We start from the raw sequence: 57,219 nt of genomic DNA, 5'->3' as shown, positions 1-57,219 counted from the left end.
ATTCTGGTTCAGAGGCTGTTGATACGGCATTGAAAGTAGCCTTAGGGTTTCATCGTATTAAAGGTGAAGGCAACCGCTTTCGTATGATAGGGCGTGAGCGTGGGTATCATGGTGTTGGGTTTGGTGGGATGTCCGTTGGAGGCATTGTATCCAACCGCAAAATGTTTGCGCCATGCATGATGCCAGGGGTGGATCATCTCCGGCATCCGTACGAACCAGAATATGCTGCTTTTTCACATGGTCAGCCAACATGGGGGGCGGAACGTGCAGAAGATTTACTGCGATTAGTTGCATTGCATGATGCTTCTACAATTGCTGCTGTTATTGTAGAGCCAGTGCAAGGATCAACGGGGGTATTGGTTCCTCCCGTAGGATATTTGGAGCGTTTGCGCGAAATTTGCACACAAAACGGTATTCTTCTTATCTTTGATGAAGTTATTACCGGGTTTGGGCGTATGGGGGCTCCGTTTGCTGCTCAGAGATTTGGTGTAAAGCCAGATATCATTACTTTTGCCAAGGCTGTTACAAATGGCGTGGTGCCTATGGGAGGTGTGATTGTTACGGATGAAATTTACAACACATTTATGACAGGTCCTGAAAGTGCCATAGAATTTTGTCATGGATATACATATTCTGGGCATCCTTTAGCAGCGGCTGTCGGGCATGTTGTGCTTGATATTATGGAAAGTGAAGATATTTTTGCCCGTGTACGTGCTCTGGAGCCTATTCTGGAAGAAGAAGTACACAGTCTAAAAGATCTTTCCTGCGTCTCTGATATTCGTAACATTGGTTTGACTGCTGCCGTAGATATGAAGCCAATAGAGGGCAAAACGGGTGCACGATGGTCCGCTGTGTTTGAAGAAGGCCTGCGCCAAGGGCTTTTACTCCGTTGTACAGGGGATACAGTTTCTTTTGGTCCTCCTTTCGTTGTGTCAGAGCAGGAATTGCGAGGTATGATTGCCTCTTTCCGTAAAGTGCTTGAAACTGTTGGTGAATAAATATTTTTTGTTCAATTAGTTTTATAAGGAAATTGTTATGCCTCTCCTTCACTTCCATCTTGTTAAAGGCCGCAATCCAGAAGAAATTCGCACACTATTAGATGCTGCGCATGGGGCCATGCTGGCAGCGTTTAAGGTGCCAGAGCGTGATCGGTATCAGATTGTTTCTGAACATGATTCTAACCATATGGTTATTGAGGATACCGGGCTGGGTATTCCGCGCACAAATAAGTTTGTGTTGCTTCAGGTTACGTCTCGGCCACGTTCTAAAGAGCAGTTTGCAGAGTTTTACCGCCTGTTGGCAGAAGCATTGCAGCAAAAATGCGGTATAGAGTCGTCAGATTTAATGGTTTCTGTTGTGGAAAATTCTGCTGAACATTGGAGCTTTGGATATGGGCGCGCGCAATTCTTAACGGGCGAACTCTAAGGTTATTATTTGTATTATACAACTCATCTGCCTATTCCTATGCGCTGCCAGACAGTGCTGCAGGGAAATAAGAATTTACTGAAAGGCGCTGAAGAAAAACCCCCACTCATGAGTGGGGGTTTTTGTAGGAAAATCATGAATAAGGGAAATGACCTGAGTTCTGTAGTGCCAGTTAGTATAATGCATTAAAGGCAAATTGTGGTGATACAACGCGGGATGTGTTATGCCCCGCATAATACACGGAAACACCAGCAATAACGCCATAATTAGGTGTCCAGTTGTATTCTAGCGCTGGGGCAACCTGCCAATCTCCCGAACCGGAACTCAGTTCATCTACTTTCAAACCAGAAGTATAATGGCCTTTTAAGCGGGTGCCATTAGCCCAATCTCGTGCCACGTCAATTGCAAAAACCCATCTCTGTGTAATGCCATATTCCAAGGAAAACCCTGCTTCACCATACATGCCGGGCTGTCCATGACCGCGAAAACCGCGTGTGGTGCCATAACTGGTAACATCTCTTAGATGAGCAGAATTAAGAGCGCGCCGGAAGGTTGCCCATAACCGTAACCGCAGCTCATGGTTATTGGGCATGGTGTATGTGGATTGTTCAGTTAATGTTGCGCGATATGTGTAAACGCCGCTGCCAACGCCATCCTGTGAGCGTCCTAGGTGAGAGTAATCACCCGTAGGAAAAGAAACGCCGGTAATAAGGTTGAGTGTGGGAATAAACCGTTTGGGGTCTGCCGTAAGATAGCGCCACATGAGATCAACTGGCACATCTCCAATTTTCAGGCCGCTACTGGTTGTATCTCCATGCTTCCACCGGTAGCTGATGGCTGGCGTGGTCTGAATGCTCAGGTAATCCGTTAAGGCGTATCGGTAAATGGTAAAGCTGGTAACCGATTGCTGACGCGGGGAGGACATGGGCACATTGTTATTGTGCGGACCGATCATACCTGAAGGCACAGAGTAGTACATATAAGGTTCTAAAAGAAACATGCCCTGTTTAGAGAGGGGGCCTGAAGGAGAAACTAGAGACCCAGTGTACCATTGATCGGCCGCGCATGCGCTGTGAGAATATGTGCTTACAGTGATGGCAGATAGGGCAAGGGGCAGAAGAAAACGCAGAGATTTATCAGAAAGATACCTGAAAATAGTGCTCATCAAATGTGCTCCTTGGAAACTTGATTGTTTTCCGCACATGGAAAGCCTGCATCATCAGTAAGTTCCACTGAGGAGAGCGTTTGTGGAACAATATTCTGTGGTTTCTGGTTGGAGGTCTTCCATCCAATAATCAGCACAAGAGCCAATAATGGAATGGCAGCGATAGACATGGTGCCGGTTGGGTAATCCAGTGCCATCAGCAGTAAAATGCAAAGGAAAAACACAATACTTAACCAAGATGTAAAAGGGGCACCGGGCATTGCAAAACCCGTAGGGGCAATACGACCTGCCTTAATGGCCTGACGTAATTTGATCTGGCATAAGAGAATAAAACACCATGTGCTGATAATCCCCAGAGATGCCATGTTGAGTACGATTTCGAAAATTTGTGATGGCAAGAGGTAATTTAATCCAACACCAACCAGATAAATGGCAACAGTTGTGAGAATGGCTGCTGCTGGAACAGATTGTTTGTTCATATATGATAGGTAACGTGGCGCAGAACCGTTGAGTGCCAGAGCTCGAAGCACTCTACCTGTGGAATAGAGGCCTGAGTTCAGGCTGGAGAGTGCTGCGGTTAGCACCACAATGTTCATAAGGGAATCCACCCCCGGAATACCGAGTTTGGAAAAAAATGTTACAAATGGGCTAATACCTGCCTGATAAGAGGACCATGGCAGAAGCAGCACAAGAAGAGTAACGGTGCCAACGTAAAAAATAATGATCCGCCAAATAACATTGTTAATGGCAGATGGCAGGATTTCGCGCACATTCTGGCATTCACCAGCGGCAGTGCCAATCATCTCAATGCCGAAATAGGCGAATACAACGCCTTGCATCAGGGCAAGTGCAGGAAGGGCTCCATGAGGGAACAGGCCTCCATGCTCAGTAATCAACTGTAGGCCGGTCGTATGCCCATCAATCGGAACGCGCAGGCCTAAAATAGCACTTCCAACAACAAGAAAAATTAAAAGCGCTGCAACTTTAATAAGCGAGAACCAGAATTCCATCTCGCCAAACCATTTTACACCAATCAGATTCATTGATGTAATAACCATAAGGGCCATAAACGCCATAACCCATTGCGGAACAGCAGCAAATACACCCCAGAAATGCATGTAAAGGGCTATGGCGGTAATATCGACAATGCCCGTCATGGCCCAACTGAAGAATGAAAGCGCACCTGCTACATAAGAAGCACGAGGCCCTAGAAATTCCAGCGCATAGGAAACAAAACTACCGCTGGTAGGCCGGTACATAACCAATTCCCCCAGTGCTCTGAGCATAAGAAAGGAAAAAATACCGCAAACTAGGTAAACTATTGCGAGAGAAGGCCCTACAGCTTGAAGCCTGCTTCCCGCACCAAGAAAAAGACCAGTTCCAATAGCGCCTCCGATAGAGATCATTTGGATCTGACGTTTGCCTAAAGCTTGTTTGTATCCTTCTGAAGTCTGTTGAAGGGGGTGGGATGAAGAAGTTTTTGTGTCCAAAATTTCTATCTCCATGACAACAGACAGTGCGAAATCTGCAATATATTTTATGGAACGCACCTTGTTTCGATAATGCAATAACAGTAATCGCAAGATCTGGGAAGTCATTACAGAATCGAAATGCCACAGAGTTGATGTATAAATTGTTTTACAAAAATAAACTCAATATGTATTATTTAAATATATATGGGTTTCGTAAGTGAGTATTATCGCATTTACTTAAATTAAAATGTAGAACGCAAAGTAAAAATTTTTTTATATATTATATATCGAAGTTGAAAATATATTATAATATCTAAATCAAGATTTGTTTTTGCTAAATACGAATAAATAGTTAATTTATAAAATATGATAAATGCTGATATTTATTGGGTGTTTAAGTGAAGTGTCGTTACCATTCTATTGTAAATGGCACGACACCTCCTCAAAAAGTTACTCGATGCAGACAGTTGCTTCGCTTGTCAGCACACGGAACGTAAAGCTTTCCTGAAGATACAGTTCAACGGTTTCTGCCGTATGGCTTAGATAGCCGATGGAAAAGTCCTGCCCGATATCAAGCTGCAAATCCCCACCACGTTTGGAGATAACAAAAGCACCTTCAATAGCCGGAGCCCAGATGGGTTCACCTTCAATCAGGCTCTCAATATGCTTGAGAACAGGGTAGCCAACATCATCACCACCGCTTACAGCCTGATAGGCTTTGGTGCCGAGAACAAGAGAATAGGGGCCATTTACGCCAGCAAGACGCAAGGTATCCAATGCAGTAGTAATGGCATGCGGATAATCTTTTGCAGAAGCGGGCAGTTTTGTATGTGGGTTAGATGATCCCTGCCGAATACCTGTAATCCCGGCAGCGGCATAGCCATCAAAAATGGCACGATCCTCTGCAAAAGCAATTTTCTGGGCAGCATCCTTAACGGGCTGCCAATCAGAATCCAGAGAGCCACGCTCTACAGCATCAATTTCTTCGCGGGATAAGGTAAAGGGGACCCGCAGTTCCACAAGGGGAAGCACTTCGCGCTGTACGGCCTGTATGCCATCGCTCAGGGAGCTGATTTGTTTGTTGCGGCCAGTGCCAACGCTGGAAAATGCTGTGCCTTTTGGTTCTGGTGTATCAACCACGCGCCGTCCGGCCAGATTGCGGCAGATTGTGCGAGAAGCTTCCTGTTCAATTTCGGCCCAGGCAGCATGGGAAATGGGTGCAAGATGTTTATGCAGATTGTTCATTTCAGGCGTCCTTATTGTTTAATGATCCAATTCCAAGGGAACCGTGAAGAGGTTTTGTGTTTTGAGGAGCAGATGCTGGTTCTGGAGATGCCTGCGTATTTTCTGTGCTCATGTTGGGAGCATCGTCAAGGAATTCACTTGTGGGAATGAAGAAAAGTGACCCGGTTACCGCTGTGCTTACATCCAGAATTCTATCGTAATTGCCAAGAGGCTTGCCGATAAACATATTTTGTAACATCTGCTCTGTGCGTGCAGGAGAACGCGCATAGCCAATAAAGTATGTGCCAAACTCTCCTTTACCCACTTCTCCAAAAGGCATGTTGTCACGTACAATCTGAAGTTGCTGTCCGTTTTCTTCAATGTTTGTAAGAACATTGTGCGCGTAGCTGGGCTTGGCTGCTTCGGGCAACTCTATGTCGGATACTTTTTTGCGGCCAATGATGTGTTCCTGAACTTCAGTTGGGATGGCATTCCATTTTTTCAGGTCATGCAGATATTTCTGCACAATAACGTAACTTCCACCCGTAAAGGATGGATCTTCATCTCCAATAACTGTTGCCGCAAACGCAGCCTGTCCTGTTGGATTTTCGGTGCCATCAACAAAACCAAGCAGATCTCGTGCATCAAAATATTTAAAACCATGCACTTCATCTACAACTGTTGCAGCGCCTTCCAAGCGGGAAGTCAGGGCTGTTGCCATCTCAAAGCATAAATCCATACGCGTGGCACGGATATGGAACAGAAGATCTCCCGGTGTGGAGGGGGCATGGTGCACACCGTTAATTTCCTGAAAAGGATGGAGTTCCTTTGGGCGAGGAGCCCCAAAAAGCAGATCCCATGCGTTTGATCCAATACCGGTAATGCAACTTAATTTGCCATCTGGAATACGAAACCCAACACCTCGCACAAGTGAAGAAATATCGCCAAGGAGATCTAAAACCTGAGTGCGAACTGTAGGGGCATCATTCAGGGTCATCACAAGAAAAAGGGCTGATTGTGTTAATTTCGTATCAACTGGCTGCGGTGTAACCACTGTGAGGGAACTCCTGAATGCATCACGCGTTATATAATCACGACTGATGCCTAGCATAGGCAGATGAATATTTGAGGCAAGATGGAAGGTGGTATCAAATAAACACATCCATCGGATAATAAATTTTCATGATAAGTATCTTTTATCATAAGATAAACAAAAGGTCTTGGACGAACACTTTCTGTTGATTTAGTTTAAATGCCAAATCATGGAGGTGTTATTTCCGGTGTATAATGCGTGATTATAGCATTTATGACGTATAGATAGAATTTTTGTTGGTATCCAACGTCAAATTTCGGTCAAAATACCACTAATTATAAGTTTGGAAAGAACCTATGCAACCTGCGCATGATATTGCGCTTCTTTTGGCGCGCTTCCAGTTTGCCTTTACTGTAGGTGTTCATATCATCTTTCCGGCCTTTTCAATCGGGCTGGCAGCTTACTTGGCTGTATTGGAAGGATGCTGGCTGAAAACCGGACGTTCTGTTTTTCTTGATCTGTATCGATACTGGGTCAAGGTATTTTCGATCGTTTTTGGTATGGGTGTCGTGTCCGGTCTGGTGATGTCGTATGAATTCGGCACGAACTGGTCGGTTTTTTCTCAAAAGGCAGGCCCCATTACCGGGGTTCTTTTGTCTTATGAAGTTATGACAGCATTTTTTCTTGAAGCTGGATTTCTAGGCATCATGCTGTTCGGCATGAACAAGGTGGGGCGTAAACTGCACTTTGCCGCCACATGCTGCGTATCGGTAGGCACTTTAATTTCTATGACGTGGATTCTTTCTTCCAACTCATGGATGCAAACGCCGCGTGGCTATATGATAGACCCCGCAACTGGGCGTTTTCTGCCAGCAGATTGGCTGGCTATTATCTTTAATCCGTCCTTCCCTTTCCGGCTGGTGCATATGGGGTTGGCAGCCTTTTTGTCTGTTGCCTTTATTGTTGGCGCAACAGGTGCGTGGCACATGCTTAAGGCGCGGCGTGAAGGAAAAACGGCTACGGCTCCAGTGCGCACCATGTTTTCCATGGCCATGTGGATGGCAGCTATTGTGGCCCCGCTACAGATTATGGCGGGTGATGCGCATGGCCTGAATACCCTGAAATATCAGCCAGCAAAAATTGCAGCTATGGAAGGGGATTGGGATTCTACGGCCCGCGCGCCAGAGCTTTTGTTTGGCATCCCCAACATGAAAACCGAGCACACGGATTATGCAGTAAAAGTTCCGCTGCTGGGTTCTCTGATTTTAACACATAGTCTGGAAGGTAAAGTACCGGGGCTGAAAGACTTCCCGCGCGATCAACGTCCGCCTTCACAGGTTATTTTCTTTTCCTTTCGTATCATGGTTGCGCTTGGTGTGCTCATGATGCTGGTTGGCTTCTGGTCTCTGTGGCTGCGGCGCACACGCACCTTGTTTACAAATGCTGTGTTTCATCGTGTTGCGGTGTGTATGGCTCCGGCTGGTTTTCTGGCCCTGCTCTGCGGTTGGGTCACTACGGAAGTGGGGCGGCAGCCTTGGACTGTTTATGGTCTTCTAAGAACATCACAGAGCGTTTCACCAATTATGCTGCCAAGCATGGCTGTAACAATGACAGCTTTTGTTGTGGTGTATGTCATTGTGTTTGGGTCTGGCATTGGCATTTTGGTGCGCCAATTAGGGCATGAGCCGCAAGAGGGAGAGCCAGAAGCAAGTTCCGCAAATGCATCCGATATTTTGGCAGAACGCATGCATCCGGAAGTTATTGAATCTTCTTCTGGCAAAGGAGCTTGAGTATAATGGATCTTACATATTGGCTCCCGGTTATATGGGCCGTTATCTTGGTGGCGGCTATTTCGATCTACGTCATTCTGGATGGTTTTGATCTTGGTATCGGTATGCTGTTTGCATTGGAGCGGGACCCAGGCCGCCGGAATGTAATGGTCAGCACCATTGCGCCGGTATGGGATGGCAATGAAACATGGATGGTACTTGGTGGGGCTGTGCTTTACGGCGTATTCCCCGGGGCGTATGGCACGCTTCTGCCGGCGTTTTACCTCCCGATCATTCTTATGTTGTTGGCGCTGATTTTTCGTGGTGTGGCATTTGAATTCCGGGTCATGACGCATGGCACAGGCCGTGAGACATTGTGGAATGTTGGTTTCATGCTCGGGTCTGGTATTGCGGCGTTCTGTCAGGGTGCCATTCTTGGAGGTGTTGTTCAGGGCGTAAAAGTTGTTGATGGAGCTTTTGCCGGAAGCGCGTTTGATTGGCTGACACCGTTTAGTATTCTATGCGGTATAGCCGTGATGTGTGGTTACGCCTTGTTGGGGGCAACCTGGCTGATCTGGCGCACTACCGGAGTGCTGGAAGCTTCTTGCCGCCGCTGGGCCAGTAAATTGGCCATAGGGCTGTTTCTAGGGATTATTGCAGTAAGCCTTTGGACGCCACTTTTGCATGCACCTTATTTGCGCCGTTGGACAGATTGGCCAAATGTCGTTTTTGTTCTTCCTGTGCCAGTTCTTGTAGCTGTGTTGGGTGTGCTGTTTGTGCGTGGTTTGCGGCATGAGCATTCCAAGGGCCCGTTTTTATGTGCTCTGGGCTGGTTCTTTTTATGCCTTTCCGGTTTGGGGATTACGGTTTGGCCTTATATTGTTCCGCCAGGTCTGACACTTTGGGATGTTTCTGCTCCTCCAAGTAGCCAATTGTTCCAGCTTGTTGGCACAGTTATTCTGCTGCCGATTATCCTAACCTACACAATTTATTCCTATCGTGTGTTTCGCGGAAAGGTAACGGAAACAGATGGCTATCACTAAAATTGTTCAGGGAAATGGAGATGGTGCCCCAAAAAATATTGGGGCACGGATTGGATGGTTTGTGGCGATCTGGACATTGAGCACCATAGTATTTGTTGCTGGGGCTTCTTTGTTACACCTGATGATCCCGAAATAAATTGGGCTTTAATTCCCCCTATTTTAAATTATAAATAGGGGGATAGCTTAACGATTGTATTTTATTTTGAGATAGCAGTATTTTCTCTTTGTTGTTTTACAGGATTATTTTTGTCTGTTTTGGAAAAATCTTCAGCATTTTCTAATTGATTGCGTGGTGTGCTTTTAAAGGGCGGGATTTTTTGCCCAGGAAAGTAGTAAGGCCCCCGGTAATTTTGATTGAGCTGAGCGTTATTAAGCTTATCGACCATATTATTACCCGTTCCATCAGAATAAATGGAAGATTGCGGCATGGGGGTAGGCTTCTGCTGTTTAGGAGCGCTGTGCGCCAAAGCTGGCAGTATCAGGCATCCCAAAGCCATTCCAGTATATATGATTTGGTTTATGCGTGACATGAGGGCTTTCTCTTTGCTGAGTATAGGCAGGTGAGAGAGGATGGGCCTATCAAAACAGAAGCCTTCTTATAACCGCTCATGACTATGAGACGTTCCTCTGGGAGCGCAAAAATTTTTCATTCAAAAAATGCAACCTTCGTATTGGTATTTCGTCTCTGATCTATCGGTTTGTTTTATACACTCTGGGTTTATTTACGTAATTTAAAGTATTGATTTTAAATATATAAATGAATATATCGCATGAAATCTCATAAAATAGTATAACTTAGAAAAATATTGAATAAATTTCTACATAATGATAATATTTTAGATGCACATTACGTATGAAATAAGAGGTGAGGGAATATTTTATGAAGGATTCTGGAACGGCGCACGCGCATTTTGGTTGGTTTAAGCGCCGTAAACAGATGAAGCCGCAGGACATTACTGTTGTTGATGCCCAGATGTTAAACAAGGCAGTAGGCGCAGCTGCTTTGGGTAATGCCATGGAGTGGTTCGACTTTGGTGTCTATGGGTATATTGCTGTCACGCTGGGGCAGGTCTTTTTTCCATCGGATGATGCTGCCACCCGTCTGATTGCAACTTTTGCTACGTTTACCGTAGCATTTTTGGTGCGGCCTCTTGGCGGTATGGTTTTTGGACCGCTGGGAGATAAGTACGGCCGCCAGAAAGTGTTGGCTTTTACAATGATTGCAATGGCAATCGGCACTTTCTCCATTGGCCTTATTCCGTCTTATGCTCAAATTGGTTTATGGGCGCCTTTGCTATTGCTGCTGGCCCGTTTGGTGCAGGGGTTCTCAACCGGCGGTGAGTATGCCGGGGCAGCCACCTTTATTGCGGAATATTCTACCGATAAAAATCGGGGGCTTATGGGCAGTTGGCTGGAGTTTGGCACTCTGGCTGGTTATGTGGCAGGCGCTGGTATTGTAACAGCCTTGCAAATTGGCCTTAGCCATACGGCCATGCTGCAATGGGGATGGCGTATTCCCTTTTTAATTGCAGGCCCTCTAGGGCTTTTGGGTGTGTATATGCGCTCCCGGCTAGAAGAAACGCCAGCTTTTCAGGCATATGCCGAACAGGCCGCGCAGCGAGATGATGAAAAGCCGGGCTGGGGTGAACTGCTGCGTGTGCATTGGCGGCAGTTGCTAAAGTGTATGGGCCTTGTTCTGGTATTTAACGTAACCGATTACATGTTGCTGACATACATTCCCAGCTATTTAACGGTTGCTTTGGGATACGCCGAAAGCAAAGGTCTTTTGCTGATTATCATCGTCATGCTGATGATGATGCCACTGAATGTTATGGGTGGGTATTTAAGCGATAAACTGGGCCGCCGACCAATGATTATTGGGGCCTGTGTTGCCCTTTTGGTTCTATCTATTCCTTCTGTTCTGCTTTTGCAGAGCGGGAATGATTGGTTGATCTTTTTGGGCTTGATGCTGCTTGGCCTGGCACTTGTTTGTTTTACCAGCAGCATGCCTTCTACTCTGCCAGCACTTTTTTATACCCCTATCAGATATACGGCGCTTTCCATGGCGTTTAACGTATCTGTTTCAATGTTTGGCGGCACAACACCGCTGGTAACAGCATGGCTGGTTGGGCATACGGGTAATTTGCTGATGCCTGCATATTATCTCATGTTTGCAGGGGTTATTGGTATTGTGACAATGCTGACAGTAAAGGAAACCGCCTGTATGCCTTTGCGTGGATCACCACCCGCAGTGGGGAGCGAGGCTGAAGTTAAAAAGATCCTTCAGGGGGATCACCCTATCACAGTGGATTCTACGTTACCGTCTATTCCTCAGGAATAAGGTAAAGCAGGCACACTCCGTATAATGCAGGCCCAGCATGAAACTCTCATGCTGGGCCTGTTTTGCATTTAAGTCAGATGGTCTTTTAGCCAGTTTTCAACAGTCTCAAGTAATGCGCGGCCACTGGCTTCATCTCTGGTAGGAGCGGGAAAGCACGGGCCAGTTTGTATCTGGTAACGCATGGGCAGGGGCGGCTGTTTTAGAAAAGACCAACCCTGCGAAAGATAGGGTGAATCTGTTTTGATCAAAATGGTCTGCACTGGCAGGCGTGTGCGCTGGGCAATAGCAGCAAAGCCTGGCTGCATGGGGCTGGGTTCTGTTCCTGCGCGGGAGCGCGTGCCCTCGGGAAACAATAGTAACTGATTGCCTTCTTGCAGACGTTCAGAGGCAGGGCCAATAAGCCGCAAAAGGCTATCATGCCGGATATAGCCCGCAGTGCGTAACGTGCTGCCCAAGGTTGGGCGCTCCCAAATGGAGGCTTTGGTCACGCAAACCAGATGCGGCAAGGCAGAGGCCAGAATAAGGCTATCCAACCGTGAAGGGTGGTTGGCAACCAGTATAATGTTGGGAACGTTTTTAAGTGTATTGAGCTCTGTTAGGTCACATTCCAAAATATTGGTAGCTTCAAGATAACGCACGGCAAGCCGCGCCATGAAGCATAGCCATGCTTGGCCTATTTTGCGGCGTTTTGGCCCTTCTGGCAAAGCGTGCCGAAGAAGGAAAGATCCTGCATCCAGCGCCAGAAAAATAATACCAATAACGGCAAGTGATGCATAAAACCGTAAGCTGGTACCAAGTTTTGAGAACAATGACATGAGAATACAGTACAGCTCTGGCAAGAAGAAAAGACATGCAGAACACATACATGACGCCACGGTGTATAGGGCATGGCGTCATGCATATTTAGAGCAGATTATTCACCGTTCTGAGATTGCATAATACGGCGTAGGTCCGCTGCCATATGGGCGCTATCTGCACGGGCATCAACCATTCCCTTGTAACGCACTTCCGGCCCCATCACCACAAACTGTGGAGACATCCGCATGGTATATGTCCATTCAGGATCTGGCACCTTTTCAATAGGGGCATGATATTCCTTTGCCAGATCAGCCAAAGCAAAGGGTGCTGCTGTGCCGCTTACAATACGCGGGCCAATACTTTCACCATACTGGCGTAGGCGTTCTGCATCATCTCTGTCTGGGTCAAGGCTTACAAAAATGATAACAGCGTTGTGCCTGCCACCTTCTACCTGATCCAATGCGGCAGACATATTGCGCAGGGCAGGGGCGCAGGCGTCTTCTGCGCAGTGTGTGGCGCCAAACAGAACAAGCATCCAACGGTTACGGAAGGTCTGATCCGTCATGGTGCCAGTTGTGGAATCCATCAGGCGGAAGGAGCCTCCCACCTCGTTACCATAAGTGTTCAGTTGCACGCCGTGTTTTAAGGCCAGATGAGTGGCCGTGTAGCCTCCGGCGGCTGCCAGAGCCAGCACGCCAAAGGTCATGAGGGCTATACGTTTTCCAGCCGGTGTCATGGTCTTAATGTGCCTCCGCCCAATTTTGGCCTATTCCGGTTTCTACAACCAGCGGAACAGCAAGATCTGCTGCTGCTTCCATAACGTTTTTAATAATTTCCGCCACAGCTTTAGCGTCTGATTCATCTGTTTCAAATAACAGTTCATCATGCACCTGCAGGAGCATGCGTGTTGCGCCAAAGCCTGCTTTTTGCAGAGCCAGCGGCAAATGCACCATGGCGCGTTTTATAATGTCTGCCGCACCCCCTTGTAAGGGAGCATTGATAGCTTGCCGCTCGGCATATTGGCGTCTGGCAGCACTTTTTTCATGAATGCCCGGCACATAGCAGCGGCGGCCAAAAGGCGTGAGAACATAGCCATGGGTACGTGCTTCTCCCCGCATGCGTTCCATGTAATCACGAATGCCGGGGTAACGGGCAAAATAGGCATCTATATAAGTGCGTGCTTCACCTGCAGGAATGCCAAGCTGTTTGCCTAGCCCAAAGGCTGAAATGCCGTAAATAATACCAAAATTAATGGCTTTTGCGCGCCGCCGCGTAAGGGCATCCATACCCTCGAGCGGGATATTGAACACTTCCGATGCCGTGCGGGCGTGAATATCCTGCCCGAGCTGAAAAGCTTCACGCAATGCTGGAATATTGGCAACATCGGCCAGTAGCCGCAGTTCGATTTGCGAATAGTCAGCAGAAATCAGCTTCTTGCCGGGGGGCGCGATAAAGGCCTGCCGGATGCGTGTGCCTTCTTCCGTTCGCACTGGAATATTTTGCAAGTTGGGGTCAGTCGAAGATAAGCGCCCGGTGGAGGTGATAGCCATTTGGAAAGATGTATGTACGCGGTCATCCCGCCCGGCTTGGCGCAAGAGCGCATCTGTATAAGTGGATTTCAGCTTGGCAAGTTGTCTCCAGGCTAAAATACGCGCAGGCAGATCATGCCCTTGGTCGGCCAGATCCTGCAATACAGAGGAATCTGTGCTCCACGCTCCGGCCTTGCCGCGTTTGCCACCTTTCAGGCCCATTTCGTCAAACAGGATTTCCCCCAATTGTTTGGGGGAGCCGATATTGAACTGGCGCCCGGCGGCTTCGTAAATATCGTTTTCCATGCCCTGCATACGGGCTTCAAAATCTTTGGAAAGCCGATCAAGCTCTGCACGATCTACAGCAATGCCAGCTTTTTCCATATCGGCCAGGATGACTGAAAGCGGGCGTTCAATCTGCTCATAAAGCGCCAGCGCCTTGTTGGTGCGTAGCGTGGGGTGCAGCACATACCAGAGGCGCAAGGTCACATCGGCATCTTCAGCCGCATATTTGGTCGCTGTTTCAACAGGAACTTGCGCAAAAGGCACGCGGTTACGGCCTGTGCCGGTCACACTGTCATACGTAATGGGCGTATGGCTTAAATGCAGGTTAGAAAGCTCATCCATACCTTGCCCATGCAACCCAGCAGACTGGCTGTAAGAGATCAGCATAGTGTCATCAACTGCGGTGATGCTGGAAAGTGGAATGCCCGCATGATCCAGAATGAGCAGATCAAACTTGGCGTTATGGAAGATCTTTAAAACGGCATCATCCTGCAAAAGCGGCGCCAGAAGTTTAAGGGCCGCATCAACAGCAAGTTGTTCACCCGTGGGAGCTTCCAGAGTGCCTTCATGTTTTAATGGCACATAGCAGGCTTTGCCCGGAGCCGTTGCAATGGAAAACCCAACAATATTAGCCGCCAGCGGGTCCAACCCATCTGTTTCTGTATCAACGGCACAGATACCGGCTTCCTGCGCTGTGCTGATCCATTTTTGCAAAGTTTCTGCTGTGCGTACGGTTTCATAGTCATGATATGGCGCAGAAAGCACAGAAGCATCGGCGGTTGGCGCGGCATCAGCAGGCGTGGTGGCTCCGGCAACAGATGCTGCAGCCACCTTTTTTGCTGCACGATGTGCGTGGGCGCCAGAGGGGTGCCCAAGCCCCATACGGCTGAGGATGGAGCGAAAGCCCATGCGGTCCAGCCAGTCTGCCAGCACCAGCATGTCTGGCTCACGCGTGTTGAGCTCATCTACCGGCACGGGGAGGGGGACATCTGTAGCAAGTGTTACCAATTGCAGAGAAACGCGAGCGGCTTCGGCGTGTTCAATCAGCATATCACGCCGCTTGGATTTTTTCATTTCCGGCGCGGCATTCAAAACAGCTTCCAGTGTGCCATATTCCTGCACAAGGGCTGCTGCTGTTTTGGGGCCAATACCGGGCACACCGGGAACGTTATCTGTGGGGTCTCCCATCAGGGCCTGTACATCTACTACTTTTGTAGGGGGCACCCCAAATTTGGTTTCCACTTCTGCAGGACCAACAGGTGTTTGCTTGATTGGGTCCAGCATGCAAACGCCATCCCCCACCAATTGCATTAGATCTTTGTCTGAAGAAACAATGGTGCAGGTACCGCCCTGTGCCCGAATGGCTGTTGCGTAGGATGCAATAAGATCATCTGCTTCCCATCCGGGCAGTTCGATGCCCGGCACATTGAAGGCCTGCGTGGCCTCCCTGATCAGGCAGAACTGGGGGCGCAGGTCTTCAGGCGGTTCGGGCCGGTGTGCTTTATACTGTGGATAAATTTCTGAACGGAATGTCTGGCGGCTGGCATCAAACAACACAGCCAGATGGGTGCCTACATGATCTTTAAGCAAACGGGCCAGCATGGTGGTAAAGCCGTAAACGGCATTTACGGGCACACCTTCTGGGCTGGTCATGGGCGGGAGGGCATGAAAGGCGCGGAAAATAAAACCGCTGCCATCTACCAGAACCAGATGGGGTGTTTCTGTCATACTGATGCAAACCGTGTAAGCGGAAGGGAAGGCAGAAAGAAAGCCATAGGGTTTGGATATGCCCCTTGGGTTTTGATGTCCAGCACTGGGCACCAGGCTTTCTGGAGGGTGTTAAGGCCCGTAACAGACAAATACCCCGGCGAAGGCCGGGGTATAGGGGATATGTTTACAGGAAAGACACCTGCAAATTAGCCAATTTTTTTAACCCAGCCATGCGGGTCTGCTGCGCGGCCAAACTGGATATCGCACAAAGCTTTACGTAGGCTGCTGGTGACTTCACCTGTCTGGCCGTTACCAATGGTGCAGCCGCCTTCTGTGCTTTTGAAGGTGCCAATGGGTGTCACAACAGCGGCTGTGCCACAGGCAAACACTTCTTTCAGCTTGCCGGAATCGGCATCACCATAAAGCTGATCAATAGCATAGCGTTCTTCTTTTACCTTAAGGCCACGATCACGCGCCAAGGTGAGAAGGGAATCGCGCGTAATGCCGTGCAGAATGGTGCCGCTATCCAGCGGAGGTGTTTGCAGGGTGCCATCTTCAAACACCATCATCACGTTCATGCCGCCCATTTCTTCCAGCCAGCGGCGTTCCTGCGCATCAAGGAACAGAACCTGATGGCAGCCATGTTCCTTGCCTTCCATCTGGGCCGTTAGGCTGGCGGCATAGTTGCCACCACACTTGGCCGTACCCGTTCCCCCGCGGGAGGCACGAACAGTGCGTTCTTCCACCCATACGGAAACCGGACCGGCGTCCTTGGAGAAATATTCGCCCGCGGCACAGGCAATCACAATAAACTTGAATTCAGATGCCGGCTTCACGCCCAAGGCGGCTTCCGTGGCAATCATGAAGGGGCGGATATACAGCGTGCCGACTTCTGGCTTGGGCACCCAGTCCTTATCCAGTTTTACAAGCTGGGTGACGGCTTCCAGAAAAAGTTCTTCAGGCACCTGCGCCATAGCCATACGTTCGGCAGAATGGCGGAAGCGGCGGGCATTTGCATCTGGGCGGAAAAGCTGCACGCTGCCATCTGGAGTGCGATAGGCCTTCATGCCTTCAAAAATTTCCTGCGCGTAGTGCAATACGGATGCCGCAGGGTCCAGCATCAACGGCTGGCGGGGCAGGATTTCAGCAGAATGCCAACCCTTACCTTCCGTATAGGTGACAACAGCCATGTGGTCGGTAAAAACGCGGCCAAAACCCGGATTGGCCAGCATGGCTTCCCGCTCTGCTGCGGGGGTAATGTCTGTTTTGCGGGTAATCTTGAAGGCGGTGTCAGATTCGGTGGTCATGGGTTCTGCTGTCTCCACGGCGCTGGGGTCTGAACCAGATAGTCTGGCGGCTCCGTTGCCTCGGTTCTTTTTTTGCTTTCAGACGTTCTTATATCTAGGTCTGAGTTGGCAGGCTTGATGGGGCTTTTCCTATCATGTTCATGCTTTATGTGCCAGAGAGCCAGACAGGCATGCCCCGTGGGGCGGTTTTGCATCTGGCGGAATGGGTGGCTGTTTTCGGCAAGGTAGGCTGTTATCGGGCCACGGGGGCACTTCCGTCTTTTTCCGGAGAAATGCGTTATGGCACCAGTTCCTTTCCAACAAAGCTATGCGGCATTGCCAGAGCGGTTTTATGCCAGCGCGCCTCTTTCTCCTGCGCCAGATCCCAAGCTGATCCGGTTGAATTACGCCTTGGCAGAACAACTTGGGCTGGATGCACAATGGCTGGCCAGCCCACAGGGCGTGGCTATGTTATCTGGCAGTGCAATGCCAGAAGGTGTGGATCCACTTTCCACGGCGTATGCGGGGCATCAGTTTGGCAGCTTTAATCCGCATTTGGGGGATGGGCGCGCCCTGTTGTTGGGGGATGTGCAGGACGCTCAGGGCCATGTGTGGGAAGTGCAGCTTAAAGGTTCTGGCCCTACACCGTTTTCACGCAGGGGGGATGGCCGCGCTGTGCTGGGGCCTGTGTTGCGTGAATATGTGGTCAGTGAGGCCATGCACGCCTTGGGTATTCCCACAACCCGTGCACTGGCTGCCGTAAAAACAGGTATGGCTGTTTTACGTGAAACCATGTTGCCTGGGGCTGTTCTGGCACGTGTGGCTTCCAGCCATATCCGGGTTGGCACGTTTCAGTATTTTGCATCGCGGCAGGATCTGGCAGGGCTGCGGATTTTGGCGGACTTTGCCATTGCCCGGCATTACCCGCAGGTAGCACAAGGCCCAGCGCCGTATCTGGAGTTTCTTCAGCAGGTTATTGCGGCCCAAGCCAAGCTTATCGCGCAGTGGATGCTGGTTGGGTTTATTCATGGTGTAATGAATACGGACAATATGGCCGTATCAGGGGAAACCATAGATTATGGTCCCTGCGCTTTTATGGATCAGTATGACCCCAATACCGTGTTCAGTTTTATTGATGAGCGCGGGCGTTACGCCTTTACCAATCAGCCAACAATCGCCTTGTGGAATCTTACGCGCTTGGCGGAAGCCTTGTTGCCACTTCTTTCTGAGGATGAAGATGAAGGTGTTGCCTTGGCTGGGCAGGCGCTTGAGCAATTTGGTGGACTGTTTCATGGCGCATATTTTGCGGGATTGCGTGCAAAACTTGGTTTAAAAACGCAGCAAGCCGAGGATGAAACATTCTTCCATGCTTTGTTTGCTCAGATGCAGGAGCATCAGGCTGATTTCACCAATACCTTCCGCAGTTTGAGTGATGAGCGTGTGATAGCGGGTGAGTACGTGCCCGATACGTTGGAAGGTATGCAGCCTTGGCTACACCAATGGCGGCAGCGCTTAACGCAGGAAGTGGAAGAGGCGCCAGCTATACGGGCGGAAAATATGCGCCGCGTAAACCCGTGTTATATCCCGCGCAACCATCTGATAGAGTCCATGATCAGCGCCGCTGTGAACAATGATGATGACACGCTGTTTGAGGAAATGCTGCGCCTTACCGCATCACCTTATACAGAGCAGGCAGATATGGCGCGGTATGCGCAACCGCCCCAGCCTGAAGAGCGCGTAAGATACACATTCTGTGGCACGTAATCGCCGCTTATACGCAACCGGTAATCACGATAAAGCGGTGATTATCGGCTGTGGTTTCAATGCGTGCTTCTACGCGGTACACAGTGCGCAACAGTGCCGGAGTTAAAACCTCCGCCGGAGGGCCAGAGGCAATAATACGGCCTTCGTGCAGCACACAAACCAGATCGCACAAGTTTAACGCGATATTCAGATCATGTAGCACCATCACTGTAACAAGGTTGTTTGCACGCGTGATCTGCGTGAGTAGTTTTGTAACAGCATACTGATAATGCAGATCCAGCGCGCTAAGTGGTTCATCCAGCAACAAGGCCTGCGGTTGGCGACCAAGAGCCTGAGCCAGACCAATGAGCTGACGTTGACCGCCGGAAAGCTCATTCAATTTTCGCAATGCCAGATGGGCAATACTAAATTGCTCCAGAAGGCTTAGGGAGACCTTAATATCTTCCTCATTCGGGGCATCAGCAAAACGTTGCGCTTGCTTGTTGGGCATAACACGTTTTGCCGCCAGCATAGCTTCTAGCGCAGTGATATTAACAGGTGCGGGCAGGGCTTGCGGAAGATACAGGCAGTGTTGGGAACGCTCAGGCAAACGCATGCAGGTAAGCTGAAGACCATCCAGCGTAATAGTGCCTTGAGCAGGTAATAGGCCACTCATGGCCCGTAACAAGGTGGATTTGCCGCTGCCATTTGGCCCCAGCAGGGCACAGATACGCCCATGTGGAAAACTGGGCGTTGTCAGATCATCCAGCACCGTATTGCGTCCATAATGGACGGTGAGATTTTGTGCTATCAGGCCAGAGGAATATTTGCCTGCTGTCATACCATTGGCCGCTGTTTAAGGATAATGGCCAGAAAAAATGGAATGCCCACCAGTGAGGTAATAATACCAAGAGGCACCACAATGCCTGGCACCAAAATACGCGCAACCAAAGAAGAAACAGACAAAATAAGCGCGCCAGTGAGTAAGCTGCCGGGTAGGCTGAAATGATGATCTTCTTCCACCAGTCTGCGTGCAATATGTGGGGCAACTAATCCCACAAATCCGATAACGCCCACAAAAGCAACGGAAAGAGCGCATAAAAGACTGATACGTAAAAGGGTTGCTCGGCGCAGTCTTGGAACATCCACCCCAAGACTGGCGGCGCGATCTTCTCCCATTCTTAAAAGAGTCAGCCCTCCAGCAGAGCGCAAAGAGAGTGGGAAAATAAGAACCAGACTGCCAGCCAATAAAGCCAAAGAGCCCCATGTAGCGCGGCTGAGGCTGCCGAGTGTCCAGAAAACCAGATCTTGCAACGTATCTTCACTGGCAACAAATTGCATAAGAGCAACAAGCGCCTGAAACGAAAAAACAAGCGCAACCCCACAAAGAATAACCGTGCTGGTATCGGCTTGTCGGAAGCGTGTTAGCATATCCAATGCAAAAACGGAGAAAACCGAGAACACAAAGGCACACCCTGCTACCAGCCAGTTATCGGGCACGCCTGTAATGTGCCATTGTAAAACAATAGCTAAAGAAGCTCCAAACGCTCCGGCAGCGGAAACGCCTAATGTAAATGGGCTGGCTAATGGATTGGCTAGAACTGTCTGCATTTCTGCACCTGCCAGGCCCAGAGCGCCACCTATGCAGGCGGCCATGAGGGCATAAGGCATACGAATTTGCCATACAATAATGGCAGTTTGCTGCGGTACAGACGCTGAATTGAACAGTGTATGCAAAAAGAGGGTTGGAGAGAGATGAGCAGGCCCAACCAGAAAATTGGCACCAAGTGAAAGTACAACCCCCACAGCCAGACAACCAAGGATAAACAGCCGTTTATAGATGCTGGTACGATATGTAACCTGCACAGCAGTAAGGTCTGGCAGCGTGCTCTTGAGGCCCGGCATAGTATCCTGTGCTTGACGGTGTGCAGTGGAAAAGGCTTTGTGCGTTTTCATCTTTTCCTTCTGCATGAAACTCGAAAAACGGATAGGTGTTGGCACAGATGGTTATAATGCAAAATGGTTATGATCCATCTTTGCCCGTAAAGGAAACATCCTTCTCCTTTACAGTAACGCCAGAGCAGGCAGGAGAACGGATTGACCGTTTTCTGGCAGCTATAATGGAAACGCTTTCACGCTCACGCATTAAAAGCCTGATTGAAGAAGGGCACCTTAAGTGTGATGGCGTGTGTGTAAGAGAACCGGCAGCCATAGCTCGTGCTGGCATGAAAGTGGAATTGACCATTCCGCCTGCAGCCCCCGCAGTGCCGCAAGGAGAGGATATTTCTTTTACCGTTTTGTATGAAGATGATGATCTGATTGTGCTGGATAAGCCCGCCGGCCTTGTGGTGCATCCTGCGCCGGGGAATGAGACAGGCACGCTGGTTAATGGCCTGATTGCCCATTGTGGTGAAAGCCTGAAAGGTATTGGGGGAGAACGCCGCCCGGGTATTGTGCATCGGCTGGATAAAGATACCTCTGGCGTTATGGTGGCAGCTAAAACAGAGATGGCACATCAAGCCTTGTCAGAAGATTTTGCCGCTCGTCGGATAGACCGTGCCTACTTGGCTTTTTGCTGGGGGCTGCCCAATCCGGCGGAGGGAGATTTTGAAGGGGCAATCGGGCGCGATAAGCGAGACCGCAAGCGCATGGCGCTTACCCCCAAAGGCGGAAAATGGGCGCTCACACATTACCGCACGTTGCAGGCTTTTGGCACGGGGACTGCCCTTGTGGCCTGCAAGTTGGCAACAGGGCGCACGCACCAGATCCGTGTGCATTTTTCTGCGAACGGACACCCTTTGATAGGCGACCCGCTGTATCTGCGTCGGATTCCCGCAGCTTCGCGTGTGCTGCCTTCTGCGGCCCGTGCTGCTGCTCTGGACTTCCCGCGCCAAGCCCTTCATGCCGCGCGGTTGGGGTTTATACACCCCAGAACGGGTGAAAAATTGCTGTTTGAAACCCCTATGCCGGAAGATATGCAGGCACTGGAACGCAGCTTGAAGGCTGATCAGGAATAGGTTTTTCGATTCGGAAACGGGAAACAGGACCGCACAGGTCCAGAAATATGGCTGTCTTCTGCCATGCATCTTAGAATTCTTGACACATGTGCTTTTTCCAGCGCACCCTGTTGCACCCACTAGGCATTGGAAACCGTAGCCGAACTGGTGGGAGAGCCTCTTTTCAGTTTGCCGCTCATACGGAGGGCAGAGGAATTGAGGGTTAAGACATCTGTCCATCGCATGACTGGATCTTGCCTCTTTTTATGAATGCATTGCGGGCGTTACGGGAACCCAAAGCATTCAAGGGAGTTTCCAGTTCAGGGGAGTAGTCAGCACATGGTATCTTCCGTTATCAATGTTGGGCCTGAAAACAATCTTTCAAGGTACCTTCAGGAAATCCGCAAATATCCTCTCCTCACACCAGAAGAGGAACTCAGCCTTTCACGTCTGTGGCGCGATAAAGGAGACGTTAAAGCCGCGCATCAGCTTGTAACATCTCATCTGCGTTTGGTTGCAAAAATTGCCATGGGTTACCGTGGTTATGGCCTGCCGATCAATGAACTGATTAGCGAAGGCAATATCGGCATGATGCAGGCCGTAAAGCGGTTTGATCCAGAAAAAGGGTTCCGCTTGGCCACATATGCCATGTGGTGGATTCGTGCAGCCATTCAGGAATACATCCTGCATAGTTGGTCTTTGGTGAAAATGGGCACCACTGCGGCTCAGAAGAAGCTGTTCTTCAATCTGCGCCGCCTGAAAGGGCAGATGCAGGCCATTGATGATGGTGATCTGAAGCCAGAGCAGGTGAACAAGATTGCTACAACACTGGGTGTTTCTGAACAGGATGTGGTGGATATGAACCGCCGCATGGCAGCGCCAGACCATAGCCTGAATGCACCCATGCGGGCCGATCAGGATAGTGAATGGCAAGATCGGCTGGTTGATGATCACACCAATCAGGAAGACGTTTACGCTGAGAATGAGGAACTTTCTGGCCGGAAAGCGCTGCTTTCTTCCGCCATGGAAAACCTGAACGAACGTGAACGCCGGATTTTCACGGAACGCCGGTTAAAGGATGATCCTTCAACCTTAGAAGAACTGGCGCACGAATATGGTATCTCGCGCGAGCGGGTGCGCCAGATTGAAGTGCGTGCGTTTGAAAAAGTGCAGGCGGCCATGAAAAAGGAAGTTCAGGCCCGGCGCGAAGAAACCGCCCAGAATACGTAATAAGCTTTGGCGTTTCCTAATTGCAGATCATGCAGGCAGGAAACGCCGAGATGCTTATATTTGTTTGAGCGTATAAGGGAACGCTTACGATCAGGCGGCCGCAGCGTCTTGAATGAAAAATGTGGCGTCTGTTCTGCCGTTCCAGCTTTCTGCCCGCAGATACCCGGCAAGATGCAAGGCCGGGCGTGTTGTATCTTCCAGTTTGGCCGCGAGTGGATTTTCATGCGCGCGGAACAGAAGCGCTTTCAACCGGCCGTTATTTTCACCCTTTAAAAGCAGACGCAGCGTATTGCCATCGCGGCCAATGCGGTCTGCCCGTATAACTGTTACGCGTGGTATGGCCAGCAGAGGTTCCGGGTTTCCGGCACCAAACGGCGCAAGAGCGCCCATATCCTGCGCTAATTCAGCCGTGGCGCCAGAAATGGCCACCACCGCATCTATTGTAAGCGGCACTTTTTCTGGAAGCGTGGCAGCCTGTGCCAAACGAGTATCCAGAAAAGTATGAAATTCTTCCAGCTTATCTGCGGTAAGGGAGAAGCCAGCAGCCATGGCATGGCCCCCGCCGGTTTTCAACATGCCTGCTTGGCGGGCTGCAATAATCACGGTGCCAAGATCTAAGCCGGGAACAGAACGGCCAGAACCTTTAATTGTGCCATCTTCTTGTTCTGCGCCTACAAGAGCAGGCCGATTGAACCGCTCCTTAATACGCCCCGCTACAATACCGACAACACCGGGATGCCAATCTTTCCCCGCTAGCATAATAACGGCGTGCCCAGCTTTTTTCTGAGCTTCTGCCTGTTGCATGGCAAGATCCAGAATATCGGCTTCAACACCTTGCCTACGGCGGTTTACGGCATCCAGACGTTCGGCCATCTGGCGTGCTTCAAAGTTATCTGGGCAACGCAGCAGGCGGAGGCCTAAGGCTGCTTCTGCAATACGGCCGCCCGCATTAATACGAGGTCCTAACGCAAAGCCGCAGGAAAAAGCATCTGGCGCTTTGGTAACGCCAGCAATTTCCATAAGAGCATTCAGGCCAGTACGTTGGCGGCGGGCCATAATTTTAAGCCCTTGCGTTACAAACGCACGGTTAAGCCCATGCAGTGGCATAACATCACAAACCGTTGCCAAAGCCACCAGATCAAGCTGGCGCATAAGATCGGGCGGAGGCTGGTCTGCTGTAAACCAGTCTGCACGCCTCAGATCTCTCGTAGTGGCAACAGCGGCAAGAAAGGCAAGGGCTGCTGCGCAAATATGATGCAGACCAGAAGGGCAGTCTGGCCGGTTAGGGTTAACCGTTGCCAAAATAGGGGGGAGGGCATCTTCCGATTTGTGATGGTCCAGCACAATCACATCGGCTTTGTCTGTCATCTGACACAAAATATCTGCCGAAGCGGTGCCGCAATCCACACAAATCAATATGGAAGCACCTTGCGCCACCAAATTATCCAGTGCGGCTACGTTAGGGCCATATCCTTCGGTCATTCTGTCCGGAATATGGGTATGAACAGTGCAGCCGAGTTCTTCAAAAAAAGAGGCGAGAATGGCGGAGGCGCAGGCACCATCTACGTCATAATCACCAAAAATCCCAATCACTTCACGATTCTGGACAGCTTTTGCCATGCGGGCAGCAGCCTTATCCATATCCGTGAGAGTGGAAGGATCGGGCATAAGTGCCCGCAACTTGGGTTCCAGAAAATGAGGGGCTTGATCTGGTGTAATCTGGCGCATGGCCAGCAGACGGCCAACAATTTCTGGAATACCCAGTTGTTGAGCCAAAGCAGCCCCCAGACGCATCAGGGCAGGATCTTCTGCCCCGGCACGCCAAACCCAACGCCGCCCAACAAAGCTGGCTTCCACCCCCAATACAGCAGGCGTGGAAGTTTCTTCAGGTTGTTCGGGAAGTTGCAAGGTGCTGCTTTGCATCACAATTCAGAGCTGCTTATTGCGGAGCCCATGTTTTGGTTTTGAAGTTATGGTGGCCTTCAATAAAGCGCACCGTTCCTGATTTGGAACGCATAACCAGAGAATGCGTAATGGCCTGATGCGGCAACTGCCGAACACCACGCAGCAACGTGCCAGTGGTTACGCCCGTGGCAGAAAACAGCACAGAGCCGGCAGCCAGATCATGCAGGCCCAGCTTGCGATCGGGGTCTTTGCCAGGGTTCATTTTGCGGGCGCGTTCACGCTGTCCTTCATCTTCAAACAGCAGCCGTCCCTGCATTTGCCCTTCTACGCAGCGAATGGCAGCAGCAGTCAGCACACCTTCAGGTGCACCGCCAGAGCCTACATAAATATCAACCTGACTGGTATCAAGGCAGGCGGCAATTCCGCCAGCCACGTCACCATCTGTCAGCAGGCGCACACGCGCACCGGCAGCACGGGCGCGGGCAATCATTTCTTCATGCCGTTCCCGGTCAAGGGTGCAGAGCAGAAGGTCCTGAACACTTTTGCCTTTGGCTTTGGCCAGATTTTTCAGGTTGTTTTCAATGGAATTATCCAGATCCACAACACCTTCGGGCAGATTGGGGCCAACCACAATCTTGTCCATATAAATATCTGGCGCATGCAGGAAGTTGCCACGCTCTGCCAGTGCCACCACGGTAATGGCATTTGGCATATCTTTGGCGCAAAGGTTGGTGCCTTCTAGCGGGTCTACGGCAATATCCATGCCGGGGCCGCCAGAGCCAACTTTTTCACCAATATAAAGCATGGGGGCTTCATCCATTTCCCCCTCACCAATCACCACCATGCCATCAATGGCTACGGTATCAAATGCTGTGCGCATGGCTTCTACAGCAGCGCCATCCGCATCGTTCTTGCGGCCGCGCCCTGTCCACCGGGCGGAAGCCAGAGCAGCGGCTTCCGTTACACGCACCAGCTCAAGCGCCAGATTGCGGTCAGAAACAACAAAAGGAGAGGGGCCTATGGAATCAGACATCAGAAACAGGATCCTTGCTTAAAAGTCTATGATACCGGAAAAGGTGGCTAGAATCAGGCTGTTTCGATCCGAATCATCACAGGGCTGTCCGTCACCACGCTCAATGCATCTATTTTGGTGATGGCATCCTGCATGGCAGCTTCCGATGTCTGATGCGTAACCAGAACAAGCGGAACATACGGTGTTGTCTCATTTTCCGCAGGGTGCTGGAGCATGCTGCGCAAGGAAACACCGCAATCACGCAAGACAGCTGTAATGTCTGCAATAACGCCGGGGCGGTCTTCTACCATGAGGCGTAGATAGAAAGCGCCGGCTCCAGTGCCAGCAGGGCAAGCGCGCAATGCAGGTTCTGCACTGGCCTGCACGCCCCATACCGGAATGGTGTGGCCACGGGCAATATCAATTAGATCCGCCGTTACAGCACAGGCTGTTGGGCCGGCACCGGCACCGCGACCTTCCAGCATAATGCGGCCAACAAATTCACCTTCAGCCACAACGGCGTTAAACACGCCATCCACCTGCGCAATAGGTGCGTTGTGTGGCAGCAGACAGGGCGCAACACGCGCTTGCAGGCCTGCATCTGTCAGCCGGGCAAGGCCCAGAAGTTTGATGCGGTAGCCAAGGGTGCGGGCAAAAGCAAAGTCAATGGCACCAATTTGGCGAATGCCTTCTACCTGCACGGAATCAAATGCCACTGGGCGACCAAAAGCCAAGCCTGCCAGAATTGTCAGCTTGTGGGCTGCATCTATGCCATCAATATCGGTGGAAGGGTCGGCTTCTGCATACCCCAGATCCTGTGCATCTTTCAGCACCAGATCGAAATCCTTACCCGTTTCACGCATTACGGTAAGAATATAGTTGCACGTGCCGTTCAGGATGCCGCCAACATGCAGGAATTTGTCTGCGGCCAGCCCTTCTCGCACTGTTTTAATGGCAGGGATGCCGCCTGCTACGGCTGCTTCAAACAACAGGGGAGCGTTGTTGTCTGCACTAAGCTTGGCAAGGGCGGACCCGTGAACAGCAAGAAGAGCTTTGTTGGCGGTTACAACAGGTTTGCCAGCAGCCAGCGCTTTTTCTACCAGCGCACGGGCCGGGCCTTCGCTTCCACCAATCAACTCTACAACAACATCCACATCCGGGTCTGAAACCAGATCCAGTGGGTTATCATGCCAATGTAATGTGGAAACATCTATGCCGCGGTCGCGCGTGCGGTCTCGAGCGCTTACGGCTACCACTTCCAGTTTGCGGCCTGCGCGGGCGCTCAGCAAATCTGCATTCATACGCAGCAGGCGAATAACGCCAGCGCCAACCGTGCCCAGACCGGCAATACCAAGACGAAGGGGAGAAGAATTGGAACAGGATGTCACGGTGCAACAGGCTCCGGCTTTTTGGTAGAGGAAGAAGAAGATGGCGAGATACCATGCGCAGACAGGAACCCACGAATGGAACGCAGGGCCTGGCGCAGGCGCTGGGTGTTTTCAACCAGCCCGATACGAACATGGTCATCACCATATTCACCAAAGCCGAGGCCAGGAGCCACAGCCACGCCAGCTTCTTCCAGAAGGAGTTTGGAAAAGGCAACACTGCCCATTTCACGGAACGGCTCAGGAATAGGGGCCCAAGCAAACATGGAACCTTCTGGAGAAGGAACATCCCATCCAGCTCCGTGTAGGCCGCGAATCAGCACGTCGCGCCGGTCTTTATAAAGAGCGCGCAAGTCAGCCACACAGTCCTGCGGGCCGTTAAGGGCCGTTACAGCAGCTACCTGAATAGGCGTGAAGGCCCCATAATCCAGATAAGATTTGATGCGGGTAAGTGCTGCAATCAGGCGCTCATTACCTGCAGCAAAGCCTACGCGCCACCCAGCCATGGAATAGGTTTTGGAAAGAGATGTGAATTCTACAGCAATATCTTTCGCGCCCGGCACGGCCAAAATCGAAGGTGGCACAAGATCACCAAAATAGATTTCAGCATATGCCAGGTCAGACAGAATCCATATTTCTTCCTTGCGGCAGAAAGCAACCAGTTCCTTATAAAAATCCAGATCAGCCAGATAGGCCGTTGGGTTGGACGGAAAGTTTACAATCAACGCGGTGGGCTTGGGCACGGAATGGCGTACAGCCCGTTCCAGCGCGCGTAGCATGTTTTCATCCGGCGTTGCCGGAATGGAGCGGATGGAAGCTCCGGCAATAATAAAGCCAAACTGATGAATGGGGTAGGAGGGGTTAGGCACCAAAATGGTGTCCCCCGGGCTGGTAATGGCGGAAGCCAGATTGGCCAGCCCTTCCTTGGAGCCCAGTGTGACAATCACTTCCTTGTCCGGGTCCAGCCCAACGTGAAAGCGACGTTCATAATATCCAGCAACAGCCTTGCGTAGCCCCGGAATGCCGCGACTAACAGAATAACGGTGGGTACGAGGGTCCTGCACCGTTTCCAGCAGTTTATTAACAATGTGCTGCGGGGTGGGGGTGTCTGGATTACCCATGCCGAGGTCAATAATATCCTCGCCCCGCGCGCGGGCTGCTGCCTTGGCCTGGTTTACCGAGGCAAATACATAAGGCGGCAGACGGCGGATGCGATGGAATTCTTCAGTCATGGGTTTTTAATGCTCTAAAGAAACAGGGGGCAAGGAACCCCCCGCAGGTTTGTGGGAAGAAGCATAGTAATCGTCAGAGCAGAACAGGCAACTCCTCACACCGCCCAAAATGCTGGAATGACACTTTTGTAAGTGGGTTTCAGGGGCTGGTCGCCACTTTGGCGCCTGTGCCAAAGGCATCCCCCCGCACATGAATGCTGGAGGAAGGCACGCCAAGATTCACCAGTGCTGTTGCCAAACGTTGAGCCCGCAAAATCCCAAGTTTTACAGCATCAGACTGGTCCTGCGCGCTTAATGAAAGGGCATTGCCAAACCCACGGATGAAGAATGGCCCATTAGGGTGATCCGCTTTGAGTTTGCTAAGCGTATTTTCCTGCCCGCTGGACAGCACATCTGACTGCGGCACAAAGTGGAAAGAAGTGCCTTTTACATCAACCAGATCATAGTTTGGCTTGATGGTATCTGGCACATGCGCATCGGAAGGCACATCAAAGCCCGGAAAAGATGGGGCTGTGGGAGGGCCATCTGGAATCTGCGGAATATCAGAGGCCGGTATTTCTGTTTGTGCGGCTTTTGGGCGCACCGCTGGCATGCCAACTTCTGGTTCTGCTTCTGCCGTTTTATCCTGCGCCTTGTTGGCGTGGCTATCCTTGGAAGATGCCTTGCCGGTTGGGGACGCAGCGTTTTGCGTATTTTGGTTTGGTGAGGAATCTGCGGCATCCATAATGGCACCACTTACGCCTTCTGGCAGACTGGCCTGTTGAGAGCCATCCTGTGCCGCGCCATTTGACTGGGGAGAAGACGTAGCAGAAGGGGCCGCTTTTGCCGGAGGCTGTGCAGTAGCAGACGGCGGAGGCGGAATATTGGGGATAATGCTGCCATTGGCAGCGACTGTCCGGTAAGCCAGATTGCGCTCACGAATCAGCCCTTGTGTCACAAGCGCGCGATCTTGGGGGGAGGGCATTTCCGGCGCTTGTGTGGGAGTAAGGCCAACATGCGGGTAGGGATCATAAATACCGGGCGGCGGGGGCCGTTGAGAAGCAATAACCCCACCACGCATATGCTGCACCCAAGAAAGCGTGCCATCAACGGCATCCTTATGGGGGCTGCATCCGCCAAGAAGAAGCGCACCAGAGGCCATGAGCACTCCAAGCCGTACAGCAGGTTTTAGACCTATGGCGCTGCGGGGTGTCCGCTTGTGTTCTAAGCAGGGTTGCGGCATGGCAGCGCGGATACTCCGACTAATGGAAACCAGACAGTAAGACAGAGCGCACCTTACCCTTTTCCGTCCCGGCTGGCGAGACAGCACATGATTGCCCCTTGGCAGGCAGCCTTAGGCAGCGCAGGATAAGGGAATGTACACAGATACAGAACATGCGGAGAAAGCAATGACGGGCATTTTCCCCCGTAACGCCATCAAGATGGATGACGAACCGGAAACTCCGGCAGCCCCGGAGAAGGCAGAAGAAAAAACAGCCGGCGCCCCGCATGGCGAACTGGAACACAAGTTGTTCAAGCAGCGGAAAGTGCTGATTTTTGGCGGGATTGATGATAAAATCGCCCGCGATGTAACGGGCCGCCTTTTGGCGCTGGCTGGTGAATCTGACCAGCCGATTGATGTCTATGTTAACTCTCCCGGTGGGCATGTGGAAAGTGGTGACACAATCCATGACATGATCCGCTTTGTCGATTCGATTGCCCCGATCAACATGATTGGCACAGGCTGGGTGGCATCTGCTGGTGCGCTGATTTTTGCCGCCGGGCATAAAGAGCGCCGATTCTGCTTACCCAATACGCGCTTTTTGCTGCATCAGCCGATGGGTGGTGTGCGTGGTCCGGCAACGGATATCGACATTGAAGCGCGTGAAATTATCAAGATGCGTGAACGGCTAAACCGGATTTTCGCTAAAGAAACCGGCCATAGCTATGAAAAAGTCGCAAAAGATACGGATCGCAACTATTGGATGTCTGCCAAGGAAGCGATTGATTACGGCTTAGTGACCAAGATCATTTCAAAGCTATCTGATCTGCACTAATACACATCGCGCCTGCTTCGCATTTCCAACTTTGGATTGGGCGAGGCAGGCGCGTTTGCGTTACTGGATCTGCCAGAATGTCTGCCCAAAAGGTTGGGTGTGTCGTATGAGGCAAGGTCCCTAGAAAACAGGTTCCTCACATGGGTTCTCTGAGCGATATCTATTCTCATCTGCCTGAAAGCATGGATGATTTGCCTCCGCCGCCCAATGAGGCCGCAGTGGAAGAGGCTGATTATCGTGCCCGCCATTGGGTAAGCCCCGTAAAAGGGCCGCTTACGCCGGGGTCTGAGGCGCATAAGCATGCCTTGGCGGAAATGTTCCGCGAGACGTTTAATCCTTACAGGCCATCCGTTATCAACTGGCCTAAATTGGACCCGGAAACGCTCAAGCGGATAACGTCCCTACCTATCTGGGATATCGCCGTGCAGACAGAAGGCAAGGCCCGCCTGCGCATGGCTGCTTATGCCAATCTGGTTACAGACCCGGATATGAAGGATGCCATCTCCCGCAATGCGTGGGAGGAAAACCGGCATAAGGAAGTGCTGTCCAAAATGGTGGCAGCCTATGATATCCCTATGGCGCCGGAACCCCCTTACGTTGAGCCCAAGGATGTTGAGTGGGCGTATCTGGTGACAGGTTTTTCCGAATGTGCGGACAGTTTTTTTGCCTTTGGCATGTTCGAACTGGCCAAGCGTTCTGGCTATTTTCCGCCTGAACTAACAGATACGTTTGAACCTATCATGCAGGAGGAATGCCGCCATATCCTTCTGTTTGCCAACTGGTTGGCATGGAACCGGGCTGTTATGCCTTGGTGGCGTCGGCCTTACTTTGAACTGAAGGTTCTGGCTGTTTGGGCATTCCTTGGCTACGAGCGCTTGTCTCTTGTGCGCACGGTGGATGATAACGGCCAGGTACATACGCAGGACAACAATTTTACGGTAACTGGCACCAAGGAAGTTACAAACATTCAGATCAATCTGCCTGATTTCATGCAGCTTTGTCTGGATGAGGATGACCGGCGTTTTTCCGGCTATGATCCACGCCTGCTGCGCCCAACAACCACGCCTGCCATTGCACGCGTTATTCGTGATGTTGGGCGATGCTGGGAATTTGCTAGCGGTGTTTTCAAGGCAAATCGTAAAACAGCCGCTTAATCTGTTTTAAAATTATCCCAACCAGCCCGATTATCTCATTTGGGTTGGTTGGGTAAATTTTTATCTGCTTGAGGCTTTGGCGTTGCCATAGCGCCTATAATGGAAAGGCGGGGGCATTTCTGGGCGCTCTGTTATAGCTTGGGCAATAAGATCATGGTCCGGTGCACGGTGGCATACAGGGTCAGTCGCCGTAGCATCTCCCGCTAGAGCCAAGGCTTGGCAGCGGCATCCGCCCCAATCATCTTCCTTGAACGCGCAGGACTGGCATGGTTCGGGCATCCAATCTGTGCCACGGAACAGGCGGAACAGGGGCGCATTTTCCCAGATATCGGCGAGAGAACCTTCTGCAACAGAAGGCATCTGAACGCCCGGAATGCTCTCTGCCGCATGGCATGGCAGCACTTTGCCTGCAGGAGAAACGTTTAGAAAGCGTTGGCCCCATCCACCCATGCAGGGTTTGGGCCGGTCTGCATAATAATCTGGCGTTACAAAATCTATGCTCATGCGGCCAGCGAGACGGGTGCGTGCTTCAGCAACAATTTTTTCTGTTTCTTCCACCTGAGCACGGCTGGGCAGTAACGCATTACGGTTGAGTAGCCCCCAGCCATAATATTGCGTATGTGCAATTTCTACGCGTCTGGCCCCAAGCTGTTCAGCTAAGGCCAGCATAGCTGGCACACGTTCACAGTTTTTCCGATGGATTACAAAATTCAGTGTAAGGGGCAGCCCTTCGGCTTTAATAAGTTGTGCCGCTTCCAGCTTTTTGGCGTGGGCACCTTTCATATGGGCAATATGGTCTGCGCTTTCAGCTTCGGCATCCTGAAAGGAAAGTTGGATATGGTCTAACCCAGCATCAGCCAGTTCTTGTAGGTTTTTGGCATTGAGCAGCACGCCGGAGGTAATCAGGTTGCTATATAATCCTGCTTTGGCGGCATGGGCGACAAGTTCGGGTAGATCTGGCCGTGCCATGGGCTCACCACCAGAAAAGTGAACTTGCAATACGCCCATTTCAGCAGCTTCGCTCAGCACACGTTTCCAGTCTTGTGTGCTGAGTTCCTGCGTGCGGGGTTCCAGTTGTAAAGGGTTGGAACAGTAAGGGCACTGTAAAGGGCAACGGTGCGTGAGTTCTGCAAGCAGGCTCATGGGAGGGGGAGGCATGCTCATACTGCCAGCAACACCTGCTTGGTGGTCAGATCCTGCAAAAGGGCCAACACATCCCGTGCAATAATATCCCGCGGGGCGGAAAATTTTTGGCAGAGCAGATCTAATATATCTCTCACATTGCGGGTGCCATTTATCTGTTGCAGCACTTCAACCGCGATAGGGTCTGCATGAAAGGCGCGTTCAGGCGCTTGAATGAACCATACTTCCCGCACGCGGTCATATTGCAGGCGTGTGCCCCGCGCAAATCGGAGGATACTGCTTTCAGAAATCATGGAAGTATCAGGTGTTTGGCTCATGCTGCAGTTTCTGGGCGGAAAGAACCCGGTGGAATACGAGCGGGCGTGACGTAAGCATAATCCAGCGCATCCAGCATGGACCACAGCACGCCGCATTTAAACTTAAGCGCGTTGAGCACACTCTGCTGTTGCTCCACCGTGCGAGCGTGCTCCTTTACATAAGCAAGCGCAAAAGCAGAATCCTGCGGTGCCTGTGTCAGGCGCGGTTTAAAGTAAGCCAGTGTTTCTTCGGTAATGAAGGCATAGTTCTGCAACATGCCCGAAACACGCTCGCTGATAATGGTGGGGGAGAACAGTTCTGTCAGGGAGGAAGCAATAGCCTCCAGCACAGAACGTTCGCGCACAAAATGCACATACGCCTCTACTGCAAACTTTGTGCCAGGCAGCAGGCCTTCGAGTGATTCGACATAGGCACGATCTAGCCCCAGGCCATCCGTAAGCTTCAGCCAGCGCGCCACGCCGCCGGAGCCCGGTTCTGTGCCATCATGGTCTTCCAACCGTCTCCGCCATTCACGCCGCAATTCGGCAGTGGGAAGGCGTGCGAGGAGAGAGGCATCTTTAGCGGGAATGCTGGCCTGATAGTAATACCTGTTCAACGCCCATGCCTGAACCTGCCCTTTGTTCAGTTTGCCGTCGTGCAATGCGCGATGGAAAGGGTGCAGGTTGTGGTAGCGTTCTGCGCCTATGGCGCGCAGGGCTTGTTCCAGTTCATTCGGGGTGAGCGGTTGGGTGGTCATAGCGAGACTTTCATTCCATCAAATGCAACATCCCATCCTGCTTGCTCTATGGCGCGGCGCTCTGGTGAATCGGCCAGAAGAATAGGGTTGGAATTATTGATGTGGATGAGAATTTTACGTTTCACATGTAAAGGGCGGAAGGCGGCAATGGTGCCATCGGGCTCATCGGCAATGGACATATGGCCCATGCGGTGCCCGGTTTTGCTGCCTAGTCCGGCGCGGATCATTTCATCATCTGTCCACAACGTGCCATCAAAGAACACAACATCTGCGCCATTTATGCGGTTGCGTAGCGCATCTGTCATCATCGCGCAGCCGGGAATAAACAGGGCTCGGGCGCGGCCATCCGTTATTTCCAGCCCAATGTTTTCCCCATTACTCATGATTTCAGCAGGGTTTTCGGCCTTTTCTGCGTAAAGGGGGACTTTGCCCGGTACAATAAAAGGCATGATGCTAAACCCAGCCGGAACCAAAGAAATAGGGTGCTCTGGCTGCATGGCATGGCGTGGCACAAGCGTGCGATCTAGCGCATTAAAAATAGGATTTGCGTTGAGCTGATCCAGCACAGGTTGTGTGGCATATAGATTAAAGTGCTGCCGCTCGCGCAGGGTAAGCAAGCCCGTAATGGCGTCTATTTCCCCACTTGTAAGCACAACGCCAGAAATGGGGGTGGAGCGTAGCCCTTCACGCGGGAACATATCCGGTGTCTGGTTGATCTGGGTGCGCAGATCGGGCGAGGCATTGAGCACATACCAGTGCTGGCCGTCTCCACTTACGGCAATAGATGCCTGCGTGCGGGAAGGGGCTGCGGGGTCTCCCGCACGGGCGCGGCGGCAAGCGGGGGCGTTAGAGTTCCATTGCGGAAAGCCGCCACCCGCACCTGCACCAAGAACAACAATCTCAAGCATAACAACACATCTAAATAAAAAAGCCGCCAGTGCAAAACCGGCGTTAAAGCCGGTAATGGCTGGCGGCTAAGCTGGGCAAAACCCCGACTTATTTCTTCTGGCCGCAAACGTAGCTGTTGATTTCAGCGCCCAACGGAATTTCGGTAACTTTTGGTGCAGTCCAAGCCATAAGCCTGTCTCCTTGATTGAGTTGAAACAGAGCAGATTCCTACAGGCTCTCCAGATAAAGATCCGCAGGAAAAAGCCGCTTTTGCGCCTTGCAGTGTGATGAAAAATGGCTATCACGCAAGGGTTCTACCCCCCAAAGAGGCGCGTAGAGGGGCTATTTTCACGCAACTGTGAATAAAAGAAGGGCTGTACAGCGCAACAGCACAAAATGTGTGCAAGATTTGTCTTGGCTGGCGGAGTCTTCTAAAGCAGCCCAAACAGGCAAGGCCTCAGCCCAGCGGGGCCACTATGCCGGGGAGGAAACAGATGAGTGACCAGATACGGAGTTGGGGTAAGACGCACGCATGATGAATAGTCAGGTTAAGGCGCTGTTTGTCCGTGTCTTTCGCAATACCGGGTATATTCTGGGGGGGCGTGGGTTTTGCGCGGCTCTATCACTTATAACCACAGCAGTTTCCGCACGTGCATTGGGCTTGCAGGATTATGGTGTTCTGCTGCTTATCAATTCTTTTGTTCTCTCCTGTTCGGCTGGGTTGCGGTTTCAATCTTGGCAACCTTTGCTGCAATACGGCAGTAGCTTGTACCGTAAGGGAGACAGGCATCCGTTTCAGATGCTCTTACGCCATTGCATGCTGCTGGATGGCGTAGGCGCTGTGGCAGGTATGGGCGTTGCCTTGCTGCTGTGTGAATGGTTCGGAAATCTTTTAGGTTGGGGAGATGCGTCTTCCGCCACACCGTTTTGGTACATGACAGTTATTCTGTTCATGAACACAGGCGGCGCTATGGGCGTGATGCGGTTGCTGGATCGGTACGAACTCTCTGTGCTGGCAGATAGTGGAAGCGGGCTGATCCGTTTGGTGGGCAGCCTTGCGGGGCTGTTTTGGCACTGGTCTTTCACCAGTTTTTTGGTGATCTGGTATTTCTCAACTGTTGCATCATTTTTTATTAATTACGGAATGGGCGCGTATCTGCTTTTGCGCTCAGATGGGTTGCAAAATTTCCGTATATTTGGCGTGCCGTGGGTAAGCCCTATCAAGGGTATCTGGCGCTTTATTTTTTCTGTCAGCATCAATCAGGCGCTTGCGCGGCTTTCTTCGCGCTTAACGGTAATGATTGTAGGTGCCGTTCTTGGCCCGCAGAGTGCTGCCATTTATAATGTAACGTGGCAGATTTCTGATGGTCTGGCGCGCCCGGCCCAGATGATGACACCAGCTTTGTATCCAGAACTGGTGGCCTTGAAAGATAAGAGAGACTGGGCATCTATCCGGCAGGTAACGCATCGTATCTTGCAAGTGCTTGGTGTGTTCTCGGCAGCGGTGCTGGCGATTGTGTTTGTGTTGGGGCCTTGGCTGTTGCATGTGCTGCTGACTGTGCCGTGGTCTGGCACCCGCACACTTCTGCTGCTGATGACATTAACTGCCATTCTGGACTTGTGGGATGTGCCGCTAGAACCTTTGTTGGTTTCTCTTAATCGTGCCCATCAGATTTTGCTGGGGCGGTTGTTTACAATGTGCGTAACACTGCCCTTGCTGTATTTCCTAACTTCTGGGTTAGGGATGACCGGAGCCGGTCTGGCAACATTAATAGGCGAGTTGGTAATCTTCCTAACCCGGCTTGTGCCTTACCTGTTGATGAGCCGAAAGCAGGATTTTGGAAGAGGCAATGGCTAAGGCAGCGCCAGTTTCTGATACATGTGAGGTGTGGATACTGGATACACATCGTGCCGGTGAAATGGCGCAGTGCAGGGCTTTGGCGGATATGCTTGGATTGCCGTGCCAGATTATTCCACTTCAGGCAGATTTTAGCTTACCAGAGCAGATTCCGGATACTCGAAACCTTCGGTTAATTCTGTCTTTTGGTAATGCAGTGCAGGCTGCCTTGGCGTTGCGAACCCGCTGTAAAAACACGCCAGCCATTGTGCAATTAGGGCGGCCAAGCCATGTGCCCGCAGCAGATTTGGATCTGATAATTATTCTGCCGCAGGATGATTATCCGACAGCTTCCAATGTATTGCGTTTAAGATTTCCCTTAAATGGTGCGGATAAAGGCCAGAGATTTATCCCGCAAGCAAATCCAGCTACACGGCATGGCGGTACGGTTGTTTTGTATGGTGCGCCCTCAAAGCAGTTTTTTCTGGATAAGCAGGATACATATAAACTTCTAAGTTTCAGCCATAAACTGGCACAGGCACACCATGAACCATTGCATGTACTTACCAGCCCAAGAACTCCTGTAGAGGCTGAAGGTTGGCTGGAGGATATAAGCAAAACCATTCCAATGCAGATTTATATGTTCCGAAAAGGCGTTAACCCTTTCCGGAGGTTTTTGCAGGAGGCCAGCAGGTTTGTTGTAACTGGAGATAGTGCATCCATGTTGGCAGATGCGTGCCGTACGGGGGCGCCTGTATGGCTGTTTCCATTACGGGCTAAGCAAAGCCTCATGGCGCGGTTGCAAGCCAGTGTAGATTGGCTGGGGTTACACACTATCCGCAACAGGCTCGTGCGTTCTGGTTGGTTGGGAAGTGGGACATGCTTTGATAAGTGGCATACCACTCTGGCCGAGCAGAATTATATCCATTTGGTGACACCACAGGTTTCTTCTCGGGCATTGATGTGGCAGCCAAATGCATTGCGGCGGGATGATGATATGCAAAAATGTTATGAGAGCATCATGAAACTGCCTTTGTTTATTGCCAGATAAGCCGCGGCATTAGATATGCTGGGGAGTGTGGCAATGTTTGCCACGTTTATGGTTTCTGCCATTGGGAAGTCTGTTTCGGCTGACGACTTATAACGGCATTTCACAACGGGCAGACATGTGCATGCACGATAATCTTGAACGGAATGAGCAGGCAGTTCTGCAAGGAACATGCGCAGCCATTGTTACGTATGGTGACCGTGTCCATTTTCTAAAACAGGTTTTGGAAGGTGTTTTTAGCGCCGGTGCCGGGCATGCCGTTGTTGTAGATAATGGCACGGCAGAAAGTGTGGCGGCAGAAATTGCCAGATTGCCAGAAATATTCGGAGCAGATCGGCTTACCATTATTCGCCTGCAAACCAATACGGGTTCAGCCGGTGGTTTTCATGCGGCTATTCAGGCAGCGGCTTTGCGTGAAAGCACGCAGCACATATGGGTGCTGGATGATGATAACAGGCCTGAGCCAGATTCCCTGAAAGCTCTTTCCAAAGCATGGATAAGTATGGGGGCAAGTAAGCAGGTATGTCTCAGTAGTTTTAGGGAAGATAAAACAACATATAAGAAGCTTTTTAAAACCTGTAAGTTTCACGGAATTACAAAAAACTCATTTTTCGGTTTTTCCATGCAAACTTTGCTGCGGAAACAAAAAGCAAAGGTTTGGCAGAAAGATGGGCTGAAATGCCTGCAAATGCAGATGTCAGCTTATGGTGGTTTCTGGTTTCATAAAAGCTGGATTCAAAAAGTTGGTCTGCCGGATGCACGGCTTTTTCTTTATTTTGATGATTACGACTTTACCCTGCGGATTACAGAAAACGGAGGGCAAATTTGGGCGTGCCAGAACAGTGTTCTCAAAGATCTGGAACTATCATGGCAGGTCAATGATTCCGTATTGCAACACTGGCTGCGTGAAGAAGAAAACTTTTCCCGCACTTATTTCTCTATTCGTAATCGTGTTTATATTGAAAGAAAATTTGTAAAAAATAAGTATATTTATGATGCAAATATTATTCTATATTTTATATCAAAGATTATTTTTAAAAATAGGCAGAGTGTTTACTATCATTTCCGGCATCCGCACTTGGTGTGCAGAAGGTGGAAGCTGATTACACAGGCTATAAAAGCCGGTAAGGCTGCAGATTTTCAAACACTCCCTCCGGCGGTTTGAAAGAAATGTTTGCTAAGCTGTTTAACGCGGTTTTAAAGAATTTTCTTTCTGTAAGGCTAAGCAAAGCCTGATACTTTAATCACGTCTGTTTAACCCCAGCGCAACAATAGAATGCGCCGGGGTTTTTGCGTCTTAAGCGCCCGGTTTTACTGGGTCTTTCAACGTTACAATAAAGGGCACATGGTCAGATGGGCGCTGCATTGCGCGTTCATTTTTATCAGGTTCAGCCGTTTGCAGACGTTCTGCAAGGCGAGGGGAAAGCAGCATGTGGTCAATCCGCAGCCCGCAATCTCGCTCCCATGCGCGGGCCTGATAATCCCAGAATGTATAAGCTGCGCCTGTTGGATGCACTGCCCGCAAAGCATCTGTCAGCCCCAGCCAGAGTAAGCGACGATACGCAGCCCGGCTTTGTGGGCGCACAAGCGCATCTTCTGGGCCAAGGGCTCCGGGGGCGCAATCTATAGGGGCAGGACAGATGTTGTAGTCACCCGCCAATACAAAATCTGTTTCTTCAGCCAGCAAAAGGCGTGCGCGCGCTGTTAAGGCGTTTAGGAACTCAAGCTTGGTGGCATAGCCCTGTTCTCCACCTGAATTGCCATTGGGCAGATACAAATTGCCCAGCACAATATGTTGGGTGCGCACTTCCACATACCGTGCTGCCGGATCTGAAAAGCCGGGGAGGTGATCTGTGGTGACGCTAAAATCTCCACGCACAAGAGTAGCAACCCCATTGTAGGATTTCTGCCCTACTACGGCGCAGCCATACCCAGCATCCTCAAAGGCAGCTTTGGGGAATAGATCCGTCTCGCACTTGATTTCCTGCAGCATCAGCACGTCTGGCTGTTCGCGCTTCAGCCAATCCAATACCAGATCCAGGCGTTGACGGACGGAGTTTACATTCCAAGTCGCAAGTTTCATGCTACGGAAAAGCTTGTGCCACAGCCGCAGGAAGATGCTGCATTAGGGTTGTTTACCGCAAAATGCGCGCCCATCAGCTTGTCTGCAAAATCAAGCTCTGCGCCAGACAGCAAATCCATACTGGCCGGATCAACCACAACCAACGCACCGTTTTTTTCTATGCGCGTATCATCGGCCGCAATATCAGCCGCGGGAATAAGCGTGAAAAGATACTGAAAGCCGTTACATCCCCCGGCTTCTACAGAGACACGCATGGCAACCGGTGCTGGAGTTTCTGGGGTGGCAGTTGCCTGCTTTTTGGCAATTACACTGGCAATGCGATTTGCCGCAGATTCCGAAACGGAAAAGGGTGTTGGCTGGGTCATCCTTCTTAAATAGCTTGCGCGCCCTCTGGTTTGAAGGGGCAAGATGCCAAGAATAGTCAACTTTGGCGGAATATTCTAAACTCCTATAAGTTTCATCCGGATTGGATACCGGCAACAGGCTGGTGGACCGTGCTGCAAAGGAAACCGCAGGAGTGCCAGACACGACAGAATGCAGGGATCTGATGCCCTATGCTGTTCAGCCAGGAGAAGGCCGGGCGCGCCGCCTTTATGATGAGCCAGAATCTCTCACACGTTCACCGTGGCAGCGTGATCGGGATAGAGTAATCCATTCTTCGGGCTTTCGTCGCCTGCAATATAAAACGCAGGTGTTTGTGAACCATGAGGGAGACTTCTTCCGCACGCGTCTGACACATTCCTTGGAAGTGGCGCAGGTGGCCCGCTCCATGGCTCGGTTTCTGAAGCTGGATGAAGATCTAACAGAAGCCGTCGCTCTGGCGCATGATCTGGGGCACACGCCCTTTGGGCATGCGGGGGAAGATGCGCTGGCTGCCCATATGCAGGAATGGGGTGGGTTCGACCATAACACACAGGCCCTCCGGCAGGTGATGCTGAAGGAACGCCGGTATCTGGCATTTGATGGGTTGAACCTGACATGGGAAACACTGGAAGGGTTGGCCAAGCATAATGGGCCAGTTAAACGCCCGCCTGCACGATTGCTGGAATTAGATGCACTGTTTCCGCTGGAACTTTCTACATACGCCTCTGCCGAGGCGCAGGTGGCGGCACTGGCGGATGATATTGCCTATCATGGGCATGATCTGGACGATGGCGTAAAATCAGGCCTGCTCTCGCTGGATGATCTGGTAGATGTGCCCGTAGTGGGGGAAGAACTGTTTGAAGTGCGGAAGGCTGCGGCTGATCTGCCTTCTCACGATACACGCACTTTACAGCGTATCCGTCATGAAATGGTGCGTCGTGTTATTCATAAACTGGTGACGGATGTGTTGATCTGCACGCGCGAACGCTTGCAGGATCTGGCCCCTCGGCATGTGGAGGATATACGCGCAGCATCCGGCCCAGTTGTGGCCTTTCATGAGCAGATGGCCCAAGCCAATAAAGGTATCCGTAAGTTTCTGTTTGCCCACCTGTATCGCCATTGGCGCGTGAACCGGATGACGCACAAGGCCCGGCACGTTACGGCAGAACTTTTTGATACGCTTACGGAGTCGCCATCCCTTCTGCCGGCTGAATGGCAGCGTGAGGCAGAGGGAAAAGATGCCACAGGGTTACGGCGTGTGGTGGCGGATTATGTGGCTTCCATGACAGATCGCTACGCCATGGAAGAACATAGACGGTTGACGGACCTGTCTGTTGCAGGCTGATAAACGCGCTTTCAGCGCTTTCTTACTATTACGGGGTTAAGTGTTTTATGTCTGACTGTGTGTTTCAGCGTTATCGCCAACATGTTCTGGCCATTGTGCAGGAACTGCTGCCCAATGTGCCGGAAGAAACGCTGGCCCGCGTGGAACTGACCCCAACGCGAGACCCCGCGCACGGAGATATGGCAACCAATGCCGCTCTCCTGCTGGCTAAGGTGGCACGCCGCAAACCATCAGATATTGCGGCTGATCTGGTAGCTGCCCTGCAAAAGGTGGATGGTGTTGCCTCTGTAGCCGCAGCCGGGCCGGGCTTTGTGAACATTACGCTTAAGCCCGATGTCATGCGTAGTGTTCTGCCTGCAGTGTTGCGTGTGGGTGAAGCCTATGGGGCATCTCAGGCAGGCAAAGGCTTACGGGTGAATGTGGAGTATGTTTCCGCCAACCCAACAGGGCCTATGCATGTAGGCCATTGCCGTGGGGCTGTGGTGGGGGATGCCCTTGCCAACCTTATGGCCAAGGCAGGCTTTGCCGTTACCAAGGAATTTTACATTAATGATGCCGGTGCACAGGTAAAAGCGCTGGCATGGGCAGCTTACTGGCGCTACCTGCAAGCCCTTGGCACCAAAATGACGCAGGATGATTTTTCTGCGCTGGCTCCCGGTGGCCTGCAATATCAAGGTGAATATCTTATTCCCGTAGGTATGGAGCTGGCGGCAGAATACGGGAACAAGCTGACAGAAACCGATGCAGATGGTGCGCCCTTGCCAGCGCCGGAAGCCACATGGCTGGAAACAGTGCGTGGTTTTGCCGTGGCGCATATGCTCACGGCTATCAAGGAGGATCTGGCAGCCCTTGGTGTGCACCACGATGTGTTTACGTCAGAAGCCGAAGTGTTGCGCCGTGGTGTAACAGATGCAGCCATCAGCAAACTGGAACAGCAGGGCCTGCTATATGAAGGCGTGCTGGAGCCCCCCAAAGGCAAGTTGCCGGAAGATTGGGAAGAGCGTGAGCAGCTTTTGTTCCGTTCCACTCAGTTTGGGGATGATGTAGATCGTCCACTGCGCAAGTCTGATGGCACCAATACCTATTTTGCGAATGATATTGGCTACCATGCAGATAAGGTAGCCCGTGGTGCGCAGATGATGATTGACGTATGGGGGGCCGATCACGGTGGTTACGTCAAACGCATGAAGGCCGCCGTTAAGGCGATTACGGGTGATACGGTGCCGCTTGAAGTGGTGCTGTGCCAGATTGTGCATATTCTGCGTGATGGACAGCCCGTTAAAATGTCCAAACGGGCAGGCACGTTTGTTACTCTGCGTGATCTGATTGATGAAGTCGGGCGTGATGCGGTGCGCTTTACCATGCTTACCCGCAAGAGCGATGCCCAGATGGAGTTCGATCTTGATCTGGTGGTGGCGCAGCAGCGTGATAACCCGGTGTTTTATGTGCAGTACGCCCACGCCCGTTGTCGCTCCGTGTTGCGCGCCGCTGCAGAAGCCGCTGCATATGGTGATACGGATGAGGCAGCTCTTGCTTCAGCATCGCTCGAATCTCTGACATCCGATGCCGAAATGGCGCTTATTCGCCGTTTGGCAGAATGGCCGCGTATGGTGGAAGCCGCAGCGCTTGCGCGCGAACCCCATCGTGTGGCCTTCTACCTTGCAGATGTGGCGGGTGATTTTCATGCCTTATGGAATCGTGGCCGGGATGATGCTTCTTTGCGCTTCCTTCAGCCTGATGCCGTAGAGGCAACCCGTGCGCGTCTTGCCCTTGTTGCAGCTACGGCGGTGGTTATCCGCTCTGGTCTTGCAGTCATGGGTGTGGAACCCGTGGAGGAAATGCGCTGATGAGTGATGAAGACCGCCCTAAATTTTCAGCGGATGACAGGATCAGTCGTGCGCGTGAGCGTATGAGCATGGATTATGAAGATCCGGCACCAACACGGCCAACGGCTGTAGGTGGCCGCCCAACCGAAAACGTGCTGACCCGCTTTTTAAGCAGTGATACGGGTACGCGGCGGCTGGTTTACGGGGCTGCTGGTCTGGGCGGTTTACTGGTGTTGGGGATTGGTGGCTGGGCGCTAATGGGGCACCATCAGCATGGTATCGCCATTATGGGGCCGCCACCGGTTTCCATGCGCACAAAGCCGGTTGATCCGGGTGGGATGCAGCTTGATTCTGTTGCCATGCCCGATGAGGAGGGTGACCCAAAAGCACACCCTGTTCCGGCCCCAGAAAAACCTAATCCAGAAGCCTTGGCTGCCCAATATGGCGCACAGGGTGGAAGTGATTCTGCGAAGCCGGAGGGGGCACCCGTTCCGGCTACAGGAGCAGAAGGAGCAGGTGCTGGGCAGGCAGCAGATCAACAGGCTGCTGCGGCACCTCCGGCAGACGCACCAAGCACCTCTGCGCAGGAAGAAACCGAAGCTTCTACCAGCGGAGAGGAAGGGGATACGGCGGCTGCGCAATCGGTTGCCAATAACCCGAAACCCAAGCCAGCCGCGCCTGTTCCGGCCAAGGATACTGCTGCAGCAAGTAAAGCCGCACCGGCTGATACAAAAACATCAACTGTGCCACATGGCGGTGTAGAAGGTGGAAAGTATCAGGTGCAGTTGGCTGCGGTGCAGAACGAAGATGAAGCACGTAAGGAATGGTCACGTCTGAAATCGCGTTACCCCACCTTGTTTGGAGAGAGCACCCCTTCCTTTGTGCGGACGGAGCAGAATAACGCTACGTTCTATCGCTTGCGCGTAAAGGGCTTTGCTTCTGTGGCAACTGCGCGTGAATTCTGCTCTGCGGTGCGCGAACGCGGCATGGCCTGCATGGTAGTGCGGCAGTAAGCTGCAACTGGTTTGGCAGAATGGAAGCAGGACACACGCAGGCAGATGTTGAAAGTGCGCTAAGCCCAGTAGAGGCTTCTGGCGTACTGCCTGCTCATGTTGATACGCAGGCAGAGCAGGCACCACGTGTGCCGCTGTTGCGGTTGGAGGGATTTGAAGGTCCTATGGACCTTCTACTTGATCTGGCTCGGGCGCAAAAGGTTGATCTGGCCCGTATTTCCATTCTGCAACTTGTAGAACAATATCTTGCCGTTGTGGAAAATGCCCGCCGGGTTCGGCTGGAATTGGCCGCAGACTGGCTGGTTATGGCAGCATGGTTGGCGTGGCTTAAATCCCGCCTGTTGCTGCCTCCGGATGATGAACTTGCTGTAGAGGGTGAAGAAGCCGCAGAACTGTTGCAGGAGCGGCTGATAGAACTTGCCTGTATGGGTGAGCTGGCCCGCTGGTTGGATGATAGGCCCAGATTGGGGCGGGATGTATTCGCCCGTGGCGTGGCAGAAGATCTGGTAGAAATAGACCGTTCTGGTCTGGCGCTAGATATGCCGCAGCTTATGCGGGCCTATATGGCGGCTATGCGGCGTAATGCGCGCAAGAGAATTTATGCTCCACGCACTTTACGGTTCTGGACTGTGCAGGATGCCTTAAGCAGGCTGACACGTCTGCTAGGTGAAACACCACCGGGCTGGAGCAGTCTGGATGCTTTTTTGCCAGATGTTTTGCCAGAACAGGCAGAAGGAGCAGATGCGGTGCGCCAACGGCGCGCTGCTGTGGCGGGTACACTTATTGCGGGGCTGGAATTGGCAAAAAGTGGAAGGCTGGAATTGCGGCAGGAAGAGGTTTTTGGACAGATCATGCTACGCCCGCATGAAGAAATACATGAGTCCGAGCATGATAGTGCTGAAAACATACTTCCAGCAGAAGAAGCACAAACTTCATGATCACTGACATGGTGGATAAACCTGCTTCTGAAAGTGAAGGAGCCATTAAAGTGGTTCAGCCTGAAAACACTATGGTTTCAGAAGAGGCTTTGCGTCTGGCTGAAGCGCTTATTTTTGCTTCTACCGAACCTGTAAGTGCGCGCCGGTTGGCGGAGTTGCTGGAATTGCGTCAGCTTGTGCCAGATGGGGTGGATAATCTGGCAACGTTTGTAACGGCTGTTTTGCAAGCCCTTGTGCAGCGTTATGAAGGCCGCGGTGTAATGCCTGTTGAAATAGCCGGAGGATGGCAGTTTCGGACAGCGCCAGATCTGGCACCAGCCCTTACGCGTGTATTGGAGCGGCCGCGCCGTTTTTCACGTGCAGTTATGGAAACACTGGCCATTATTGCTTACCACCAGCCCTGTACACGCGTACAGATAGAAGAAATACGCGGTGTCAGCCTTGGGCAGAATGTGCTGGATACGTTGATAGAATCTGCGCTTATTATGCCTAAAGGGCGCAAGGAAGTGCCGGGGCGGCCGGTGCTGTGGGGCACCACGCAGGATTTTTTACGTCACTTTAGCTTACGTTCCTTGGCGGATCTGCCGCGTAGGGAGGAACTGTTGGTGGAAGTGCCCGAAAACGCGGGAGCAATGGGGCGGCCTCAAACCGAAATTACGTTTGCAAAGGGCGAGGAAGAAGCCGCAGACCAAACGGAACATACGCCCGATACGTCAGATGCTGATGCCGTGCCGGATAGTGAGCTACAGGCGGAGGCTGATCCAGTTGAAGGCGCTGAAAATACAGATGCGCAGGCAGAGAAAACGCCAGAGGTTGCGGAAGAAAGCGTAAAACCGCGTGTTCCCGCGCCAGAAGGCTCGTGATAGATACTCTGCATCTGGTTGCGCGGGCGTTTTTGTTTTTCCCGTGCGGTGCGTGCAGCAACGGAACTGCCCATGTTTGATTTTGCCTGGTCTGAAATCGCGCTAATTGGCGCCGTGGCTCTGGTCGTGATCGGCCCGAAGGATTTGCCCGTGGCCATTCGTGGGCTGGCTGGGGCTGTAAAAAAGGCACGTAAACTGGCCGGAGAGTTCCAGTCTCACGTTGATGAGATGGTGCGTGAAGCAGATCTGACAGAAGTGCGCGATCAAGTCCGAGACCTCAAAAACCTCAATGTACGTAATCGGATCATGAAGGCCATTGATTCGGATGGTACGTTAAGCAGTTCTTTCGCACCTCCGCCACAAATTGCTGAACAGCATATTCCTGCGGGCCCTCGTGCATTGGACATGCCAGCTTCCAGCACACAAAGCACAACCAATGTTTCTGCTTATGTGCCCAGTACATATGAACCAGCCGTAACAGATGAAGATATTGCCAGTGCCCCGCCAGAATTGCCGCCCAATATTGTGCGCCGCATTTTGAAGGAGCAGGAACGCTTGCATCCACCCGCATTTTTGCCACCAGTGCGCGTCATGCACGGTGGGCGCAGTGTGGCGCCGGGTGAAAGATTGGGGCGTGTATCTGGCCCAAGTAGACCGGCATGGCAGCAGGATATGGATATGCAGCCAGAGCAGCCAAAAGAGGCTGAGCCAGAACAGCAAGTGGTGGATCATCAACCATGAACGAGAATGAAACCGTGGGGGAAGATCCTATTCACGATCAGCCAATGCCGTTGATCGAACATCTGCTGGAATTGCGCCGCCGTTTATTGTGGGCGGGAGCGGCTTTTATTCTGTGTTTTGCGCTGTGTTACCACTACGCGGGTGATATCTATCTGTTTCTGGCGCGCCCATTGGGTGAAATTATGCGCCAGCAGGGTGAGCAGCCGCATCTTATTTATACGGCGCTGTATGAGGCATTTTTTACCTATATCCGTGTAGCGTTTTTTGGGGCGGCGTTCCTCTCTTTTCCCGTTGTGGCCATGCAGGCATGGATTTTTATAGCCCCCGGCCTTTACCGATCGGAAAAACGCGCTTTTGCACCTTTTTTAATTGCAACGCCCATTCTGTTTCTGGTTGGGGCCTCTTTGGCCTATTACTTCATTTTTCCTATCGCGTGGCGTTTCTTCCTGTCGTTCCAAACAGCAGGCGCTGGGCATGATGGGGTGCAGATTGAACTGCAAGCCAAGGTTTCCGAATACCTTTCTCTGGTTATGAAGCTGATCATGGCCTTTGGTGTGGCGTTTGAATTGCCGGTGGTGCTTACACTTCTGGCGCGTGTGGGCATTGTTACGGCGGATATGCTGCGCCGTTTCCGCCGCTATGCCATTGTAGGTGCCTTTGTTATTGCCGCTATTCTGATGCCGCCAGATGTCATTACCCAGATCGGTCTGGCCGTGCCCTTGGTCTTACTTTACGAAATTTCCATTATCTGCGCGCGCTTGGTTGAACCTAAGTTTAAGGCGAGCCAAGCGGAAGATACGTCCAACACCCAGCAGGAGGTTCCCTAACCCATGCATGATATTCGCGCCCTGCGGGCTGATCCCGCTGCTTTTGATGCTGATCTTGCCCGCCGCGGGATTGAGCCGGTTTCGGCTCGGCTGCTGGCATGGGATGAAGAACGCCGCCAAGCACAAACTGTGTTGCAGGAAAAGCAGGGCCGCCGGAAAGCGCTGGCGCGTGAAATTGGCACATTAAAGCGGAGTGGTGGCGATAGCAGTGATCTGGAGGCCGAAGGTTTGGCCTTGCGCGCAGAAATGGAAGCGCTGGAAGAACAGGTCAATACTCTGGGGCGTGAAAGCACAGCCCTTCTGGCCAACCTGCCAAACCGTTTGGATGCCACCGTGCCAGAAGGCCCGGATGAAAGCGCAAACGTGGTGCAGCATGAATGGGGCACAAAGCCTGCCTTTACGTTTACACCCAAGCAGCATTTTGAACTGGGTGAAACGTTGAAGCAGATGGATTTTGCAACAGCCGCCAAGCTTTCCGGCTCACGTTTTGTGGTGCTGCGTGGTGGTATTGCCCGTCTGGCACGTGCCCTAGGCCAGTTTATGCTGGATCTGCATGTAACAGAGCATGGATATACGGAAACGCAGGTGCCCGTCATGGTGAATGATGATGCCATGTACGGAACAGACAAACTGCCAAAATTTGCAGATCAATCCTTTCGCACGGAAGATGGCCGCTGGCTTATTCCCACAGCAGAGGTGCCGCTTACGGCTTCTGTTTCTGGGGATATTTTGGAAGCTTCGGCACTGCCACTGCGTATGACAGCGCTAAGCCAATGCTTTCGGAGCGAGGCAGGAGCCGCCGGGCGCGATGTGCGCGGGATGCTCCGTCAGCATCAGTTTGAAAAAGTGGAAATGGTTTCCGTAACCACGCCAGAAGAAAGTGATGCCGAGCATGAGCGTATGACGCGCTGTGCAGAAAAAGTTCTGGAAAAGCTGAATATCCCATATCGCCGTATGCTGCTATGCGCTGGAGATACCGGGTTTGGCGCAGCAAAAACCTTTGATCTGGAAGCATGGCTGCCGGGGCAAGATGCTTGGCGGGAAATTTCTTCATGCTCCAATACGCGGGATTTTCAGGCCCGGCGCATGAACGCCCGTTATCGCCCACAGGCAGGGGCCGCACCTGCTTTTGTGCATACGCTGAATGGTTCTGGCCTTGCTGTAGGCCGCACCCTTATTGCGGTAATGGAAAACTATCAGAACGAAGATGGCTCTGTGACCGTGCCGGATGTTCTGCGCCCATATATGGGGGGCACTGAAAAAATCAGTTAAGGGCAAGGCTTAGATACAATGGTTTCCAAACCCTCCTTATACTTGGCAATTGCCATTGTATCTGAAGTGATCGGCACATCCTTGCTCACAGCCTCGCACGGGTTTGCGCGCTGGGGATACGCTATTGCCAGCTTGGCAGCGTATGGGTGTGCCTTTTATTTTCTGTCCATTCCGCTCAAAACTATTCCAACAGGCATTGTTTATGCCATCTGGAGCGGGGTTGGCATTGTGCTTGTTTCTGCTATTGGCGCTTTGTTTTTCAAGCAGATGCTGGATACACCAGCCCTTATTGGCATTGGCCTGATTATGGCCGGGGTGCTGGTGATCAATGTGTTTTCAGGTTCCATACAACATTAACGTGCGGAACTGATGGTTTTAATAACCAACCCCGGTGTGAGCACCTGTGGCAGTGTTACGGGTGTTCCGTTAGCTGGAATGAACAGGTAAAAAGGCACGCCATCGCGCCCATGCTGGCGTAGGAAAGCCGTAATAGCGGCATCATGTGTCGTCCAGTCTCCGCGCAACAGGGTGACATTCTGGGTTTTGAAGGCTTCGCGCACTTCCGGCACATCTAACGCCACGCGCTCGTTTACCAAACAGGTAATGCACCAGGCAGCCGTCATATCTACAAACACATTTTTTCCGCTGGCATGTAGGGTTTGTAGCTTAGTGGCGGAAAAAGCTTCTACGCCTTCAGGCAAGGGCATGCCTTGTGCGGAAGAAGGTGGCGCAGTTTGTTGCCGTAATATGGGCAGCATGGATAATGCGCCAAGCAATGCCAATAAAGCCAAGCCGTGCAGGGCAAAGCGTTTGCGATTAGATAATGTGTTCTGGTGTGTTTGGGCCAAACCATAAACCCATGCAGCCAAACCTAAAAGCACCATGCCGGACCCAAGCAACACAACTATGGAAGCACCACCTTCCAGCGTGGCAACCCATAGCAACCACACGCAGGATGCCAACAGAGGGAATGCCAGAAACTGGCGCAAATAAACCATCCATGCGCCGGGGCGGGGCAACATTCTGGCGCAGGAAGGGTAAGTTGCAATCAACAGATAAGGCAGCGCCAACCCCAACCCGAGTGCGGCAAATACGGTAAGCCCGGCAATTGGGGGGCCAGAAAGTGCCCCCGCAATAGCCACGCCCATAAAAGGGGCGGTGCAAGGTGAGGCCACAACAACAGCAAGCACGCCTGTTAAAATATCATTCCACAAGCTGTGGCGCGTATGTGGCGTGCTGCTGATAGAAACGGCAGAAAAAGAAAATACGCCCAGAAGATTCAGGGCCATGGCAAAAAGGAGCCAACAGATCATCCCCACAAAAAGAGGGGATTGAAACTGAAAGCCCCAGCCCGTTGCCGCACCTGTCAGGCGTGCTGCCATCATGATTGCGCCCAGAAGGGTAAAACTGCCAATAACCCCAACTGCATAACAGGATGCGCTCAGGATCTGTTCTCGCCTTGCGGCGTGGCCTAGCCGGGTGATTGCCAAAGCCTTCATGGCCAGAATGGGAAAGACACATGGCATCAGGTTAAGGATAAGGCCGCCTATAAAGGCAAACAGCATTTGCTGTATAAAGCTGGGGGAAGCAGCGAGCGTATTTTCTGGTGTATCAGTTAATGCACCGGGGCTGGCATTTATTTGCAGCGCGCGTTCTGTGCCCGCTTTGTCCTTCAAAACCACAATGCCAGCTAAGGACCGCAGGGCAGAAAAATCCGCAGTCGGTTTAAGGTGCAGTGTGACAGAGCCGTTGTGAATAGTGGGTTTTTGTTCGGCGGCTTCGGCAATTTTTCCTTGCTGCTCTGGCATGAACCACGCATCGGATACGGATGTGGGGCTCAGATCCTTGCCAGTCAGCTGTAAAATACCATTGGAGGAAAAGGTTGCTGTGTAAGGTGAGGGCACAGCCGAGTGCTGTGAGGTTTGCTCAAATAAAGGCGCTTGAGCGGAGGGCGTTGGAGAGCCTTTATTCAGCGTAAGCGCAAGATCAGCTTCCTCTGGCACGCAGACGTGCTCGCACACCAGCCAGTTTGCATGCGCCTTAATGTTTATTTTGTCTGATTTCTGGTCTGCGGTCTGAAGGGGGAGGTCCAGAGGCAGAATAACATCGCCTGTATAGGCGTAAGACATTAACGAAGAATCGGGAATGCGCTGAGGCACCGGCCAATGAATGGTTTGCGTGCTGCCTTGCAGCGCGCCATCAGCATTTATGGTGATAGTTGGCGGATCTCCCGCATCTCCCGGATTTTGCCAGTAGGTGTGCCAGCCGTTTTGAAGCTGAAGCCGCAAGGCAATATGTAAGGGAGCACTGGCATCAGCGGTATCAGATGCTGTTATCAGGCTTGCTATGCTATGGCCGGTTTTAATCTGTGGGCTTTCCGCTGCGATTGCTGAAGCATTGGAAAAAACACACGCCATCATCAAAATGACTACAGAGCCAGCCCGCCAGCCTGTAAAGCTACGCCTGTTCCGCCTTGCCTGCATCCAGGCAAGAGAATGAGATAGGCCAGAAGCAGTAAGACGTGGGAAGGGCATAACAGGCAAACTCATGGTGCATTCTGCGATAAGGAGCGCGCAGCATAGGCCAAACTTGCCTGTAATTGTAACCTGCTGTTGGTGAAAGCAAAGGATGCAGAAAAAGCAGTTAGTGTTCTGCCTCTCCTTCGGCATCTGGCTGCAGTACAAACAGGCGTGAACAATAGGGGCATACAGTTTGATGTCCGCCAATTTTCAGCCATACGCGGGGGTGTCCAAGTTCGCTTAAGCCGCCATCGCAGGCAATTTTGCGTTTGTCCACCATAATGGTTTCAACATGCCCCAGTTTGGGGTGTGGCACAGGGTTGGCAGGCTGTATCAACATAGGTGTGGTATCCCCTTTTTGCTATGATGCCTAAATGAAAGACATGTGCAGGCTGTGTGCATGATAGCTGTGTGGGCTGTGGTTTTGCACCTTTCTTATCTTCCCATGCGCGTGAGCAAGTATGGTCGCTATTGCTGCGCATTACTGGTTGTGTTTTTGAGTATGACAGGATGCAGCATGAAACTTCCTGATCCCCCCAAGCCTCCACCACGCTTTGCGGCAGCCGCCCGGTTGGTTCCGCCTGACCGTATGTTTACTCTGTCGGATGGTGCAGCTCTTCCTGCGCGCGTATGGCAGGCGCAAGGGCAAGCTCGTGGCATATTGCTTGCGCTGCATGGGTTTAATGATAGCCGTGATGCATGGGAGCAACCTGCGCCATTTTTTGCCGGGCAGGGTATAACCGTGGTGGCCCCAGACCAACGCGGGTTTGGAGAAGCCCCAAACCGTGGAGAATGGGCAGGTTCAGACCGCATGGTGCAGGATGTGCGGGAGGAAATAGCCATTCTTCAGCAAGAAAACCCGCAAATACCGCTCTATCTTACGGGCGAAAGCATGGGAGGCGCTATTCTCATGCTTTTGATGTCTGGCGCGGATGCACCATCTGTTGCAGGCACATTGCTGTTGGCACCCGCTGTGTGGAATCTGGGCCTTGGGGCCGATATTCCACTGGATGTTCTGGCAACGCTTTTTCCGCACCATTTGGTAACAGGGCGGGAACTGCCCGTGCACGTGGTGGCAAGTGATAATCCGGCAGCTCTTTTGCGCCTGTATTTTGACCCGCTTACTCTGCGAGCCACCCAGCTTGAGGCTTTACGTGGGTTGGTAAGCTTGATGAAACAGGCAGCCACAGCAGCACCGCAAATTAAAGGGCAGTTGCTTTGTGTGTATGGAGATAAAGACCAACTCGTGCCTTCCAAGGCAATGGCTAAAGTATGGGAAACTCTGCCCAAAGGCACACGGTTGGACCTGATTTCCGGCGGGCATCATTTGTTGCTGCGCGACAAAAACGGAAAACAGGTGATGCAGGACATGCTGACCTGGATAACGCAGCCAGACAGCTTTTTACCATCAGGTGGAGATGTAGCCGCCAGTGCATGGCAGGCACAAAACCCGGCAAAGACAGAGGGAAAGTGGTTTCCGGCCTCATGGTTGGATGGTTTGGCGCGTTAAATCCATCCAGACAGAATGACAAAGCCAGAATAAGAAAAAATCTATCTACAGGAAGTTATCAGGATAATGCAGATAGAGGCTTGGCAAATACCCCCGAATTGCGTTAGGGAAGGCGCACGGACCCGTAGCTCAGCTGGATAGAGCGTTGCCCTCCGAAGGCAAAGGTCGCGCGTTCGAATCGCGCCGGGTCCACCATCCTTTGAAATTATTGGCGATTTTCTGCGGTATTCTGCAAAAGTTAGACACTTTTGTGGTTTCGGTTAGACAGTGTGCCTTATTTTTTGCGTCGGTAATGGTCTTTTGCATCTTCTAACAAGCTACGCAGGCTTGCGCGCGGGGAAGCAATAAACCCGATAAAACCCAAAAATACGGTAATACCCGCGCCACTCCCCAAGTTGGCTCCTGTTTGAGAGGAAGATGCGCGTTGGGTTACCCGATCTGTGTTTGGTGTGTCGTTTTTAGGTTTGGGCATACGGCGCATTCTCTCGGGCAGTAAGTGTCTCAGCACCAAATATGTAAGACCGTGAACAGGGCTGAAAAACCATTATTTCATGGGGGCAGCCAGAACATGCAGATATGTGCATATTTTTTCTATGAGCGCTTGGTCTGGAGCAGAAGGAATGACATCTTCCTGTTTCAATCTATTTAGAAGATCCTGAGTTTGTTGCATGCGCATAGAGCTGCCAGACGCCCAGATGCGAAGGATTTTTTTGAGTTCGGTTTTTAAGGCCGCGGGAAGCGTTTTGTCTTTCACTGTATCCCGTAGAAAAATCAGATACAGGCCTTTCACCATGTATAAGATTTGTTCCTGAATATACTGCTCCGTCTTTCGCTGAGGGAGAGCTTTGGAGGTATTGATAATTCTCACAAGGCTTTCGGCATTTCTGGAAAGCCAGATATGGGGTTGGGTTTTATCACCCGTACGTGCCAGATGGTTCAGGCTTTTTTCAATCCATCGGCGTGTGCGGCGCATGTGGGAATCAAGCCGGAAGGGAAAGATAATCAGAAAAGTCCACCGGGTGAACAACACAGCGCCCAGAAACGCTAGGGTGGTATTGAAAAAAGATTGTTCATCAAATCGTCCCTGATTGGCAGGGCCTAGCAGCACTGGTAGGAACATGTTGAATGAAAAAGCATATCCTGCTGTTTGTGTGTGGCGCGCGGCCAGTCCACCAATAATCATTGGAATAAACAGTAGCAGGACCAGAAGTTCTGGTGCCGTTATGGCGGGAATAACAAGTAACGCGTACAAAGCTGCAATTAACCCGCACCATAAAGCACCCTTGAAAAAAGGAGCAGCCGCTAAAAGCGGATTTTCACGCGTAGCCAGCAAGCCATATACGAGCGAAACAAAAGAAAAAAACGTAGGGCCTGCGGGCCATGCGGTTACTTCCCAAACAAGCCAAGCCCCAAGAATACCCAAGCAGGCCCGGATACCGTTATCCATTGCCTCTACGGCATGTCTGCGAGATTGCAACCTGAAGCGGAAATGATCTCCTGATTTTGGGTACATACAGGCCTGAATGTGCTGGCGAATTGCGGCTTCATCAGCCTGCATGGTGTGGTTTGTTGGTGTGAGTTGATGTGTTAGGGCAAGGCCATATCCGCGGGCCAGCATGGTAATCATGCCTGCAAAAGCAGCGCGTGCGTGATCTGCGGCATGAGAATGTGGGCCCATTTCCAGCGCATCATATTCTGCACGCGCATTGGCACTGAGAAGTGCAGATAATGCAGGCTCCAGTGTGATGGCGCGAGGGCGATGGATAAGTGAAGCAATACCTTGGTTTGTGCTGAGCAGGGTTGTGCTCAGGCGCTCTAAAAGGCGTTTTTGCGCGTGTTCCTGCAAGCCCGGCATAAACAACACGGCCAAAGTGGCCTCACACACAATTCCCAAGATAATGTAGGAGCTACGGGCCATGGCGATATCAAAGATATTGTCTGGCTGCATAATGGCGCCAGATGCCACAATGGCCGAAGTAAAGCTGGTAACCAGCAAGCCATAGGCACGGTAACCGGTGCCAAAAGTTGCCAATCCGCAGCACACGCCAATCCACAGTGCAAGACTGCAAAAAAACAGGCCGGGTTCTTGGGGAAATGCTGCAATCAATACAAAAGCGGCGCAGCAGCCAATAAGCGTGCCAACAATACGCCACCGTGCTTTTGAAAGACTTTCCCCGCGGGAGGAAAGAGCCACCACCCATACAGTCAGTGGTGCCCATTGGGGGCTGTCTAGCTCCATCCACATGGCAATTAGCAACGAGAGGCAGGCCGCACTCGCGGTACGGAGTGCGAACAGAACATCTGGCACGCTAGGTGCCAGCAGCCACGCTAAAGCTGATTTGTTAAAAGGTTGCCCTATAGCGGCGGTAAGTGTGCGCATAACGTTTCCTGCAGGTCGGAAAACGCACGCTGCCGGATACAAAAACAGCCGTCCAAGTGTTTGTTGTAATTATATCATAAGTAATATTTATGATGAAAACACAACAAATTCAGTGAACATTTTAGATAGAGTAAGAGTGGTGAAAATCCAACTTCTGTAAAATTTCCCAGGCGCGCATGGATAGGGTGGGCATAATAGTTTGTTGCAAGCGCACAACGCCGACATCAGGGGTGGGCAGATTTTCTAACAAACGTGTTTGTAATATGCTGCTCCGTTCAGGAAGAGCCGCCACCGGCAAGATTGTTGCAAGGCGGCTGGCAAGTACTTCTGTATGCAAGAGTTCCATAGCATTTGTTTCTAGCATGATATGGGGTCTTATGCCCGCTTCACGAAACGCGGCATCTATAAATTGCCGACTACGCATCTGTGGGTTGAGAAGCCCCAAAGGCAACCGGCTGATTGCTTCCCATGAACAATGGCGCGTGTGAGGCAGTGCTATGCCCTCGCCAGCAGCTAATACGTGCTGTTCTTGATAGAGGGCGTGCGTATCAAAAGGTCCTTCTGGGGGGATCTGATCCAGATACATCAGGCCAAGTTGGATCTGGTGTTCTCTGAGTTGGTGTAAAATTTCGGCGTTGGAACAAACCGTGATGCTTACATGTAAAGCCGGAATGGCGGCTCTCAGGCTCTCTATCAGTAATGGTATAACCTGCATGGTGGGGGGCATAATGCCAATAGCTATGGAACCACCGGCGACATCCTGAGCAAAGGCAGCCTCTTGGCGCAAATTCGTTAAGTCTGAAACCGTTTGGCGTGCCCATGCCAGAACACGTTGGCCTTCTTCCGTCAGACCATTAAAGCGCCTGTTCCGATTTATAATGGTAATTCCCAGTTCGCTTTCTAACTGGCGTATCCCGGCAGAAAGCGCGGGTTGAGAAACACCGCAATGCTCTGCCGCGCGTGAAAAATGGCGATATTTGTCTAGGGCAATCAAATAAGAAAGCTGGCGTAAAAACATGGTTTGAAATGAACCTAATGAATGCTCAAGAAAGTAAAGTGCGTGCGAGTGGGATAACGGTGTCCTTTGTAAATGGCGCCAAAGGCAGATCATCCGCAAAACCAAAAGGGTTAATCCATATAATTTGCTCTATCTCAGCTGCGGGTGAAACCATTTCTGTCTGAATAGGTAATTGGAATAGTTCGGCTTCAATAATGTGGTCGGGTTCATTGGCTGCTGGAGCACGAAAGCGGCCAATATGGTTGTGTACAGAAACAGAAACTGTCAGCGATATTTCTTCCTGTAGCTCGCGCTCCAGTGTTTGTTCTGGTGTTTCGTGCGTTTCACGCTTGCCTCCGGGTTGCATAAAAAAGTGTGTTCCCTGTTTCCGAACCAACAGAATGTTTTTGGCAGGGGAAACGAGCAAGGCAGTCGAAAGATAGATTGTTCGAGGAGAGGAAGGCATAAAAATTTCTCCTGCAAAATAGGGAATAAAGCGTGTGTAACCTGAAATCAGGTGCGCCGTTAGGGCAGAAAATTCAGTTTATTTAAAAGTGCTACAGAAAGGTAATCTCACGGTAACCTAGGAAAACTGCCATTTTTGAGGCTGTAGTCGTTCTGCGAGGAATCGGTTTTTCATAAGGATATTGTTTATTTTCAGCTAGTTACATTTTTTTTGGGGATGGGTGTTGACGACGTATGTTTATGGGGTGTAGAAGCTGCTTCACCGAGACGGAGTGGTCTTGGCGGGTTTAGGAAGATCTGCTAGGTTATTCGGCTCTTTTGGTCTTTGACAAGA

General features: G+C 51.4%; 52 protein-coding genes and 1 tRNA gene (1 of these 53 only partly in view). 24 read left to right on the top strand and 29 right to left on the bottom strand.

The genetic code is table 11. The features are described from left to right. Together ACP7IZ_RS08370 and ACP7IZ_RS08365 are read left to right on the top strand one after the other, a co-directional pair. Positions 1–998: the 3' portion of an aspartate aminotransferase family protein gene (locus tag ACP7IZ_RS08370; protein ID WP_426848706.1), read on the top strand. 355 nt of this gene lie to the left of the window's left edge; only the last 998 of its 1,353 coding nucleotides appear in the window; the start codon falls outside the window, past its left edge; it ends in the stop codon at positions 996–998. A gap of 37 nt (positions 999–1,035) precedes the next feature. Beyond that, positions 1,036–1,425 (top strand): tautomerase family protein, encoded by a 390-nt coding sequence (locus tag ACP7IZ_RS08365; protein ID WP_426848705.1) that lies wholly within the window; start codon positions 1,036–1,038, stop codon positions 1,423–1,425. 172 nt (positions 1,426–1,597) lie between these two features. Here ACP7IZ_RS08365 and ACP7IZ_RS08360 read toward each other — a convergent pair whose 3' ends face one another. From ACP7IZ_RS08360 to ACP7IZ_RS08345, 4 genes are all read right to left on the bottom strand, one after another. Continuing rightward, a complete protein-coding gene (locus tag ACP7IZ_RS08360; protein WP_426848703.1) occupies positions 1,598–2,590 on the bottom strand; it encodes a hypothetical protein in 993 nt (330 codons plus the stop codon). Continuing rightward, complete coding sequence (locus ACP7IZ_RS08355; protein WP_426848702.1) at positions 2,590–4,080, bottom strand: amino acid permease; 1,491 nt, start codon at positions 4,078–4,080, stop codon at positions 2,590–2,592. The genes ACP7IZ_RS08360 and ACP7IZ_RS08355 overlap by 1 nt, the downstream gene beginning before the upstream one ends. A 432-nt stretch (positions 4,081–4,512) precedes the next feature. Further along, positions 4,513–5,307: a family 1 encapsulin nanocompartment shell protein gene (locus ACP7IZ_RS08350; protein WP_426848700.1), complete on the bottom strand. Its 795-nt coding sequence runs from the start codon at positions 5,305–5,307 to the stop codon at positions 4,513–4,515. Between the two features lies 1 nt (position 5,308). Then, positions 5,309–6,340: a Dyp-type peroxidase gene (locus ACP7IZ_RS08345; RefSeq protein ID WP_426848699.1), complete on the bottom strand. Its 1,032-nt coding sequence runs from the start codon at positions 6,338–6,340 to the stop codon at positions 5,309–5,311. Between the two features lie 335 nt (positions 6,341–6,675). On the opposite strand from ACP7IZ_RS08345, the gene ACP7IZ_RS08340 reads away from it, so the two are divergent. Continuing rightward, positions 6,676–8,109, top strand: a complete 1,434-nt coding sequence (locus tag ACP7IZ_RS08340) for a cytochrome ubiquinol oxidase subunit I (protein WP_426848698.1) — start codon at positions 6,676–6,678, stop codon at positions 8,107–8,109. Between the two features lie 5 nt (positions 8,110–8,114). Beyond that, entirely contained in the window at positions 8,115–9,131 is a 1,017-nt protein-coding gene (gene cydB, locus ACP7IZ_RS08335) for a cytochrome d ubiquinol oxidase subunit II (RefSeq protein WP_426848697.1), read from the top strand. 197 nt (positions 9,132–9,328) lie between these two features. Here cydB and ACP7IZ_RS08330 read toward each other — a convergent pair whose 3' ends face one another. Next, positions 9,329–9,661, bottom strand: coding sequence for a hypothetical protein (locus ACP7IZ_RS08330; protein WP_426848696.1), 333 nt, complete (start codon positions 9,659–9,661; stop codon positions 9,329–9,331). Positions 9,662–10,011: 350 nt separating this feature from the next. Between ACP7IZ_RS08330 and proP the strand changes: the two genes are divergently transcribed. After that, positions 10,012–11,472: a glycine betaine/L-proline transporter ProP gene (gene proP, locus ACP7IZ_RS08325; RefSeq protein ID WP_426848695.1), complete on the top strand. Its 1,461-nt coding sequence runs from the start codon at positions 10,012–10,014 to the stop codon at positions 11,470–11,472. A 68-nt stretch (positions 11,473–11,540) separates the two neighbouring features. Here the strand turns inward: proP and ACP7IZ_RS08320 are convergent, their stop codons facing one another. The 4 genes from ACP7IZ_RS08320 to ACP7IZ_RS08305 form a co-directional block, all read right to left on the bottom strand. Continuing rightward, a complete protein-coding gene (locus ACP7IZ_RS08320; protein WP_426848694.1) occupies positions 11,541–12,287 on the bottom strand; it encodes a lysophospholipid acyltransferase family protein in 747 nt (248 codons plus the stop codon). A 98-nt stretch (positions 12,288–12,385) separates the two neighbouring features. After that, entirely contained in the window at positions 12,386–13,006 is a 621-nt protein-coding gene (locus ACP7IZ_RS08315) for an SCO family protein (protein WP_006115926.1), read from the bottom strand. 4 nt (positions 13,007–13,010) lie between these two features. Beyond that, positions 13,011–15,812: a DNA polymerase I gene (gene polA / locus ACP7IZ_RS08310; protein ID WP_426848693.1), complete on the bottom strand. Its 2,802-nt coding sequence runs from the start codon at positions 15,810–15,812 to the stop codon at positions 13,011–13,013. A 188-nt stretch (positions 15,813–16,000) separates the two neighbouring features. Continuing rightward, positions 16,001–17,101 (bottom strand): branched-chain amino acid aminotransferase, encoded by a 1,101-nt coding sequence (locus tag ACP7IZ_RS08305; RefSeq protein ID WP_035353342.1) that lies wholly within the window; start codon positions 17,099–17,101, stop codon positions 16,001–16,003. A gap of 279 nt (positions 17,102–17,380) precedes the next feature. On the opposite strand from ACP7IZ_RS08305, the gene ACP7IZ_RS08300 reads away from it, so the two are divergent. Next, complete coding sequence (locus ACP7IZ_RS08300) at positions 17,381–18,844, top strand: protein adenylyltransferase SelO (RefSeq protein ID WP_426848692.1); 1,464 nt, start codon at positions 17,381–17,383, stop codon at positions 18,842–18,844. Positions 18,845–18,851: 7 nt separating this feature from the next. Here the strand turns inward: ACP7IZ_RS08300 and ACP7IZ_RS08295 are convergent, their stop codons facing one another. After that, a complete protein-coding gene (locus ACP7IZ_RS08295; protein ID WP_426848691.1) occupies positions 18,852–19,664 on the bottom strand; it encodes an ABC transporter ATP-binding protein in 813 nt (270 codons plus the stop codon). Further along, positions 19,661–20,779: a FecCD family ABC transporter permease gene (locus ACP7IZ_RS08290; protein WP_426848690.1), complete on the bottom strand. Its 1,119-nt coding sequence runs from the start codon at positions 20,777–20,779 to the stop codon at positions 19,661–19,663. The genes ACP7IZ_RS08295 and ACP7IZ_RS08290 overlap by 4 nt, the downstream gene beginning before the upstream one ends. 47 nt (positions 20,780–20,826) lie before the next feature. Between ACP7IZ_RS08290 and ACP7IZ_RS08285 the strand changes: the two genes are divergently transcribed. Further along, positions 20,827–21,840 carry an RluA family pseudouridine synthase gene (locus ACP7IZ_RS08285; protein WP_426848689.1) on the top strand — a complete coding sequence of 338 codons (1,014 nt, stop codon included), beginning with the start codon at positions 20,827–20,829 and terminating at the stop codon, positions 21,838–21,840. 249 nt (positions 21,841–22,089) lie between these two features. Then, positions 22,090–23,049 carry an RNA polymerase sigma factor RpoH gene (gene rpoH / locus ACP7IZ_RS08280; protein WP_426848688.1) on the top strand — a complete coding sequence of 320 codons (960 nt, stop codon included), beginning with the start codon at positions 22,090–22,092 and terminating at the stop codon, positions 23,047–23,049. 90 nt (positions 23,050–23,139) lie between these two features. Here rpoH and recJ read toward each other — a convergent pair whose 3' ends face one another. The 5 genes from recJ to ACP7IZ_RS08255 all read right to left on the bottom strand — a co-directional run bounded on the left by recJ (position 23,140) and on the right by ACP7IZ_RS08255 (position 29,892). After that, positions 23,140–24,972: a single-stranded-DNA-specific exonuclease RecJ gene (gene recJ, locus ACP7IZ_RS08275; protein ID WP_426848758.1), complete on the bottom strand. Its 1,833-nt coding sequence runs from the start codon at positions 24,970–24,972 to the stop codon at positions 23,140–23,142. A gap of 16 nt (positions 24,973–24,988) precedes the next feature. Further along, positions 24,989–25,987 carry a class II fructose-bisphosphatase gene (gene glpX / locus ACP7IZ_RS08270; RefSeq protein ID WP_006115935.1) on the bottom strand — a complete coding sequence of 333 codons (999 nt, stop codon included), beginning with the start codon at positions 25,985–25,987 and terminating at the stop codon, positions 24,989–24,991. A 53-nt stretch (positions 25,988–26,040) separates the two neighbouring features. Next, positions 26,041–27,354: a homoserine dehydrogenase gene (locus tag ACP7IZ_RS08265; protein ID WP_006115936.1), complete on the bottom strand. Its 1,314-nt coding sequence runs from the start codon at positions 27,352–27,354 to the stop codon at positions 26,041–26,043. Next, entirely contained in the window at positions 27,351–28,583 is a 1,233-nt protein-coding gene (locus ACP7IZ_RS08260; RefSeq protein WP_035353357.1) for an LL-diaminopimelate aminotransferase, read from the bottom strand. Before ACP7IZ_RS08260 ends, ACP7IZ_RS08265 begins: the two co-directional genes overlap by 4 nt. Positions 28,584–28,722: 139 nt before the next feature. Then, positions 28,723–29,892, bottom strand: coding sequence for a hypothetical protein (locus ACP7IZ_RS08255; RefSeq protein WP_426848686.1), 1,170 nt, complete (start codon positions 29,890–29,892; stop codon positions 28,723–28,725). A 46-nt stretch (positions 29,893–29,938) separates the two neighbouring features. On the opposite strand from ACP7IZ_RS08255, the gene ACP7IZ_RS08250 reads away from it, so the two are divergent. Further along, complete coding sequence (locus tag ACP7IZ_RS08250) at positions 29,939–30,619, top strand: ATP-dependent Clp protease proteolytic subunit (protein ID WP_006115939.1); 681 nt, start codon at positions 29,939–29,941, stop codon at positions 30,617–30,619. Positions 30,620–30,759: 140 nt separating this feature from the next. Then, positions 30,760–31,773: a hypothetical protein gene (locus ACP7IZ_RS08245; protein ID WP_006115940.1), complete on the top strand. Its 1,014-nt coding sequence runs from the start codon at positions 30,760–30,762 to the stop codon at positions 31,771–31,773. A 60-nt stretch (positions 31,774–31,833) separates the two neighbouring features. Here the strand turns inward: ACP7IZ_RS08245 and pqqE are convergent, their stop codons facing one another. The 5 genes from pqqE to pqqA form a co-directional block, all read right to left on the bottom strand. Continuing rightward, entirely contained in the window at positions 31,834–32,937 is a 1,104-nt protein-coding gene (gene pqqE / locus ACP7IZ_RS08240) for a pyrroloquinoline quinone biosynthesis protein PqqE (protein WP_426848684.1), read from the bottom strand. Then, positions 32,934–33,209, bottom strand: a complete 276-nt coding sequence (pqqD, locus tag ACP7IZ_RS08235) for a pyrroloquinoline quinone biosynthesis peptide chaperone PqqD (RefSeq protein WP_426848757.1) — start codon at positions 33,207–33,209, stop codon at positions 32,934–32,936. The genes pqqE and pqqD overlap by 4 nt, the downstream gene beginning before the upstream one ends. 20 nt (positions 33,210–33,229) lie before the next feature. Continuing rightward, the gene (gene pqqC, locus ACP7IZ_RS08230; RefSeq protein ID WP_426848683.1) at positions 33,230–33,970 is read right to left on the bottom strand and encodes a pyrroloquinoline-quinone synthase PqqC; all 741 of its coding nucleotides are present in this window, start codon (positions 33,968–33,970) and stop codon (positions 33,230–33,232) included. Then, entirely contained in the window at positions 33,967–34,878 is a 912-nt protein-coding gene (pqqB, locus tag ACP7IZ_RS08225; RefSeq protein WP_426848682.1) for a pyrroloquinoline quinone biosynthesis protein PqqB, read from the bottom strand. The genes pqqC and pqqB overlap by 4 nt, the downstream gene beginning before the upstream one ends. Before the next feature lie 88 nt (positions 34,879–34,966). Then, complete coding sequence (gene pqqA / locus ACP7IZ_RS08220) at positions 34,967–35,047, bottom strand: pyrroloquinoline quinone precursor peptide PqqA (RefSeq protein WP_014457297.1); 81 nt, start codon at positions 35,045–35,047, stop codon at positions 34,967–34,969. 343 nt (positions 35,048–35,390) lie between these two features. Between pqqA and ACP7IZ_RS08215 the strand changes: the two genes are divergently transcribed. From ACP7IZ_RS08215 to ACP7IZ_RS08205, 3 genes are all read left to right on the top strand, one after another. Next, complete coding sequence (locus ACP7IZ_RS08215) at positions 35,391–36,716, top strand: lipopolysaccharide biosynthesis protein (protein WP_426848681.1); 1,326 nt, start codon at positions 35,391–35,393, stop codon at positions 36,714–36,716. Then, the gene (locus tag ACP7IZ_RS08210; RefSeq protein ID WP_426848680.1) at positions 36,709–37,746 is read left to right on the top strand and encodes an ELM1/GtrOC1 family putative glycosyltransferase; all 1,038 of its coding nucleotides are present in this window, start codon (positions 36,709–36,711) and stop codon (positions 37,744–37,746) included. Before ACP7IZ_RS08215 ends, ACP7IZ_RS08210 begins: the two co-directional genes overlap by 8 nt. Positions 37,747–37,867: 121 nt before the next feature. Beyond that, entirely contained in the window at positions 37,868–38,908 is a 1,041-nt protein-coding gene (locus ACP7IZ_RS08205) for a glycosyltransferase (RefSeq protein ID WP_426848679.1), read from the top strand. A gap of 132 nt (positions 38,909–39,040) precedes the next feature. Here ACP7IZ_RS08205 and xth read toward each other — a convergent pair whose 3' ends face one another. Further along, positions 39,041–39,826 carry an exodeoxyribonuclease III gene (gene xth, locus ACP7IZ_RS08200; protein WP_426848678.1) on the bottom strand — a complete coding sequence of 262 codons (786 nt, stop codon included), beginning with the start codon at positions 39,824–39,826 and terminating at the stop codon, positions 39,041–39,043. After that, positions 39,823–40,191, bottom strand: coding sequence for a HesB/IscA family protein (locus ACP7IZ_RS08195; protein ID WP_063354509.1), 369 nt, complete (start codon positions 40,189–40,191; stop codon positions 39,823–39,825). Before ACP7IZ_RS08195 ends, xth begins: the two co-directional genes overlap by 4 nt. 122 nt (positions 40,192–40,313) lie before the next feature. On the opposite strand from ACP7IZ_RS08195, the gene ACP7IZ_RS08190 reads away from it, so the two are divergent. The 9 genes from ACP7IZ_RS08190 (at position 40,314) to ACP7IZ_RS08150 (ending at position 49,371) form a co-directional block, all read left to right on the top strand. Continuing rightward, positions 40,314–41,534, top strand: a complete 1,221-nt coding sequence (locus tag ACP7IZ_RS08190) for a deoxyguanosinetriphosphate triphosphohydrolase (RefSeq protein WP_426848677.1) — start codon at positions 40,314–40,316, stop codon at positions 41,532–41,534. A gap of 47 nt (positions 41,535–41,581) precedes the next feature. Further along, positions 41,582–43,381, top strand: a complete 1,800-nt coding sequence (gene argS / locus ACP7IZ_RS08185; protein ID WP_426848675.1) for an arginine--tRNA ligase — start codon at positions 41,582–41,584, stop codon at positions 43,379–43,381. Next, the gene (locus tag ACP7IZ_RS08180) at positions 43,381–44,373 is read left to right on the top strand and encodes an SPOR domain-containing protein (RefSeq protein ID WP_426848673.1); all 993 of its coding nucleotides are present in this window, start codon (positions 43,381–43,383) and stop codon (positions 44,371–44,373) included. Before argS ends, ACP7IZ_RS08180 begins: the two co-directional genes overlap by 1 nt. 20 nt (positions 44,374–44,393) lie before the next feature. Continuing rightward, positions 44,394–45,311: a segregation and condensation protein A gene (locus tag ACP7IZ_RS08175; protein ID WP_426848672.1), complete on the top strand. Its 918-nt coding sequence runs from the start codon at positions 44,394–44,396 to the stop codon at positions 45,309–45,311. Further along, positions 45,308–46,174 (top strand): SMC-Scp complex subunit ScpB, encoded by an 867-nt coding sequence (gene scpB, locus ACP7IZ_RS08170; RefSeq protein ID WP_426848670.1) that lies wholly within the window; start codon positions 45,308–45,310, stop codon positions 46,172–46,174. The genes ACP7IZ_RS08175 and scpB overlap by 4 nt, the downstream gene beginning before the upstream one ends. A gap of 72 nt (positions 46,175–46,246) precedes the next feature. Further along, on the top strand, positions 46,247–46,915 hold the full coding sequence (tatB, locus tag ACP7IZ_RS08165) for a Sec-independent protein translocase protein TatB (RefSeq protein ID WP_426848669.1): 669 nt from the start codon (positions 46,247–46,249) through the stop codon (positions 46,913–46,915). Continuing rightward, the gene (tatC, locus tag ACP7IZ_RS08160) at positions 46,912–47,742 is read left to right on the top strand and encodes a twin-arginine translocase subunit TatC (RefSeq protein WP_089179480.1); all 831 of its coding nucleotides are present in this window, start codon (positions 46,912–46,914) and stop codon (positions 47,740–47,742) included. The genes tatB and tatC overlap by 4 nt, the downstream gene beginning before the upstream one ends. A 3-nt stretch (positions 47,743–47,745) precedes the next feature. Next, positions 47,746–49,014, top strand: coding sequence for a serine--tRNA ligase (gene serS, locus ACP7IZ_RS08155; protein ID WP_426848667.1), 1,269 nt, complete (start codon positions 47,746–47,748; stop codon positions 49,012–49,014). A gap of 18 nt (positions 49,015–49,032) precedes the next feature. After that, positions 49,033–49,371, top strand: coding sequence for a DMT family transporter (locus ACP7IZ_RS08150; protein WP_426848665.1), 339 nt, complete (start codon positions 49,033–49,035; stop codon positions 49,369–49,371). Here ACP7IZ_RS08150 and ACP7IZ_RS08145 read toward each other — a convergent pair. Further along, positions 49,368–51,563: a protein-disulfide reductase DsbD family protein gene (locus tag ACP7IZ_RS08145; RefSeq protein ID WP_426848664.1), complete on the bottom strand. Its 2,196-nt coding sequence runs from the start codon at positions 51,561–51,563 to the stop codon at positions 49,368–49,370. The two genes, ACP7IZ_RS08150 and ACP7IZ_RS08145, sit on opposite strands and share 4 nt — an antisense overlap. 94 nt (positions 51,564–51,657) lie before the next feature. Then, a complete protein-coding gene (locus ACP7IZ_RS08140) occupies positions 51,658–51,873 on the bottom strand; it encodes a zinc-finger domain-containing protein (RefSeq protein ID WP_426848663.1) in 216 nt (71 codons plus the stop codon). Between the two features lie 60 nt (positions 51,874–51,933). Here ACP7IZ_RS08140 and ACP7IZ_RS08135 point away from each other — a divergent pair, with 60 nt between their 5' ends. Together ACP7IZ_RS08135 and ACP7IZ_RS08130 are read left to right on the top strand one after the other, a co-directional pair. Then, positions 51,934–53,043: an alpha/beta fold hydrolase gene (locus tag ACP7IZ_RS08135; RefSeq protein WP_426848662.1), complete on the top strand. Its 1,110-nt coding sequence runs from the start codon at positions 51,934–51,936 to the stop codon at positions 53,041–53,043. 118 nt (positions 53,044–53,161) lie between these two features. Then, positions 53,162–53,238, top strand: a tRNA-Arg gene (locus tag ACP7IZ_RS08130). A gap of 79 nt (positions 53,239–53,317) precedes the next feature. On the opposite strand, the gene ACP7IZ_RS08125 is transcribed toward ACP7IZ_RS08130, so the two are convergent. The 4 genes from ACP7IZ_RS08125 to ACP7IZ_RS08110 form a co-directional block, all read right to left on the bottom strand. Next, a complete protein-coding gene (locus ACP7IZ_RS08125) occupies positions 53,318–53,524 on the bottom strand; it encodes a hypothetical protein (protein ID WP_426848661.1) in 207 nt (68 codons plus the stop codon). Between the two features lie 63 nt (positions 53,525–53,587). Further along, the gene (locus ACP7IZ_RS08120; RefSeq protein WP_426848660.1) at positions 53,588–55,423 is read right to left on the bottom strand and encodes an FUSC family protein; all 1,836 of its coding nucleotides are present in this window, start codon (positions 55,421–55,423) and stop codon (positions 53,588–53,590) included. A 121-nt stretch (positions 55,424–55,544) separates the two neighbouring features. Then, a complete protein-coding gene (locus ACP7IZ_RS08115; RefSeq protein WP_426848659.1) occupies positions 55,545–56,441 on the bottom strand; it encodes a LysR substrate-binding domain-containing protein in 897 nt (298 codons plus the stop codon). Positions 56,442–56,466: 25 nt separating this feature from the next. Continuing rightward, the gene (locus tag ACP7IZ_RS08110; protein ID WP_426848658.1) at positions 56,467–56,886 is read right to left on the bottom strand and encodes an NUDIX hydrolase; all 420 of its coding nucleotides are present in this window, start codon (positions 56,884–56,886) and stop codon (positions 56,467–56,469) included. Positions 56,887–57,219: the final 333 nt, after the last annotated feature.

The organism is Acetobacter sp. AAB5 (assembly GCF_050106715.1).
In the GTDB taxonomy this organism is placed as follows: domain Bacteria; phylum Pseudomonadota; class Alphaproteobacteria; order Acetobacterales; family Acetobacteraceae; genus Acetobacter; species Acetobacter oryzifermentans.
Note: the sequence above shows the minus strand (reverse complement) of the source record. Positions and strands in the feature narration are given on the sequence as shown.

Coding starts and splice junctions, on each gene's coding strand:
- glpX (WP_006115935.1), bottom strand. CDS start 25,987: ATGTCTGATTCCATAGGCCCCTCTCCTTTTGTTGTTTCTGACCGCAAT.
- ACP7IZ_RS08285 (WP_426848689.1), top strand. CDS start 20,827: ATGGTTATAATGCAAAATGGTTATGATCCATCTTTGCCCGTAAAGGAA.
- ACP7IZ_RS08180 (WP_426848673.1), top strand. CDS start 43,381: ATGAGTGATGAAGACCGCCCTAAATTTTCAGCGGATGACAGGATCAGT.
- ACP7IZ_RS08110 (WP_426848658.1), bottom strand. CDS start 56,886: ATGCCTTCCTCTCCTCGAACAATCTATCTTTCGACTGCCTTGCTCGTT.
- ACP7IZ_RS08210 (WP_426848680.1), top strand. CDS start 36,709: ATGGCTAAGGCAGCGCCAGTTTCTGATACATGTGAGGTGTGGATACTG.
- ACP7IZ_RS08125 (WP_426848661.1), bottom strand. CDS start 53,524: ATGCGCCGTATGCCCAAACCTAAAAACGACACACCAAACACAGATCGG.
- ACP7IZ_RS08305 (WP_035353342.1), bottom strand. CDS start 17,101: ATGACCACCGAATCTGACACCGCCTTCAAGATTACCCGCAAAACAGAC.
- argS (WP_426848675.1), top strand. CDS start 41,582: ATGTCTGACTGTGTGTTTCAGCGTTATCGCCAACATGTTCTGGCCATT.
- ACP7IZ_RS08295 (WP_426848691.1), bottom strand. CDS start 19,664: ATGACAGCAGGCAAATATTCCTCTGGCCTGATAGCACAAAATCTCACC.
- pqqD (WP_426848757.1), bottom strand. CDS start 33,209: ATGATTTCTGAAAGCAGTATCCTCCGATTTGCGCGGGGCACACGCCTG.
- ACP7IZ_RS08215 (WP_426848681.1), top strand. CDS start 35,391: ATGATGAATAGTCAGGTTAAGGCGCTGTTTGTCCGTGTCTTTCGCAAT.
- pqqB (WP_426848682.1), bottom strand. CDS start 34,878: ATGCTTGAGATTGTTGTTCTTGGTGCAGGTGCGGGTGGCGGCTTTCCG.
- ACP7IZ_RS08300 (WP_426848692.1), top strand. CDS start 17,381: ATGGCACCAGTTCCTTTCCAACAAAGCTATGCGGCATTGCCAGAGCGG.
- ACP7IZ_RS08290 (WP_426848690.1), bottom strand. CDS start 20,779: ATGAAAACGCACAAAGCCTTTTCCACTGCACACCGTCAAGCACAGGAT.
- serS (WP_426848667.1), top strand. CDS start 47,746: ATGCATGATATTCGCGCCCTGCGGGCTGATCCCGCTGCTTTTGATGCT.
- ACP7IZ_RS08205 (WP_426848679.1), top strand. CDS start 37,868: ATGCACGATAATCTTGAACGGAATGAGCAGGCAGTTCTGCAAGGAACA.
- ACP7IZ_RS08245 (WP_006115940.1), top strand. CDS start 30,760: ATGGGTTCTCTGAGCGATATCTATTCTCATCTGCCTGAAAGCATGGAT.
- ACP7IZ_RS08175 (WP_426848672.1), top strand. CDS start 44,394: ATGGAAGCAGGACACACGCAGGCAGATGTTGAAAGTGCGCTAAGCCCA.
- ACP7IZ_RS08315 (WP_006115926.1), bottom strand. CDS start 13,006: ATGACACCGGCTGGAAAACGTATAGCCCTCATGACCTTTGGCGTGCTG.
- tatC (WP_089179480.1), top strand. CDS start 46,912: ATGAACGAGAATGAAACCGTGGGGGAAGATCCTATTCACGATCAGCCA.
- ACP7IZ_RS08260 (WP_035353357.1), bottom strand. CDS start 28,583: ATGACTGAAGAATTCCATCGCATCCGCCGTCTGCCGCCTTATGTATTT.
- xth (WP_426848678.1), bottom strand. CDS start 39,826: ATGAAACTTGCGACTTGGAATGTAAACTCCGTCCGTCAACGCCTGGAT.
- ACP7IZ_RS08120 (WP_426848660.1), bottom strand. CDS start 55,423: ATGCGCACACTTACCGCCGCTATAGGGCAACCTTTTAACAAATCAGCT.
- ACP7IZ_RS08145 (WP_426848664.1), bottom strand. CDS start 51,563: ATGAGTTTGCCTGTTATGCCCTTCCCACGTCTTACTGCTTCTGGCCTA.
- pqqA (WP_014457297.1), bottom strand. CDS start 35,047: ATGGCTTGGACTGCACCAAAAGTTACCGAAATTCCGTTGGGCGCTGAA.
- cydB (WP_426848697.1), top strand. CDS start 8,115: ATGGATCTTACATATTGGCTCCCGGTTATATGGGCCGTTATCTTGGTG.
- rpoH (WP_426848688.1), top strand. CDS start 22,090: ATGCATTGCGGGCGTTACGGGAACCCAAAGCATTCAAGGGAGTTTCCA.
- tatB (WP_426848669.1), top strand. CDS start 46,247: ATGTTTGATTTTGCCTGGTCTGAAATCGCGCTAATTGGCGCCGTGGCT.
- polA (WP_426848693.1), bottom strand. CDS start 15,812: ATGACAGAAACACCCCATCTGGTTCTGGTAGATGGCAGCGGTTTTATT.
- ACP7IZ_RS08360 (WP_426848703.1), bottom strand. CDS start 2,590: ATGAGCACTATTTTCAGGTATCTTTCTGATAAATCTCTGCGTTTTCTT.
- ACP7IZ_RS08350 (WP_426848700.1), bottom strand. CDS start 5,307: ATGAACAATCTGCATAAACATCTTGCACCCATTTCCCATGCTGCCTGG.
- ACP7IZ_RS08140 (WP_426848663.1), bottom strand. CDS start 51,873: ATGTTGATACAGCCTGCCAACCCTGTGCCACACCCCAAACTGGGGCAT.
- scpB (WP_426848670.1), top strand. CDS start 45,308: ATGATCACTGACATGGTGGATAAACCTGCTTCTGAAAGTGAAGGAGCC.
- ACP7IZ_RS08365 (WP_426848705.1), top strand. CDS start 1,036: ATGCCTCTCCTTCACTTCCATCTTGTTAAAGGCCGCAATCCAGAAGAA.
- ACP7IZ_RS08340 (WP_426848698.1), top strand. CDS start 6,676: ATGCAACCTGCGCATGATATTGCGCTTCTTTTGGCGCGCTTCCAGTTT.
- ACP7IZ_RS08135 (WP_426848662.1), top strand. CDS start 51,934: ATGATAGCTGTGTGGGCTGTGGTTTTGCACCTTTCTTATCTTCCCATG.
- proP (WP_426848695.1), top strand. CDS start 10,012: ATGAAGGATTCTGGAACGGCGCACGCGCATTTTGGTTGGTTTAAGCGC.
- ACP7IZ_RS08330 (WP_426848696.1), bottom strand. CDS start 9,661: ATGTCACGCATAAACCAAATCATATATACTGGAATGGCTTTGGGATGC.
- ACP7IZ_RS08195 (WP_063354509.1), bottom strand. CDS start 40,191: ATGACCCAGCCAACACCCTTTTCCGTTTCGGAATCTGCGGCAAATCGC.
- pqqE (WP_426848684.1), bottom strand. CDS start 32,937: ATGAGCATGCCTCCCCCTCCCATGAGCCTGCTTGCAGAACTCACGCAC.
- recJ (WP_426848758.1), bottom strand. CDS start 24,972: ATGCAAAGCAGCACCTTGCAACTTCCCGAACAACCTGAAGAAACTTCC.
- ACP7IZ_RS08150 (WP_426848665.1), top strand. CDS start 49,033: ATGGTTTCCAAACCCTCCTTATACTTGGCAATTGCCATTGTATCTGAA.
- ACP7IZ_RS08115 (WP_426848659.1), bottom strand. CDS start 56,441: ATGTTTTTACGCCAGCTTTCTTATTTGATTGCCCTAGACAAATATCGC.
- ACP7IZ_RS08250 (WP_006115939.1), top strand. CDS start 29,939: ATGTACACAGATACAGAACATGCGGAGAAAGCAATGACGGGCATTTTC.
- ACP7IZ_RS08320 (WP_426848694.1), bottom strand. CDS start 12,287: ATGTCATTGTTCTCAAAACTTGGTACCAGCTTACGGTTTTATGCATCA.
- pqqC (WP_426848683.1), bottom strand. CDS start 33,970: ATGACCACCCAACCGCTCACCCCGAATGAACTGGAACAAGCCCTGCGC.